The organism is Limobrevibacterium gyesilva (genome assembly GCF_025989185.1).
GTDB classification, from domain to species: Bacteria; Pseudomonadota; Alphaproteobacteria; order Acetobacterales; family Acetobacteraceae; genus Limobrevibacterium; species Limobrevibacterium gyesilva.
Map to the genome: position 1 here is coordinate 56,927 of NZ_JAPDNT010000011.1, position 55,876 is coordinate 112,802.

The 55,876-nt window shown below is 70.2% G+C and carries 51 protein-coding genes and 3 tRNA genes (2 of these 54 cut by a window edge); 27 read left to right on the plus strand and 27 right to left on the minus strand.

Features of this window, described 5'->3' with window-relative positions:
* The 3 genes in view from OL599_RS14290 to OL599_RS14300 are tightly spaced (at most 29 nt apart) and all read right to left on the minus strand, a layout consistent with a single transcriptional unit that may run on beyond the window.
* Positions 1-789: the 5' portion of an SPOR domain-containing protein gene (locus OL599_RS14290; RefSeq protein WP_264714469.1), read on the minus strand. It extends 15 nt beyond the left edge of the window; only the first 789 of its 804 coding nucleotides appear in the window; the start codon lies at positions 787-789; its stop codon lies beyond the left edge, outside the window.
* Between the two features lie 29 nt (positions 790-818).
* Positions 819-2,597 (minus strand): arginine--tRNA ligase, encoded by a 1,779-nt coding sequence (gene argS, locus OL599_RS14295; protein ID WP_264714470.1) that lies wholly within the window; start codon positions 2,595-2,597, stop codon positions 819-821.
* 15 nt (positions 2,598-2,612) lie between these two features.
* Positions 2,613-3,764, minus strand: a complete 1,152-nt coding sequence (locus OL599_RS14300) for a deoxyguanosinetriphosphate triphosphohydrolase (protein ID WP_264714472.1) — start codon at positions 3,762-3,764, stop codon at positions 2,613-2,615.
* A 68-nt stretch (positions 3,765-3,832) separates the two neighbouring features.
* Between OL599_RS14300 and erpA the strand changes: the two genes are divergently transcribed.
* Together erpA and OL599_RS14310 are read left to right on the plus strand one after the other, a co-directional pair.
* The gene (gene erpA, locus OL599_RS14305) at positions 3,833-4,189 is read left to right on the plus strand and encodes an iron-sulfur cluster insertion protein ErpA (protein WP_264714473.1); all 357 of its coding nucleotides are present in this window, start codon (positions 3,833-3,835) and stop codon (positions 4,187-4,189) included.
* Positions 4,190-4,195: 6 nt separating this feature from the next.
* Positions 4,196-4,966 carry an exodeoxyribonuclease III gene (locus OL599_RS14310; protein WP_264714474.1) on the plus strand — a complete coding sequence of 257 codons (771 nt, stop codon included), beginning with the start codon at positions 4,196-4,198 and terminating at the stop codon, positions 4,964-4,966.
* Positions 4,967-4,980: 14 nt separating this feature from the next.
* Here OL599_RS14310 and OL599_RS14315 read toward each other — a convergent pair whose 3' ends face one another.
* The 6 genes from OL599_RS14315 to OL599_RS14340 form a co-directional block, all read right to left on the minus strand.
* Positions 4,981-5,355: a YXWGXW repeat-containing protein gene (locus OL599_RS14315; RefSeq protein ID WP_264714475.1), complete on the minus strand. Its 375-nt coding sequence runs from the start codon at positions 5,353-5,355 to the stop codon at positions 4,981-4,983.
* Positions 5,356-5,458: 103 nt separating this feature from the next.
* Positions 5,459-6,919, minus strand: a complete 1,461-nt coding sequence (locus tag OL599_RS14320; RefSeq protein WP_264714476.1) for a glycosyltransferase family protein — start codon at positions 6,917-6,919, stop codon at positions 5,459-5,461.
* Between the two features lie 387 nt (positions 6,920-7,306).
* Complete coding sequence (locus OL599_RS14325; protein ID WP_264714477.1) at positions 7,307-10,000, minus strand: valine--tRNA ligase; 2,694 nt, start codon at positions 9,998-10,000, stop codon at positions 7,307-7,309.
* 65 nt (positions 10,001-10,065) lie between these two features.
* Positions 10,066-10,635 (minus strand): DUF2497 domain-containing protein, encoded by a 570-nt coding sequence (locus tag OL599_RS14330; protein ID WP_264714478.1) that lies wholly within the window; start codon positions 10,633-10,635, stop codon positions 10,066-10,068.
* 31 nt (positions 10,636-10,666) lie between these two features.
* Positions 10,667-12,112, minus strand: coding sequence for a TolC family outer membrane protein (locus tag OL599_RS14335; protein ID WP_264714479.1), 1,446 nt, complete (start codon positions 12,110-12,112; stop codon positions 10,667-10,669).
* Positions 12,113-12,297: 185 nt separating this feature from the next.
* Positions 12,298-12,966 (minus strand): protein-L-isoaspartate O-methyltransferase family protein, encoded by a 669-nt coding sequence (locus tag OL599_RS14340; RefSeq protein WP_264714480.1) that lies wholly within the window; start codon positions 12,964-12,966, stop codon positions 12,298-12,300.
* A gap of 142 nt (positions 12,967-13,108) precedes the next feature.
* On the opposite strand from OL599_RS14340, the gene OL599_RS14345 reads away from it, so the two are divergent.
* Positions 13,109-13,182 (plus strand) — tRNA-Cys (locus OL599_RS14345).
* 60 nt (positions 13,183-13,242) lie between these two features.
* Here OL599_RS14345 and OL599_RS14350 read toward each other — a convergent pair.
* Both OL599_RS14350 and OL599_RS14355 read right to left on the minus strand, forming a co-directional pair.
* Entirely contained in the window at positions 13,243-15,594 is a 2,352-nt protein-coding gene (locus tag OL599_RS14350) for a hybrid sensor histidine kinase/response regulator (protein ID WP_264714481.1), read from the minus strand.
* A gap of 211 nt (positions 15,595-15,805) precedes the next feature.
* Positions 15,806-15,889, minus strand: a tRNA-Leu gene (locus tag OL599_RS14355).
* A 171-nt stretch (positions 15,890-16,060) separates the two neighbouring features.
* Between OL599_RS14355 and OL599_RS14360 the strand changes: the two genes are divergently transcribed.
* Positions 16,061-16,136: transfer RNA gene (locus OL599_RS14360), tRNA-Asn, on the plus strand.
* An 8-nt stretch (positions 16,137-16,144) separates the two neighbouring features.
* On the opposite strand, the gene OL599_RS14365 is transcribed toward OL599_RS14360, so the two are convergent.
* From OL599_RS14365 to phnF, 3 genes are all read right to left on the minus strand, one after another.
* Complete coding sequence (locus OL599_RS14365) at positions 16,145-16,576, minus strand: acyl-CoA thioesterase (RefSeq protein ID WP_264714482.1); 432 nt, start codon at positions 16,574-16,576, stop codon at positions 16,145-16,147.
* A 144-nt stretch (positions 16,577-16,720) separates the two neighbouring features.
* Positions 16,721-17,878 (minus strand): alpha-D-ribose 1-methylphosphonate 5-triphosphate diphosphatase, encoded by a 1,158-nt coding sequence (locus tag OL599_RS14370; RefSeq protein ID WP_264714483.1) that lies wholly within the window; start codon positions 17,876-17,878, stop codon positions 16,721-16,723.
* Positions 17,879-17,886: 8 nt separating this feature from the next.
* On the minus strand, positions 17,887-18,639 hold the full coding sequence (gene phnF, locus OL599_RS14375) for a phosphonate metabolism transcriptional regulator PhnF (protein WP_264714484.1): 753 nt from the start codon (positions 18,637-18,639) through the stop codon (positions 17,887-17,889).
* A gap of 105 nt (positions 18,640-18,744) precedes the next feature.
* Here phnF and phnG point away from each other — a divergent pair, with 105 nt between their 5' ends.
* From phnG to OL599_RS14415, 8 genes are read left to right on the plus strand one after another with little or no spacing between them, the layout of a single operon-like run.
* Positions 18,745-19,191, plus strand: a complete 447-nt coding sequence (gene phnG / locus OL599_RS14380; RefSeq protein WP_264714485.1) for a phosphonate C-P lyase system protein PhnG — start codon at positions 18,745-18,747, stop codon at positions 19,189-19,191.
* A gap of 15 nt (positions 19,192-19,206) precedes the next feature.
* Entirely contained in the window at positions 19,207-19,782 is a 576-nt protein-coding gene (gene phnH, locus OL599_RS14385) for a phosphonate C-P lyase system protein PhnH (protein WP_264714486.1), read from the plus strand.
* Between the two features lie 4 nt (positions 19,783-19,786).
* Entirely contained in the window at positions 19,787-20,869 is a 1,083-nt protein-coding gene (locus OL599_RS14390) for a carbon-phosphorus lyase complex subunit PhnI (protein WP_264714487.1), read from the plus strand.
* Positions 20,866-21,750, plus strand: coding sequence for an alpha-D-ribose 1-methylphosphonate 5-phosphate C-P-lyase PhnJ (locus OL599_RS14395; protein ID WP_264714488.1), 885 nt, complete (start codon positions 20,866-20,868; stop codon positions 21,748-21,750). Before OL599_RS14390 ends, OL599_RS14395 begins: the two co-directional genes overlap by 4 nt.
* Positions 21,751-21,754: 4 nt before the next feature.
* Positions 21,755-22,531: a phosphonate C-P lyase system protein PhnK gene (phnK, locus tag OL599_RS14400; protein ID WP_264714489.1), complete on the plus strand. Its 777-nt coding sequence runs from the start codon at positions 21,755-21,757 to the stop codon at positions 22,529-22,531.
* Entirely contained in the window at positions 22,528-23,220 is a 693-nt protein-coding gene (gene phnL, locus OL599_RS14405) for a phosphonate C-P lyase system protein PhnL (RefSeq protein WP_264714490.1), read from the plus strand. Before phnK ends, phnL begins: the two co-directional genes overlap by 4 nt.
* Positions 23,217-24,353 carry an alpha-D-ribose 1-methylphosphonate 5-triphosphate diphosphatase gene (locus OL599_RS14410; protein ID WP_264714491.1) on the plus strand — a complete coding sequence of 379 codons (1,137 nt, stop codon included), beginning with the start codon at positions 23,217-23,219 and terminating at the stop codon, positions 24,351-24,353. The genes phnL and OL599_RS14410 overlap by 4 nt, the downstream gene beginning before the upstream one ends.
* Positions 24,354-24,370: 17 nt before the next feature.
* Positions 24,371-25,036 (plus strand): DUF1045 domain-containing protein, encoded by a 666-nt coding sequence (locus tag OL599_RS14415; protein WP_264714492.1) that lies wholly within the window; start codon positions 24,371-24,373, stop codon positions 25,034-25,036.
* Here OL599_RS14415 and phnN read toward each other — a convergent pair.
* Positions 25,002-25,553, minus strand: coding sequence for a phosphonate metabolism protein/1,5-bisphosphokinase (PRPP-forming) PhnN (phnN, locus tag OL599_RS14420; RefSeq protein ID WP_264714493.1), 552 nt, complete (start codon positions 25,551-25,553; stop codon positions 25,002-25,004). The two genes, OL599_RS14415 and phnN, sit on opposite strands and share 35 nt — an antisense overlap.
* An 85-nt stretch (positions 25,554-25,638) precedes the next feature.
* Here phnN and OL599_RS14425 point away from each other — a divergent pair, with 85 nt between their 5' ends.
* The 4 genes from OL599_RS14425 to OL599_RS14440 all read left to right on the plus strand — a co-directional run bounded on the left by OL599_RS14425 (position 25,639) and on the right by OL599_RS14440 (position 30,941).
* Positions 25,639-27,417: a gamma-glutamyltransferase family protein gene (locus tag OL599_RS14425; RefSeq protein WP_264714494.1), complete on the plus strand. Its 1,779-nt coding sequence runs from the start codon at positions 25,639-25,641 to the stop codon at positions 27,415-27,417.
* A 262-nt stretch (positions 27,418-27,679) separates the two neighbouring features.
* Positions 27,680-27,919, plus strand: coding sequence for a hypothetical protein (locus OL599_RS14430; RefSeq protein WP_264714495.1), 240 nt, complete (start codon positions 27,680-27,682; stop codon positions 27,917-27,919).
* A gap of 57 nt (positions 27,920-27,976) precedes the next feature.
* Entirely contained in the window at positions 27,977-29,743 is a 1,767-nt protein-coding gene (locus OL599_RS14435) for a CocE/NonD family hydrolase (RefSeq protein ID WP_264714496.1), read from the plus strand.
* Between the two features lie 31 nt (positions 29,744-29,774).
* Complete coding sequence (locus OL599_RS14440) at positions 29,775-30,941, plus strand: serine hydrolase domain-containing protein (protein ID WP_264714497.1); 1,167 nt, start codon at positions 29,775-29,777, stop codon at positions 30,939-30,941.
* Positions 30,942-30,952: 11 nt separating this feature from the next.
* Here OL599_RS14440 and OL599_RS14445 read toward each other — a convergent pair whose 3' ends face one another.
* The 5 genes from OL599_RS14445 to speB form a co-directional block, all read right to left on the minus strand.
* Entirely contained in the window at positions 30,953-32,731 is a 1,779-nt protein-coding gene (locus tag OL599_RS14445) for a thiamine pyrophosphate-dependent enzyme (protein ID WP_264714498.1), read from the minus strand.
* An 82-nt stretch (positions 32,732-32,813) separates the two neighbouring features.
* Entirely contained in the window at positions 32,814-34,247 is a 1,434-nt protein-coding gene (locus OL599_RS14450; protein ID WP_264714499.1) for an amidase, read from the minus strand.
* On the minus strand, positions 34,244-34,495 hold the full coding sequence (locus OL599_RS14455) for a hypothetical protein (protein WP_264714500.1): 252 nt from the start codon (positions 34,493-34,495) through the stop codon (positions 34,244-34,246). The genes OL599_RS14450 and OL599_RS14455 overlap by 4 nt, the downstream gene beginning before the upstream one ends.
* A 77-nt stretch (positions 34,496-34,572) precedes the next feature.
* Positions 34,573-35,805 (minus strand): type III PLP-dependent enzyme, encoded by a 1,233-nt coding sequence (locus OL599_RS14460; RefSeq protein ID WP_264714501.1) that lies wholly within the window; start codon positions 35,803-35,805, stop codon positions 34,573-34,575.
* 406 nt (positions 35,806-36,211) lie between these two features.
* Positions 36,212-37,102 carry an agmatinase gene (gene speB, locus OL599_RS14465; protein WP_264714502.1) on the minus strand — a complete coding sequence of 297 codons (891 nt, stop codon included), beginning with the start codon at positions 37,100-37,102 and terminating at the stop codon, positions 36,212-36,214.
* Positions 37,103-37,252: 150 nt separating this feature from the next.
* Between speB and OL599_RS14470 the strand changes: the two genes are divergently transcribed.
* Entirely contained in the window at positions 37,253-37,489 is a 237-nt protein-coding gene (locus OL599_RS14470) for an Lrp/AsnC ligand binding domain-containing protein (RefSeq protein ID WP_456306703.1), read from the plus strand.
* A 32-nt stretch (positions 37,490-37,521) separates the two neighbouring features.
* On the opposite strand, the gene OL599_RS14475 is transcribed toward OL599_RS14470, so the two are convergent.
* The 4 genes from OL599_RS14475 to OL599_RS14490 form a co-directional block, all read right to left on the minus strand.
* Positions 37,522-39,099, minus strand: a complete 1,578-nt coding sequence (locus OL599_RS14475) for an ABC transporter substrate-binding protein (RefSeq protein ID WP_264714504.1) — start codon at positions 39,097-39,099, stop codon at positions 37,522-37,524.
* A 44-nt stretch (positions 39,100-39,143) separates the two neighbouring features.
* Positions 39,144-40,637: an amidase gene (locus tag OL599_RS14480; protein WP_264714505.1), complete on the minus strand. Its 1,494-nt coding sequence runs from the start codon at positions 40,635-40,637 to the stop codon at positions 39,144-39,146.
* A gap of 209 nt (positions 40,638-40,846) precedes the next feature.
* A complete protein-coding gene (gene ggt / locus OL599_RS14485; protein ID WP_456306704.1) occupies positions 40,847-42,394 on the minus strand; it encodes a gamma-glutamyltransferase in 1,548 nt (515 codons plus the stop codon).
* 98 nt (positions 42,395-42,492) lie between these two features.
* Positions 42,493-43,239: an SDR family NAD(P)-dependent oxidoreductase gene (locus OL599_RS14490; protein WP_264714507.1), complete on the minus strand. Its 747-nt coding sequence runs from the start codon at positions 43,237-43,239 to the stop codon at positions 42,493-42,495.
* Positions 43,240-43,322: 83 nt separating this feature from the next.
* Between OL599_RS14490 and OL599_RS14495 the strand changes: the two genes are divergently transcribed.
* From OL599_RS14495 to OL599_RS14505, 3 genes are all read left to right on the plus strand, one after another.
* The gene (locus OL599_RS14495; RefSeq protein ID WP_264714508.1) at positions 43,323-43,670 is read left to right on the plus strand and encodes a tRNA-binding protein; all 348 of its coding nucleotides are present in this window, start codon (positions 43,323-43,325) and stop codon (positions 43,668-43,670) included.
* Positions 43,670-44,149 carry a xanthine phosphoribosyltransferase gene (gene gpt / locus OL599_RS14500; RefSeq protein ID WP_264714509.1) on the plus strand — a complete coding sequence of 160 codons (480 nt, stop codon included), beginning with the start codon at positions 43,670-43,672 and terminating at the stop codon, positions 44,147-44,149. The genes OL599_RS14495 and gpt overlap by 1 nt, the downstream gene beginning before the upstream one ends.
* A gap of 306 nt (positions 44,150-44,455) precedes the next feature.
* On the plus strand, positions 44,456-45,034 hold the full coding sequence (locus OL599_RS14505) for a DUF2939 domain-containing protein (RefSeq protein ID WP_264714510.1): 579 nt from the start codon (positions 44,456-44,458) through the stop codon (positions 45,032-45,034).
* On the opposite strand, the gene OL599_RS14510 is transcribed toward OL599_RS14505, so the two are convergent.
* Complete coding sequence (locus tag OL599_RS14510) at positions 45,035-46,333, minus strand: hemolysin family protein (RefSeq protein WP_264714511.1); 1,299 nt, start codon at positions 46,331-46,333, stop codon at positions 45,035-45,037. It lies immediately after the preceding gene.
* Positions 46,334-46,678: 345 nt separating this feature from the next.
* Here OL599_RS14510 and OL599_RS14515 point away from each other — a divergent pair, with 345 nt between their 5' ends.
* From OL599_RS14515 to OL599_RS14545, 7 genes are all read left to right on the plus strand, one after another.
* Complete coding sequence (locus OL599_RS14515) at positions 46,679-49,417, plus strand: glycosyltransferase (RefSeq protein ID WP_264714512.1); 2,739 nt, start codon at positions 46,679-46,681, stop codon at positions 49,415-49,417.
* A 67-nt stretch (positions 49,418-49,484) separates the two neighbouring features.
* On the plus strand, positions 49,485-49,958 hold the full coding sequence (locus OL599_RS14520; protein WP_264714513.1) for a DUF3429 domain-containing protein: 474 nt from the start codon (positions 49,485-49,487) through the stop codon (positions 49,956-49,958).
* A 66-nt stretch (positions 49,959-50,024) separates the two neighbouring features.
* Positions 50,025-50,342 (plus strand): hypothetical protein, encoded by a 318-nt coding sequence (locus tag OL599_RS14525; RefSeq protein ID WP_264714514.1) that lies wholly within the window; start codon positions 50,025-50,027, stop codon positions 50,340-50,342.
* Between the two features lie 110 nt (positions 50,343-50,452).
* Entirely contained in the window at positions 50,453-51,499 is a 1,047-nt protein-coding gene (locus OL599_RS14530; protein WP_264714515.1) for a class I SAM-dependent methyltransferase, read from the plus strand.
* A gap of 181 nt (positions 51,500-51,680) precedes the next feature.
* Positions 51,681-52,301, plus strand: coding sequence for a bifunctional 4-hydroxy-2-oxoglutarate aldolase/2-dehydro-3-deoxy-phosphogluconate aldolase (locus tag OL599_RS14535; RefSeq protein ID WP_264714516.1), 621 nt, complete (start codon positions 51,681-51,683; stop codon positions 52,299-52,301).
* A complete protein-coding gene (locus OL599_RS14540; RefSeq protein ID WP_264714517.1) occupies positions 52,298-53,224 on the plus strand; it encodes a sugar kinase in 927 nt (308 codons plus the stop codon). Before OL599_RS14535 ends, OL599_RS14540 begins: the two co-directional genes overlap by 4 nt.
* A 4-nt stretch (positions 53,225-53,228) precedes the next feature.
* Positions 53,229-53,762 carry a GNAT family N-acetyltransferase gene (locus OL599_RS14545; protein WP_264714519.1) on the plus strand — a complete coding sequence of 178 codons (534 nt, stop codon included), beginning with the start codon at positions 53,229-53,231 and terminating at the stop codon, positions 53,760-53,762.
* 210 nt (positions 53,763-53,972) lie between these two features.
* Here the strand turns inward: OL599_RS14545 and OL599_RS14550 are convergent, their stop codons facing one another.
* Positions 53,973-55,472, minus strand: a complete 1,500-nt coding sequence (locus OL599_RS14550; RefSeq protein ID WP_264714520.1) for a M81 family metallopeptidase — start codon at positions 55,470-55,472, stop codon at positions 53,973-53,975.
* 25 nt (positions 55,473-55,497) lie between these two features.
* A protein-coding gene (locus OL599_RS14555; protein ID WP_264714521.1) for a GNAT family N-acetyltransferase crosses the window boundary here: on the minus strand, positions 55,498-55,876 show its 3' portion. The gene runs 110 nt beyond the window's last position; only the last 379 of its 489 coding nucleotides appear in the window; its start codon lies beyond the right edge, outside the window — the gene reads right to left on this strand; it ends in the stop codon at positions 55,498-55,500.

Consider the following 55,876-nt stretch of genomic DNA (forward strand, 5'->3'; position numbering starts at 1 on the left):
CGAGCAGCTCGCGCCCTTTGCCTTGATCTTCGCGCAGAAGCTGGAGGCTTCGGTGGCGTCGGCGAAGCCGCCGGTGCGCAGGCGCCAGAAAGTCTTGCCCTCGTGCTCCACCTTCATGACCGCCGGCTTCCGGCCGCCGAGCACGTCCGGCATCTTCTTTTCCAGCCGCTGCCATTCGCTCAGCGCCGCCTGTTCGGAAACCAGCGCCGCAAGCTGCACTTGCGCGCCGCGGCCCGCGGGGGCGGCGGAGGGAGCGGGGGTGGGGGCGGCCTTCGCCACAGCGGCAGGTTTCGGCGCGGGCGGCTTCGTGTCCGGCAGGGGCGAAACCAGGGCGGTGCCGGGGGTCGCCGGCGCGGCGGGGCTCAGCGACACGGTCTGGGCGGCGGGCACGGGGTTGGCCGCCACCGGCGGCGCTGCGGGCGCCGGAGCGGCGGCGAGGCGTTCCTGGGCCTTCAGGGCCTGCGGCGCTGGTGCTTCCGGCGGCGGCGCCAGCGCGGCGGTGTCGTCGGACTTGCCGGACAGGATGGCCTCGTCCGAGCCCGCCACCTGCAATCCGCCGGGATTCTCGGGCTTCACCCGCAGCGGCCGGCTGTCCGCCTCGACCACGGGGATGCCGCTATGGCGGCGGCCGGTCAACGACCAGGCGCCGACGAGCACCAGCAGCGCGCCGCCGATGCCGGCGGCGATCAGGACCAGGCGCCTGGTATTGGGATCCATCCCCTCGCGACGGCGGGGCACACGGTAGCTGGGGCCCATAGCGGGCATCGGGATGTCCAGTTCATCACGCACGGCGCCAATCTCCCCGCGCTGGTATGTGGCTAACGCATCTCCTCGACCGGGGTGACGCCCATGACCGCCAGACCGGAGCGAATCACCACCGCCGTCGCGGCCACCAAGGCCACGCGGGCGAGGGTCTCGTCCCGGTTCTCGGGCTGCAGGAACCGCAGTGCAGCATCGTCCCGACCTCGGTTCCACAGCATATGAAAGTCGGCCGCTAGATCATAGAGGAAAAACGCGATTCGGTGCGGCTCCCTTGCCAAAGCCGCGGCTTCCACCATGCGCGGCCAGGACAGCAGGCGGCGAATCACGGCCAGTTCGGCCTCGTTTTCCAGGCTTGCCAGCCGCACATCGGCCAGCGCCGAGTCGGACACCGCGTCGGCGCCGAACATCTCCGCGGCGGCGCGCAGCACGCTGCGGCAGCGGGCATGCGCGTATTGCACGTAGAACACCGGATTCTCGCGTGTCTGGGCGACGGCGGCGGCGATGTCGAACTCCATCTGCGCGTCGGACTTGCGCGTCAGCATGGTGAAGCGCACCGCGTCGCGGCCGACCTCGTCGAGCAGGTCGCGCAGGGTGATGAACGTGCCGGCGCGCTTGGACATGCGCACGGGCTCGCCGTCCTTCAGCACGTGCACGATCTGGCACAGCACCACGTCCAGGTTGCCGCCCAGCGCCTTCACCGCGGATTTCATGCGCGAGACATAGCCGCCATGGTCGGCGCCCCAGACGTCGATCAGCACCTCGAACCCGCGCGCGATCTTGTCCGCGTGGTAGGCGATGTCGTTGGCGAAATACGTGTTGCTGCCGTCGGATTTGCGCAGCGGACGATCGACGTCGTCACCGAACAGGGTGGCGCGGAACAGGGTCTGCTGGCGCGGCTCCCAGTCATCCGGCAGCTTGCCCTTGGGCGGCTCCAGCGTGCCTTCGTAGATCAGGTCGGCGGCGCGCAGGCGCTCGATTACCGCGTCCGTCGCACCCGCCGCCGCCAGCGCGCGTTCGGAGGTGAACACGTCCTGCCGGACGCCCAGGGCGGCGAGGTCCTCGCGGATCGATTCCATCATCCGCTCGAGAGTGAAGTCGCGCACGGTATCGAGCCACAGATGCGGCGCGGCGATGCCGCCATCCGGCTCGGCGAGCGATTTGCCGTAGGTCTCCGCCAGCGCCTGGCCGACCGGGATCAGGTAGTCGCCGCGATATTGCAGGCCGCCCGGCACTTCCTCGGTGAATTCGGCCTCGTCGATGGGCGAGCCGATGGCCTGCAGGTAGCGCCAGTAGGCAGCCCAGGCCAGCGCCGTGACCTGCGCGCCGGCGTCGTTGATGTAGAACTCCTTGGTGACGTCGTAGCCGCCCTTGGCCAGCAGGTTGGCGAGCGCGTCACCGACCACGGCGCCGCGGCAATGGCCGATATGCATGGGCCCCGTGGGGTTGGCGGAGACGTATTCCACGTTCGCCCGCCCCCCCTGCCCGACCGTGCTCTCGCCATAGGCCTCGCCGCTGCGCAGCACGTCCGGCAGCAAGGCGCGCCAGGATTCGGGCTTCAGCCGCAGGTTGACGAAGCCCGGCCCGGCCGCCGCGGCCTCGGCCACCAGCGGATCGGTGGCGAGTGCGGACACGATCTGCGCCGCCAGCTCGGCCGGTTTGCGCCGGGCGGCCTTGGCGGCAACCATCGCGGCGTTGGTGGCCATGTCGCCATGCGCGGGGTCCTTCGCCGCCGTCACCTCGACGCGCGCCCCTACCTCGGCAGGCAGGTCGGGCGCCGCCGCCTGCAGGGCGTCGAGCACGCGGGAACGCATTTCGGCGTAGATGTTGTCGGTCATAACGATCCTGGAAGGTCAGCCGGAGACGGAGATGTCGGTGAGGCGCAGGTGCTCGTCCATCGCGAACCGGTCGGTCATGCCGGCGATGTAGTCGGCGACCATGGTGGCCCCGCGTTGCGTGCCCGGGCTTTCGCCGGCACGCGCGCGCCAGTCGTCCGGCAGCAGGCCGGGGTTGTCGTGCAGCAGGCCGAACAGCTCCGCGGTGATGCGGCGGGCCTTGTAGTGCATGCGGTTCTGCCGCCAGTGGCGGTACATGTGGGCGTAGAGGAATTCCTTGATCACCCGGTTGGCTTCGGCCATCGCCGGGCTGAACGCCACCACCGGCGCCCTGGCGCGCCGGATCGCATCCGCGTCGACGGGGTCGAGGGCGGCAATGCGCCGGCGGGTCTCCTCGATCACGTCGGTGACCAGCACGTTGATGACGCGGCGGATGGTCTCGTGGCGCAGCCGCGGCGGCGGCACATCGAGGCTGGCGCGGCCGGCGGCGGCCAGGGCGTCGCCCACCACCGGCAGATGGCGGATGTCCTCGGTGCCGAACATGCGCGCGCGCAGCCCGTCGTCGAGATCGTGGCTGTGATAGGCGATGTCGTCGGCCAGGGCCGCCACCTGGGCCTCGACGGAGGCGTGAGTGGCGAGGTCGAGCGGGTGGCGCTCATCGTATTCGGCGACATAAGGCGGCGGCTTGCGCAGCGGGCCGTTGTGCTTGGCCAGGCCCTCCAGCGTCTCCCAGGTCAGGTTCAGGCCGTCGAAGGCGGCGTAGCGGCTTTCCAGCAGGGTGACCACGCGCAAGGACTGGGCGTTGTGGTCGAAGCCGCCGAACGGCTTCATGGCAGCCGCAAGTGCGTCCTCGCCGGCATGGCCGAAAGGCGGGTGGCCAAGGTCGTGGGCCAGCGCCAGCGCTTCCGCAAGGTCCTCGTCAAGCCGCAGCTCGCGGGCGATGGAGCGGGCGATCTGCGCCACCTCGATGCTGTGGGTCAGGCGGGTGCGGTAGAAATCGCCCTCATGGTTGACGAAGACCTGGGTCTTGTATTGCAACTTGCGAAAGGCGGAGCTGTGGATGATGCGGTCGCGGTCGCGCTGGTAGGGGCTGCGCGTCGGCGCTTCCGGCTCCGGATGGAGCCGGCCGCGGGATGTTTCCGGTCTGACGGCCCATTGTGCACGGTTCATGGCCTGCGGCGCATACACCCTGGGGACCGGCCCTTCAATCCGCCGCCGGTTCCGCCTATGTTGCACGCATGGACAGCACCACGGATTCCGTCTCCCTCGCCCCGTTCCGGCTGACCGACCGCGCGGCCGAGCGGATCGCCGAGATCGTCTCCGCCCAGGGCGGCGACGCGGCCCTGCGCGTGGAAGTGCTGGCCGGCGGCTGCAGCGGCTTCCAGTACCGCTTCGACCTGGATCGCACCCAGGCGGAGGACGACCTGGTGATCGAGCACAACGGCGCGCGCGTGTTCATCGACCCCGCAAGCCTGGACCTGCTGGCCGGCGCGGAGCTGGATTACGCCGACGCGCTGATGGGCAGCCATTTCGCCGTGCGCAACCCCAATGCCAGCTCGTCCTGCGGCTGCGGCACCAGCTTCGCTGTGGCCTGACAGCGCGTGAAGCTCGCCACCTGGAACGTCAATTCGATCCGCCAGCGCGAGGGGCATGTCCGCCGCTGGCTGGAGCAGGTGCAGCCGGACATTCTCGTGCTGCAGGAGATCAAGTGCGAGACCGCGGCCTTCCCCGCCCTGGGCTTCCAGGCGCTGGGATACCGCGCCGAGGCGGTGGGACAAAAGGCCTATAACGGCGTCGCCGTGCTGTCGCGCGTGCCGTTCGAGGTGACGCATCGCGCCCTGCCGGGATTGCCGGAGGACGATGCGCAGGCGCGGTATATCGAGCTGGCCGCGGACGGCGTGACGGTGATCGGCATCTATCTGCCCAACGGCAATTCCGGCGGCGATGCGGGATATGCCTACAAGCTGTCCTGGATGGACCTGCTGCGCCGGCGTGCGGCGGCGTTGCTGGACGTGGATGCGCCGCTGGCGATCCTGGGCGACTTCAACGTCTGCCCCACCGATGCCGACCTGGCGCCGGGCGCGCTGCCGCCCACCGACGCGCTGGTGCGGCCGGAGACGCGGGCGAAGTTCCGGGCGATGCTCTGGCTGGGGCTGACCGATGCGGTGCGGGCGTTGCAGCCGACCGGGCCGGCCTGGACGTTCTGGGACTACCAGGCCGCCGCCTGGCCACGCGACCAGGGGCTGCGCATCGACCATGCGCTGCTGTCGCCCACGCTGGCCGAGCGGCTGACGGCCGCCAGCCCGGACCGCCGCGAGCGTGGCGAGGACCAGCCTTCCGACCATGTGCCGGTGGTGGTGGAACTGGCCTGAACGCCCCGGCCGCGTCAGCGCGGCAGCACGCGCGGGTTGATCGGCGGGTCTGGCTGGACGAGCGGGTCCGGCTTCGGCGGTGCGTCGAAATGGCCGGGCACGAACGTGACGAGGCCGCCCCCGCCCTCGAAATTCCCCTTCACATAGCGGTAGGACCAGGGCCGGTGCTGGCGGTAACGGCCGTGCACCCAGTTGTATTGATACCCGTTCCAGCTCCAATAGCCCGGCACCCAGTCATAGCCGCGGCCCGGCGCGGGGGGAACCAGTTCGGGGCGGGGCGGCGGGCGGATACTGGGATCGTAAAGGCCGGCGGGCTGTGCCTGGGCGCCCCCGGACAGGGCCACGAGCGACAGCATCGCGAGGATCAGGGATCGAAGCAGGGCGCGCATGAACGGCAGCCTAGACCGTCTGCGCGAGAGGTGAAACGGTTCCGTGCGTTCACGTCTGGCGGATTGGGCGCATCGGGTGGCGCCCATCGGGCCGGTCGCCGCCTCAGTCGCACCCGCCGGGCCGGCGGAACACGCATATCGCGGGATCATCAGGGCTGCCCGCGCCGAAGCAGGCTGTGGTTTCAAACCCTGGCAGGCGGTCCCCTGGCCGCCCGATCAAGAAATTGAACCGCCCGCTGTTTCTGGCGAGTTGCTCGTTCGGATATTGCGGCACCGGCTGCCCGTTCAACACCAACCGCAGTCGCAACCGGAATGGCAAGGTCTCCAGTTGCTGAACGGCTTCGAAGGTCTCGAAATAGATAGGCACGTCGCGGTGCAGGTAGGTGTAGCCGCCGCTGCGATAGACCGACAGCGTCCGTACCCCCAGCCCGCATAGATTCGGCTCCGAGCGGGCGGCATCGAACGCCTGGACAACGGAACGGTCGCGGTGCCAGGCATTGGCCGGATAGGCCCGCGTAGCGGTCGCCGTGGCCACCGCACCGGCAATGACGACCGCCACCGCGATCGCCGTTGGAACGGTCGCGGCCCGGCGCAGGCGTATCACGCTTTGCAGCATCGACGCAGTGCCGAGTCCGATCAGTACTGGCATGGCTGCGGATGCCAGAAAAATGAACCGCATCTCCTTGTGTGGCGTCATCGAGTGCAGCGCCACGGTCGCCACCGCTGCGAATGCCAGGGCAGGCATTCGCGTCGCACCAAGCACCATGAGCCCCAACAGCAATGGTGCAACAATGTTCCACGCCACCGAGAAATAGGCAGGGAAATAGTACCAGGGCTCGACACCCAACGCGGCGCCCACGCCTTGCACCGCGTTACGGCTGAAGTTCAGCCATACCGACTGGAATGGCGCACCCCAGGTAAGCGTGTCGAGCAAGCCGCCGGTCAATGCCAAGGCCGCAAGGGTGCCCACGAGGACGGTGCCGAGGCGGGTATGGTCGCGGCCATGTTGCCACAACGCCGCGAGCGCCAGTGCCGGCGCATACTGGTAGCGCAAGCAACACGCCAGCCCGAACAATGCTCCAGCCAGCATGAGACGGCGCCGCGAGGGGCTACCGCCCGCTTGGACATCGCCCAGCCAGATGGCCCAGAACGCGGCATAGGTCGCCATCACCTCGGTCAGCACGGCCGGAGCGAAGTAGACGAGATCGAACCAGAAGGCGCAGAGCAGGCCGACAGCCACGGCGCCAGGCAAAGCGCAGCGCTGCTCTGCCATTCGGAACCCGACATACGGCACGCTGAGCGACGCGGCGATGACGCAGATCCGGACCACGAGCACATATGTCGACGGATCCGGGCTGACCAACGCGGTCAGCCGCATAACAAGGGCGATCATGCCGGGCAGCAGCCAGGACCGAATGCCGTCGATGAACTCCCACGGCACGACGCCGCTGCCAAAAGCGAGGCGGTGCGCCTGCTCCAGATACTGGAACGTTTCGTCTTGGAAGATGATATAGGTGTGCGTCAGTACCACCCATAGCCGTAACCCGAGCGCGACACCGAGCACTGTCGCGAGGGCAAGGTTGCGGCCGCTTCGCGCCTGCGGAATGTGGGATTTACATCGCACGAGGTCGGGCGCACCCCAAACCTTCGCAGGAAGCTCCGCGGCGGGCCCGGTGGGTGCGTCCCTCATGGCGGTGGAAGCGCAGGCCAGCGATGTGGCCGGTGATGAACTTGCAGCGTCCATGCCGCAGTTCAACGATGCCGCGCGTTAAGCCGGTATCAAGGTGACGCGGCGGTGGCGGGGACGGCGCGGTCAATGGCCACATCACCGGCGCGCGGGGGCGAGGCCACCGACCCGTCGCGAATACCGGTCCCGTTGCCCTTCATCCCGCCGCTCTCGCCCATGGGAACAGGAGGCGATCCGGCGCCGGCGGGCGCCACCTTCCCTCGCTTACGCAATCCGCTGCAACGCCGCATCCAGCCGCGCCATTTCGTTGTGCGCGGCCTGCAGCCGGTCGCGGTTTTCCTCCACCACATCCTCGGGAGCACGGGCGACGAAATCGGCGTTGCCGAGCTTCTTCGCGATCTTCTCGGCCTCGCCGGCGGCCTTGGCGCGCTCCTTCTGCAGGCGGGCGCGTTCGGCGGCAAGATCGATGACGCCGGCGAGCGGCAGCACCACGGTCGCTTCGTCCACCACGGCCTGGGCGGCGCCCTTGGGCAGTTCGCCGTCCAGCGGGCCGAGGCTGGAGGCGCGCGCCATGCGGGAAATCGCCTCCATCCAGCTTGCGGCGCGGGCCAGCGTGTCCGGGCGCGCATCCTTCAGCAGGATCGGGCTGAGTTGCGACGGCGGCACGTTCATCTCCGCGCGCACGGTGCGCACTTCGCTGATCAGGCGCACGACCCAGTCGAGCTCGGCGCGGGCCTCGGCGGCGCCGGGCACGCTGAAGGGCTCGGGCCAGGGCGCGCGGATCAGGCTGCATTCGGGACCGTAGCCGAAGCGGTCCCACAACTCCTCCGTCACGAACGGCGTGGCGGGGTGCAGCAGGCGCAGGATCTGGCCAAGCACGTAGGCGGCGGTGCGCTTCACCTCGGCGGCTTCGGCGCCGGCAGCGTTGCTCAGCGCCGGCTTGGCGAATTCCAGGAACCAGTCGCAGAACGTGTTCCAGGTGAAGCGGTAGCAGGCGGCGGCGTAGTCGTTGAAGCGGTAGGCCTCCAGCGCCCCGGTCGCCTCGGTGATGGCGTCGGACAGCGCGGCGAGGATCCAGCGGGTGAGCGGCAGCGTCGCTTGCGCGGGCTCGAAGGTCGGGTCCGGCGCGATGCCGTTCATTTCGCAGAAGCGGGCGGCGTTCCACAGCTTGGTGACGAAGCTGCGATAGCTCTCCACGCGGGCGGGCCCGAGCTTCACATCGCGGCCGGGTCCCGTGAGCGCGCAGATGGTGAAGCGCAGCGCGTCGGCGCCGTAGCGGTCGATCAGCTCCAGCGGGTCGATGACGTTGCCCTTCGACTTGCTCATCTTCTGGCCGCGCTCGTCGCGCACCAGGCCGTGGATATGCACGGCGCGGAACGGCACGTCCTTCATGAAGTGCAGGCCCATCATCATCATCCGGGCGACCCAGAAGAAGATGATGTCGAAGCCGGTCACCAGCACGTCGCCGGGGTAGTAGCGCGCCAGTTCCTTGGTCTGCTCCGGCCAGCCGAGGGTGGAGAACGGCCACAGCGCCGAGCTGAACCAGGTGTCCAGCACGTCCTCGTCGCGGGCGAGCGGCCGGTCGTCGCCGTAATGGGCACGGGCGGCGGCGATGACCTCTTCCTCGCTGCGCTCGACGAACACATGGCCATCCGGGCCGTACCAGGCGGGAATGCGGTGGCCCCACCAGAGCTGGCGGCTGATGCACCAGGGCTGGATGTCGCGCATCCAAGCGAAGAACGTGTTCTCCCATTGCTGCGGCACGAACTTCGTGCGGCCCTGCTCCACCGCCTCGATGGCGGGCTTCGCCAGCACCCCGGCGTTGCAGTACCACTGCACGGTCATCAGCGGCTCGATCGGCACGCCGGAGCGGTCGCCGTGTGGCACCTGGTGGGTGTGCGGCTCGGTCTTCTCCAGCAGCTCCAGGCGCTCCAGCTCGGCAACGATGGCCTTGCGGGCGGCGAAGCGGTCCTGCCCTTCCAGGCTGCGCACGAAATCGGGGGCGGCCACGCCGGGAACGGCGGCGAGCGCGGCGCTGATGTCGGCCAGGGTGACGCGGGCTTCCTTGTCCAGGATCGACGGCATCGGCAGTTGGTGGCGCTGGCCGACCGCGAAATCGTTGAAGTCGTGCGCGGGGGTGATCTTCACCGCGCCGGTGCCTTTCTCGGGGTCGGAGTATTCGTCGGCCACGATCGGGATGCGCCGGCCGACCAGCGGCAGGATGGCATGCTTGCCGATCAGGTCGCGATAGCGCGGGTCCTCGGGATGCACGGCCACCGCAGTATCGCCCAGCATCGTCTCGGGCCGGGTGGTGGCCACGGTGATGAAGCGGCCCGGTTCCTCGGCGACGGGATAACGGATGTGCCAGAGATGGCCGCGCACCTCCTTGTTCTCGACTTCGAGGTCGGAGATGGCGGACTGGAATTTCGGGTCCCAGTTCACCAGCCGCCGGTCGCGGTAGATCAGGCCCTCGCGGTGCAGGGTGACGAACACCTCCAGCACCGCCTTGGACAGGCCCTCGTCCATGGTGAAGCGCTCGCGCGGCCAGTCGAGCGAGGCGCCGAGGCGGCGGAGCTGGCGGGTGATGGTGCCGCCGGATTCGGCCTTCCACTGCCACACCCGCTCGATGAACGCCTCGCGGCCGAGTTCCTTGCGGCTGGCGCCCTGCCCGGCCAGCAGCCGCTCCACCACCATCTGGGTGGCGATGCCGGCGTGGTCGGTGCCGGGCTGCCACAGCACGTCGCGGCCCTGCATGCGCCGCCAGCGGACCAGCGTGTCCTGGACGGTGAAGGTGAGCGCGTGCCCCATGTGCAGGCTGCCGGTGACGTTCGGCGGCGGGATCATGATGGTGAACGGCTGGGCGTTGCTGTCGGGCGCGCAGGCGAAGGCGCCGGACGACTCCCAGCCCTCATACAGGCGGGGCTCGATCTCGGCAGGGGAATAGGTCTTGTTCAGCATGGGTCCGTGCTCGTTCGGTGCTGCCGCACCCGGCAGGGCCGAATGCTGGCCGGAAGGAAAAAGGGTCAGGAGACGGCGCGGCCGACGACGCGCTCGATCTCGGTGCGTACCAGCCGTTCGACCAGGACGGGAAGGTTGGTGTCCAGCCACTGCTTCAGCAGCGGGCGGATCTCCTCGCGCACCAGGTCCTCGATGGTGGGGCCGCCGCGATGCACGGCGATCTGTTCACGCTCGGCGATCAGGGTGCGCAGCAGCGCGCCGACCGACGCGGCAGCGGCGGCGGCTGCTTCGGGCGCCACCAGGGCCGCGGGAGTGGGGGCAGCAGACGGCGCCGGCGCGGGATCGGCCGGCGTCTCGGCGGCCGACGTGGCCGCGGCGGGCGGAGGGCCCGCAATCGTCGGCCGCTCGTCGCCGACGATCATCGAGGCATCCAAAGCCAGCACGTCGCCAGCGACCGGCCGATGCGATCCGTCCTGCGGCGCGGGTGTTTGCCCCCCCGCAAGCGGGGCGGCAGGATCGTCCTCGCTGAGGATGCGGCGTATGGAGGCGAGAATGTCCTCCATCGACGGGTCCGCGGCGCCGGCCGCCGGGGATGCGGCGGGGCCGCCGGATTGGGGCGGGTGCGATGCGCTCATGATGCTGCCGTTCGTCCCTGCGCCCGACCGCTCAGCGGCCGGGCTGGTCGGTGGCGTAGTCGCCGGTGCCGATCCACTTGTTGCGCACTGCCTTGTAGTAGGCCGTCTCGTCGTACAGCGGCACGTTCAGGCTGAGGTCGCGGGCGTTGAGGCGCCCGACCGCGGCCCCCACCTGATAGGAGGCGTTGACCAGGGCGGCCAGGTTCTGCACCAGGGTGACGCGGGTGTTGAGCAGCAGCTGCTCGGCGTTCAGCACGTCAAGCGTGGTGCGGCTGCCGACGATGGCCTCGCGCTGCACGCCTTCCAGGGCGATCTCGTTGGAGCGCACCTGCTGGCGGGTGCTCTCGATCGTGGCCTTGGCGGCGAAATAGGTCTCCCAGGCGCTGACGATCTGCTGCTGGGTGGTGCGGCGGGCGTCGTCGACCCGCTGGCGGGTCTGCTGCTGCTGTTGACGGGCCTGGCGGATGGCCGCGTATTCGGAGCCACCCTGGTAGATGGGCACAGTGAGGGCAGCCACGATCTGCGCCGTCTTCGTCGTCTGGTTCTGGGTCTGCGTGTCCTCGGCGCGGGCCAGCAGGCCCTGCAGGCTGAGATTGGGCATCAGCTTGCTGTATTGCAGGTCGAAATTGTCCTTGGCGGAGGCGTCGTCGAACAGGGCGGCGATCACTGCGGGATTGTTGCCGTTGGCCAGCTGCTTGGCCTCCTCCAGCGTTTTCGTGGGCAAGCGCAGCGGCTGCGGCTCGATCAGTTTGCCCGGCAGTTCGCCCACGACCTGTTGGAACTGGGCGCGCGCGGTCGCCAGGTTGCCCTCGGCGGTCTCGCGCGTGGCGGTGGCGCCGGCCAAGGCGGCCTCGGCCTGGGCCACGTCGGTGCGCGTGATCTCGCCAACGCGGAAGCGGTCGTTGGTGGCCTGCAGCTGGCGGGTCAGCACCTGTTCGTTGTTGACGTTCAGGGCCAGCACCTGCTCGGCCTGGATGACGTTCACGTAGGCGGTGACCACGGCGCCGAAGGTGGTCTGCTCCTGCACGATCAGACGGGCACGCTCGGCGATCACCTGGTTCTCGGCGCGGTTGGTGCTGGCGCGGGTCTGGCCGCCGCGATACAGCGGCTGCGTGACCGTGAGCTGCTGCGTGTTGGTGCCGCGCAGGGCGTTGTTCCGCGTGTTTATGGGCGTGGGCAGCGGGACGTTGTTGACCTGGGTGATGTGGTTGATGGTGGTGCCGTCGGCATAGCCGGCATTGGCGCTGATCGACACCTGCGGCCGCCACCCCGACAGCGCCGCCGGCACATTCTCGTCTGTCGCGCGCAGATTGGCGCGCTCGGCCAGCAATGTCGGATTGGTGGAATACGCGAGCGCCAGGGCATCCTGCAGGGTACGAATGTCGGCCCGTGCGGAACCAGGCACCCCGGCAGCGACCACCACGACCGCCGCAAGTCCGATGCCCAGAACCCCGATCCCTTGGCTGCTCCGCCGCATCATCCGCTCAACTCCGTCGTCCGTTCCGTGGGGCCCGCGCATGACCCCGGCCACCATTCCGCCGGGATCGTCGCATGGCATGACAAGATGTGCCACAGCCCCGTCTCCGGCGCCATGGTTTTGCGGTGCAGCAGGGGTTTGGCCTGTGCAGAGGGCGCCGGGCCGTCAGCCCGGCCGGTCGCCGTTCAGAAGACGAATCCGGGGGCGCGGCGCATCGCCGGCAGCACCGGGGTGGCGCAGTCGAACAGCGGCTGGACGGAAAGGCCGCCCTGGGTGGGCTCGGCCAGCACCGCCAGGCCGAGGCCCCCGACCATGGCGCGCACCGTGAGAAGCCGGCCGCCGTCGCGCTTGACCTGGGCGGCGATGGCGGGCGGAATTTCCTCGACCGCGCCCTCGATCAGCACGATGTCGTAGGGCGCGCCCCCGGGCCAGCCAGCCACGATCGGTCCGGACACGATGGCGGCGCTCGGCGCCATCTCCGGCAGCACCGAGCGGGCCAGCCCCAGCAGCGCCGGATCCTCCTCCAGCGCGGTCACCTGGGCGCCGCAGGCGGCCAGCAGGGCGGCGCCGTAGCCGCTGCCCGCCGCGACCACCAGGGCGCGGTCGCCCTGCCGCGCCGCCGCGGCCTGCACCAGGCGGGCGATGACCATCGGCTCCATCAGGAAGCGGCCGTTGCCGAGGTTCACGTCATCATCGGAATAGGCCAGCGGCGCCAGCCGGGCGGGCACGAAGCGCTCGCGTGGAAGCGCGCGCATGGCGTCGACGATACGCCGGTCGGTCACCTTGTTCGGGCGCACCTGCCCGTCGACCATCAGGTTGCGGGCGGCTTGGGTGTCGGCAGCGGAGTGATCCATGCGGGCGGGTCTCTGACAGGCTGGGGCGGTTGCGCGGCGGGCGATCTTATACGGGCGTGGCGGACGGATCGCAAAGCCGCCGAGACGCCCCCCCTTGACCGGATGCGGCTGGCGGCCCAATAACCCTGCCGCCGTCAGCGACGGTCCGGTGGCAGAGTGGTGATGCAGCGGACTGCAAATCCGCGAATGTGGGTTCGATTCCCGCCCGGACCTCCAACGGTTCAGCAACATCCTGAACAATTCGAGGGTTCGCGGCGCGAATGCCCCCGCGCCGCGTCACGCCGTGCCGGACAAGCCGCCCGGCACGGCGCGCAGCAGCGGGCGGGCCAGCAGGCGTTCAAGGCGTTCGTCCAGGATGGCGATATTGTACGGCTTGCGCAGAATGCTCTCCGCCCCGATCGCCTCGCCCGCCTGCAGCTCGGCATGGCCGGTGATCATCAGCGTGCGCAGGCCCGGGCGGATGGCGTGGGCGGCCTGGATCAGTGCCACGCCGTTCATGCCGGGCATGACATAGTCCACCAGCAAGGCATCGAATCCGCCGTCGCGCGCAAGGATCGCCAGCGCCTCCTCGCCACCCGAGGCCAGTTCGACGGCATAGCCGCGCTCGGACAGCATCTCGCCGGTCATCTGGCGCACGTCGCTGTCGTCGTCCACCACCAGGATGCGGGCGCGGCGGCGCGGGCCGGCGCGGCCCGACAGCGGATCCGGGCGGGGCATGGCCGGCATGGCCTTGGCCCGCGGCAGCAGCAGGGTGACCGTCGTGCCCTCGCCCGGCTTGCTCTCGATACGCACGTCGCCGCCGGATTGCATGGCGAGGCCATGCACCTGCGACAAGCCGAGGCCGGAGCCGCGGCCGGGCTCCTTGGTGGTGAAGAACGGCTCGAACACGCGGGCCATCACCTCGGGCGCCATGCCGGTGCCGGTGTCGGACACGCGGACCGCGACGTAGTCGCCAGGCGCGACGTTGCCGCCCACGCCCAGGGTCACGTTGCGCGTGGCAATGGTCAGCACGCCGCCATCGGGCATGGCGTCGCGCGCGTTGATGGCGAGGTTGATGATCACCGCCTCGATCTGGCTGGGATCGACCATCGCCGGCCACAAATCCTGCACCAGGTCGGTCTGGATGCGGATGGAGCGGCCCAGCGTGCTGCCCAGGAGGTTCGACAGCGCCACCACGGTCATATTGAGGTCGGACGGCACCGGCAGCAGCCGCTGGCGGCGCGAGAAGGCCAGCAGCTGGCCGGTCAGCTTGCCGCCGCGCTCGGCCGATAGCAGCGCATTGTCGACCAGCCGCACCAAACTCTCCTGCCCAGCCGGCAGGCGGCCGCGCAGCAGGTCGAGCGCGCCGACGATCGCGGTCAGCAGATTGTTGAAATCATGCGCGATACCCCCGGCGAGCTGGCCCACGGCCTGGAGTTTCTGCGCCTGGCGCAGCGTCGCTTCGGTGTTCTCGCGCTCGGCCATCTCGACCTGCAGGCGGTTGCGGCTCTCGCTGAGGTCGCGGGTGCGCTCCTCCACCCGGGCCTCCAGCGTCGCGTTCAGGTTCTGCAGCTCGGCGCGCTGCTGGCCGAGCGCCGCGGCCATGTCGTTGAACGCCAGCGCGAGACTGCCGAACTCCGAGCCGGGCGGCTCGTCCAGCCTGGCGCGCGCTGACAGGTCGCCGGACGACCACCGGCGGGCAGCGGCCAGCAGGGTCGCGGTGGGGCGGCGGACGAAACGCTGGCCGAACACCAGCGCCAGCAGCAGCGAGATCAGCCCGCCGACGGCGATCAGCACGGTGCCGCGCATGGTCTCGCGATCGAGTTCCGCCAGTATGCCCGGCAGGTACATGCCGATGCTGACGAACATGTGCACCGGCCCATCGCTGGCCGGAACGAAGCCGACCAGCCGCTCCTTGCCGTCATAGCCCATCACCACTGCGTTGCCGCGCCTGGGCGCACTGAACAGCGGCCGCACCGGCGGCGGGAACGGCTTGCCCACGAACTTGTCGTGGTCGGGGAAGCGGGCGATCGTGGTGCCGTCGCGGTCGGCGATGCCGATGGTGCTCTCGGGCGGGCGCTTGAGGTCGCCGAGATGCGCGCCCAGCCAGTCGAGGCTGAGGCCGACGACCACCACGGCATGCCGGCCGGATTTGAGCGTGAACGGCATGCAGAACGGCAATAGCGCCCGGCGCGTCGGCGTGGCCGGGGTATACGTGCCGGTCTCGAATTTGCCGTGGCCGATGACGTCGCGCACATGCGCGATGGCAGCGGCGCCGGCGAACGGGCCGGCACCGCTGTCGGTGGTGCAGATGATCTGCCCATCGTCGGCGATCACGCTCAGCACCTCGTAGCTCGGCAGGTCGGCGCGCAGCCCCTCCAGGCTGCGGCGGCAGGCGGGGTCGCCGTTGCGCACCGTGGCGAAATGGGTGATGGCGAGGCTGAGCTGGCGCGCGCCCTCGACGACGTTGGACATGTCCGCGTCCAGCAGCTCGGCCTGGCGCAAGGCCTCCTCGGCAATGCGCTGGCGGCCCTCGTTGCGCAGGCTCTGCTGCATATACGCCATGACCAGCATGGGCGGAATCGTTGCGACGACAATAAGGATCAGCAGACGGGTCAGCAGATTGGTCCGAGCGACGACTGTTCCCATCTCTCCGCCTGCACGTTCGCGCTGCCGGAATCGGCCGCGCATCAAGGTGTCCAGCGGCATAGGCCGCATGATGCCTTCGCAACGGAAATCAAGACTAGGCGAGCTTTGTTAAGGCAATTGCAAGATTTTTGCGTAAATATGACGAGGGCGGCACGCAGGTGCGACGTCGGCGGGGGGGCGAGGAAGAGACCTGGGGAGCGTGCGCCGGCAGTGGTGCGAGAGGGGGGATTCGAACCCCCATGGCTCGCGCCGGTCGATTTTGAGTCGACTGCGTCTACCGTTCCGCCACTCTCGCCCACGCCAAGCCCACCGGCGGGGGTGCCGCCGGCGGCCGGAACATACAGGAATGCCGTTGCCTTGCCAGCGCAAACATCGGCCGCGCGGGGCCTGCGGGAAAGTTTCGCGGCGGTGCCAGATCCGGGTTTGCATCCGGGGCAAGGCTTCGCTATATCGGCGCCCGCGCTGATCCCGGATAGCTCAGTTGGTAGAGCAAGCGGCTGTTAACCGCTGGGTCGCAGGTTCGAGTCCTGCTCCGGGAGCCAGTGCGCCCTCACCCTGTCTGCCGGCCCTGGCCCTCGGGCGCGGGAAGTACCCGTGGCTGGCCGCCTTCGCCGACCGCGACGAAGGTGAATTCGGCCTGGGTCACCTTGATCCGCTCGCCCAGGCCACCGCGCAGCACCCAGACCTCCACCGCATAGGTGATCGACGTGCGCCCTGTCTGCACTTCGCGCGTGTAGCAGCACACGGAGTCGCCGACATGCACGGGCTGCAGGAAGTGGATGTTGCTGACACCGGCCGTGACCACGGGACCGTCGGCCCGCCTGACCGCGCTCATCACGGCGGATGCGTCCATGAGCGCCATGATCCAGCCGCCGAAGATGTGCCCCCACGGATTCGTGTCGGCGGGCATCGCGAGCTGACGCGACGCCAACTCGCCGGTCGGGCCGGCCATCTCGGCCTCGGGCAGGATTGCGTGCGGCATGGCGGACCTCCTTCCATCCAGAGCGAAAATGCAGCTTCGGTGGACGCGTCTCCTCCGCCGTCACGCCTGTATGTTGCGCTGCAGCATGGCCGATCAAGGGCGCACGCGAAAGCGTGAGCGCGCCCTTGGGCACCGGCCGCCTGGTCAGCCGGACGGCGACAGCCGGTGCCAGCCTTCCCGTCCGAGCTGCGCCATCCGCCCGTGAGCGATGGTTGCGACGAGCCGCGGAGCTCCGGCATCGGCCGCCACCAGCACGAGATCCGCGCGCCGGCCGGGCGCGATCGTGCCGCGGTCGTCGAGGCCCGTGGCCGCGGCCGGATTCGCCGAGACCAGGTTCCAGGCCGCCGGCAGGTCCAGAACGCCGCGGCGCGCCAGAATGAAGGGCGCGCGCAGCAGGCAGGGGTAGAAATAATCGCTGGAAAGCACGCTGCAGATGCCCGCCTCGGCCAGCCTTGCCGCCGACGCCCAGCCCAGATGCGACCTGCCGCGGACCACGTTGGGGCTGCCCATCACCACGTGGTCGCCGGCGGCGCGGGCCGCTTGCCCCACCGACTCGGCCATCGGGAACTCGCAGATGCGGGCACCGTGGGCGCGGAAGGCGTCGCGGGCCGCGACGGTGTCGTCGTCGTGGCTCGCCATCGGCAGGCCGGCGCTGCGGGCGGCCTCGGCCAGGCGGTGCAGCGCAGGCTCGACCTCGGCGGCGCGGGCGCCGACCCGCTCGGCAAGCGTGCGGAACGCCGTGAGGTCCATGCCGGCGCGGTCGCTGTACTTGGCCGCGGTGACGGGGTCGCCGAGCTTCTTCAGGATCGACGGCGTGTGATCGTTGAAGGCCAGCAGATGTACCCGCCGGGCGGCGATGTCGGCCAGGGCGGTGTCGAGCGCATCGAGGTTGAACGCCTCCCAGCGCATGTGCACCCGCATGTCGCAGGCCCAGTCGCGCGCATGCAACGCATCCAGCAACCCCCGCCACGTCTCCAGGCTGCGCAGGCCGGGCTCCCAGGACAGGGTGACGCCGTGGAAGGCGGTGGTGATGCCGTTGGCGAGCAGTTGCCGCTCGGTGTCCTCCAGCGCGAGGTCGAAGGGGAAGCCGACGCCGGGCCGCGGCTGCACCTGGCGCTCGAAGGCGTCGCCGTGGATGTCCACGATGCCCGGCAGCACCAGCAGGCCGCGCGCGTCCAGGGTGCGCGCGGCCTGCGCCGTCGTGCCGACCTCCGCAATATGCCCGTCCACCAGCAGCAGGTCGGCCTCGGCCAGCCCTCCGCCCGCGAGCACCTGCCCGCCGGCGATTCGTAAAGGTTGCATGTATTTCCTCAGGGTTCGAAGACGATCTGCACGCGCGGGGTGGGATAGCGCGACACCCCGAATTCGACCACCGCGCCGTTCTGGTCGACATTGACGTTCTCGGTGATCAGCAGCGGCCGGTTGCGCGGGGTGCGCAGCAGTTCGGCCTCGTTGGGCTGCGGCAGGCGGGCGGTGACGCGGGTCACCTGGCGACGGTAGTCGGATACGCCGGCCCGGGCCAGCGCCTCGGTGATGGTGACGGCGGACTGCAACGCCGCCAGCAGGCCAGGGAAGCGGGCGGCCGGGAAATGGTGGGTGCCGAGGCTGACCGGGCGGCCATCGGCCATGCCCAGCCGCTCCAGCCGGATCACCCGCGCGCCGGTGCGGATGCCCAACCCGGCGGCGACGGTGGCGTCGGCGGCGATCTCGCGCAGATCGAGGATGCGGCCCGAAGGCTCCTTGTTGTGGCGGCGGATCCACTCGGAGAAGCGGGTGCGCGGCGCCACCGCGTAGTCCAGCACGTCCTCGGCGACGAAGCTGCCGCGGCCCTGCTCCACGCGCACCAGGCCGCTGCGCGACAACTCCTCCAGCGCGCGGCGGACGGTGTGGCGGTTGACGCCGAAGCGGGCGGAAAATTGCGCCTCGGTGGGCAGCTTTGCGCCGGGGGGGTGGGTACCGTCGGTGATCTCCGCTTCGATGACGTGGACGATCCGGCGCCACAGGGCCACGCCAGGCTCGGCTCGGATCAGCTCGGCTCCGGCGCTGCGATCGGGCGTTGTCATGGCAAATTCATCCATCCGGCGGCTGCGGTCGTGCGACACGGCTTGACGGTAGCGGGCTTGGGGTCTAGCTGTCTAGACATCTAAACCAATACGGGTCGCGCCTGCATGAAAACCGACGACACCGCCGCCCGCCGGCACTGGATGTCCGTGCTGGCCCGCGCCAGCGCCGACGACATGCGCCGGTGCCTGGCGGACTGCCCGCCTTTGCCCGACCACGTCACGCTGCGCGGGCCGGAGACCGGGCTGGTGATGACGCGTGGCCGCGCCGGCGGCGGGGGGGCGGCGTTCAACCTGGGCGAGATGACGGTGACGCGCTGCACCGTGCGCAGCGGCGGCCAGATCGGTCACGCCTATGTCGCCGGGCGCGACGGCGGGCACGCCGAGCTGGCGGCGCGCATCGATGCCGCCCTGCAGGACCCGGCGCTGCACGACGCCTTGCACCGCAACGTGGTCGCGAGGCTCGCACAGGAGCAGGCCGCCGCCCGTGCGGAGGCCGCACGCCGTGCAGCGGCCACCCGGGTGCAGTTCTTCACCATGGCAACCATGCGCTGACAGGGGGCGACCCGGATGAGCATCGACCTTCCCGGCTTCGCCGACCCGGTCCTCGGCGCCCAGTCCTGCTTCCGTGCGGTGCTGGACGCGATGGCCCGCCCCGGCAGCCGCCATGCGGCCGGCGCAGGGCTGACCCCGCCGGCGCCGCTCGATCCCGCCACCGCCGCGGTGCTGCTGACGCTCGTGGATGTCGAGACGCCGCTCTGGTTCGACCCCGGCTGCGCCGCGGCGCAGGACTGGATCGCGTTCCATTGCGGCGCCGCCACGGTGCCTGACATCGGCGCGGCCGCCTTCGTGCTGGCGCTGGAGCTGCCGGACCTCGCGCATCTCAATGCCGGCAGCGACGACGGCCCGGAGGAATCCGCCACGCTGATCCTGCAAGTGCGCGGCTTCGGCGCCGGCACCGCGCTGCACCTCGCCGGCCCCGGGCTGCGTGCGCCAGCGACGCTGGCCGTGGACGGCCTGCCCGCCGGCTTCGCCGCCGCCTGGGCGGACAACCACGCGCTGTTCCCGCGCGGCGTCGACCTGATCCTGTGCGCCGGCACCACCATCGCCGCGCTGCCGCGCAGCGTGCGCATCGCGGAGGGCTGAACCCATGGCTTATGTGGCCGTCAAAGGCGGCGAGCGTGCCATCGACAATGCCCATGCCTGGCTCGCCGAGGACCGGCGCGGCGATCCCGCCGTCGCCGAGATCGGCACCGACCAGATCGCCGAACAGCTCGGCCGCGCCGTGGACCGGGTGATGGCGGAAGGCTCGCTGTACGACCGCGAGCTCGCGGCGTTGGCGATCAAGCAGGCGCAGGGCGACCTGATCGAGGCCGCGTTCCTGCTGCGGGCCTATCGCACCACCCTGCCCCGCTTCGCCTATTCGCGGCCGGTGGATACCGCGGCAATGCAGATCCGCCGCCGCATCTCGGCCGTGTTCAAGGACCTGCCGGGCGGCCAGGTGCTCGGCCCGACCTACGACTACACGCACCGGCTGCTGGATTTCGCGCTCGCCGCCGGCGGCCAGCCGCCGCCCGCGCCCGAAGCGCCGGCCGACGACATGCGCATGCCGCGGGTGAGCGATATCCTCGGCCATGAGGGCCTGATCGAGCGCGACGGGGCACCCGACGGCGAGCCCGGCGACCTCACGCGCGAGCCGCTGGCCTTTCCCGCCGGGCGCGACCTGCGGCTGCAGGCGCTGGCGCGTGGCGACGAAGGGTTCCTGCTGGCACTCGGCTACTCCACCCAGCGCGGCTGGGGCGGCACCCATCCGTTCGTGGGCGAGATCCGCCTGGGCGAGGTGTCCGTGGAGATCGAGCCGCCGGAGCTGGGCTTTGCCATCGACATCGGCGACATGACGCTGACCGAGTGCCAGATGGTCAACCAGTTCGCGGGATCGAAAACCGTGCCGCCGCAATTCACCCGCGGCTACGGCCTCGCCTTCGGCCACGCCGAGCGCAAGGCCATGGCCATGGCGCTGGTGGACCGCGCCATGCGCGCCGAGGAGCTGGGCGAGGACGTGAAGGCGCCGGCGCAGAACATCGAGTTCGTGCTGTACCACTCCGACAACATCGAGGCGACCGGCTTCGTCGAGCATCTGAAGCTGCCGCACTACGTCGATTTCCAGAGCGAGCTGGAGACGGTCCGCCGCATGCGGGCGGATGCCATGCGGATGCAGGAGGCCGCGGAATGAACGCGCTGTCGGGCTACAACTTCGCCTATCTCGACGAGCAGACGAAGCGGATGATCCGCCGCGCCATCCTCAAGGCGGTGGCCATTCCCGGTCATCAGGTGCCGTTCGGCAGCCGCGAGATGCCCCTGCCTTATGGCTGGGGCACCGGCGGCATCCAGGTGACCGCCGCTGTGCTCGGCCCGTCCGACGTGCTGAAGGTGATCGATCAGGGTGCGGACGACACCACCAACGCCGTGTCCATCCGCCGCTTCTTCGGCCGCACCGCCGGCGTGCGCACCACCACCGCCACCGCCGAGGCGACGCTGATCCAGACCCGCCACCGCATTCCCGAGACGGCGCTGCGCGAGGACCAGATCATCGTCTACCAGGTGCCGCAGCCGGAGCCGCTGTCGAAGCTGGAACCGTCGCGGGCGGAGACGCGGCGCATGCACGGTCTCGCCGAATACGGGCTGATGCATGTGAAGCTGTACGAGGACATCACCCGCTTCGGCCATGTCTCGATCAGCTACGACTACCCGGTGCTGGTCAATTCCCGCTACCTGATGGCGCCGAGCCCGATTCCGGCGTTCGACAATCCGAAGATGCACATGATGCCGGCGCTGCAGTTGTTCGGCGCCGGGCGCGAGAAGCGCATCTACGCCGTCCCGCCCTACACGGCAGTGAAAAGCCTGGATTTCGACGACCATCCGTTCCGCACCACCCGCGCGCCGCATGCGTGCGGGCTGTGCGGCGCCACCGACAGCTATCTGGACGAGGTCGTCACCGACGACCGCGGCGGGCGGCTGTTCGTGTGCTCGGACACCGATCATTGCGAGACGCGGCGCGCGGCCGGCCATGTCGGCGCCGAAGCACCCACTGCGGATGAACTGGCCGCGGAGTAAGGCGATGACCAACGAAACCCTGTTGTCCGCGCGCGGATTGTCGCTGTCCTTCGGCGCCATTCCGGCGCTGGTGGATGTGGACGCGGATCTGTGGCCGGGCGAGGTGCTGGCCGTGGTCGGCGAATCCGGCTCCGGCAAATCGACATTGCTCAACGTGCTGTCCGGGCGCCTGCGCCAGCAGGACGGGGTGGTGTGGTACCGCGATCCCGAGGGGCGGCTGCACGACGTGCACGCCATGCCGCAGCCGGCGCTGCGGGCGCTGCACCGCTCCGACTGGGGCTTCGTGCACCAGAATCCGCGCGAGAACCTGCGCATGTCCGTCTCCGCCGGCGGCAATGTCGGCGAGCGGCTGATGGCGCAAGGCAGCCGCCATTACGGCAACATCCGCGAAGCGGCGATCGACTGGCTGCGGCAGGTGGAGATCGACGCCGATCGGGTGGACGACCTGCCGCGCACCTTCTCCGGCGGCATGCTGCAGCGCCTGCAGATCGCGCGCACGCTGGTGACGCATCCGCGGCTGGTGTTCATGGACGAACCGACCGGCGGCCTCGACGTCTCCGTGCAGGCGCGGCTGCTCGACCTGATCCGCAGCCTGGTGCGCCGGCTCGACATCGCCGTGGTGCTGGTGACGCACGACCTGTCGGTGGCGCGGCTGCTGGCGCACCGCATCATGGTGATGCAGCGTGGCCGGGTGGTGGAAAGCGGGCTGACCGATCAGGTGCTCGACGATCCGCACCACGCCTACACGCAGCTTCTCGTCAGCTCGGTGCTGCAGGCATGAGCGCGATGCTGCAGACCCGCAACCTCGGCAAGCAGTTCGTGCTGCACCTGCAGGGCGGCCTGCGCATCCCCGTGCTGGAGCATGTGGACCTGGAGGTGCATGCCGGCAGCTGCGTCGTCCTGGTCGGGCCGTCCGGCGCCGGCAAGTCCACGCTGCTGCGCAGCCTGTATGGCAACTACCGCGCCGATGGCGGCCAGATCCTGGTGCGCCACGACGGCGAAACCGTCGACATCGCCACCGCCCCGCCGCGCACGGTGGTGCAGGTGCGCGCACGCACGCTGGGCTATGTCAGCCAGTTCCTGCGCGTGGTGCCGCGCGTGCCGGCGCTGGACATCGTGGCGGAGGCGGCGCGCGGCCTGTCGCCCGAAGCGGCCCGGGCGCGCGCCGCCGAACTGCTGCTGCGGCTGAACATCCCGCCGCGGCTGCACGCGCTGCCGCCGGCCACCTTCTCGGGCGGCGAGCAGCAGCGTATAAACCTCGCGCGCGGCTTCATCGGCGGCCATCCGATCCTGCTGCTGGACGAGCCCACGGCGTCGCTGGACAATGCCAACCGCGACATCGTCATCGCCATGATCCGCGAGGCCAAGGCCGCCGGCACCGCGATCGTCGGCATCGTCCACGACACCGCGGTGCGCGATGCCGTCGCCGACCGCCTCTATCACGTAAGCCCCCTGCAGGACGCCGCATGACCGAGACCATCCTGACCAACGCCATCCTGGTGCTGCGCGACCGGCTGCTGGCCGGCACCGTGGTGCTGCGCGGCGCCAACATCGTGGGCGTGCAGGCCGGCCGCTCCGCCGCACCCGGCGCGATCGACCTGGACGGCGACTACCTGATGCCCGGCGTGGTCGATGTGCACACCGACAACCTGGAGCGGCAGGTGCTGCCGCGGCTGAACGCCCGCTGGCCGTCGCGCTCGGCGATGCTGGCGCATGACGCGCAATGCGCCGCCGCTGGCGTGACCACGGTACTGGACGCGCTGTGCCTGGGCGATCTGGGCTTCGACAAGGACCGCATGCAGACCTTCCGCGACGGCGTGGTGGACCTGGATGCGCTGGCCGGCACCGGCCTGCTCAAGAGCGAGCATTTCCTGCATCTGCGCTGCGAGATGCCGGCGGCGGACGTGATGGAGATGGTCGATCCCGTGGCCGACCACCCGCGCGTGCGCATGGTCAGCCTGATGGACCACAGCCCCGGCGTGGGCCAGTACGCCAATCTCGACCGCTACCGCGCCATGCGCCGCAAGGACGGCGCCAGCGAGGACTATATCGAACGGCGCATCCGCGAGCTGACCGAGCAGCGCGAGCGCCTGCGCACCCCCAACCGCCGCGCTTTGCTGGCCCGCGTCGCCGGCCTGGACGTCACCCTGGCGAGCCACGACGACCGCACCGTGGAGGAGATCGAGGAGAACCTGGCGGACGGCATCCGCATCAGCGAATTCCCGGTCAGCATGGAAGCGGCCCAGGCGGCCCGCGTGCGCGGCATGCAGGTGATCGCGGGGGCGCCGAACATCGTGCGCGGCGGCAGCCATTCCGGCAACGTGAACGCGGCCGAGCTGGTGCGCGCCGGCGCGGTCGATGCCTTCGCGTCCGATTACGTGCCGGCGAGCCTGGTGGAGGCCGCGTTCATCTGCGCCGAGACCACCGCCATCACCCTGCCGGAGGCGGTGGCGATGCTGACCGACAACCCCGCGCAGATGGCGCGCCTTCCCGACCGCGGCCGCATCGAGGCGGGCCTGCGCGGCGACCTGGTGCGCGTGCGCGTGCATGAGGGGATGCCCGTCGTGCGACAGGTGTGGCGGACCGGCGAGCGCGTGGCCTGATGCGGCCCGGCGCACGTGTGGCGCTGTATTACGCGCCGCAGGCGGACGACCCGCTCTGGCATCTCGCCGCCGACTGGCTGGGCCGCGACCCGGCGACCGGTGCGCCGCGCCCGCAGCCCGAACTGCCCGACATCGCTGACGTCACCGCCGACCCGCGGACCTACGGCTTCCACGCCACGCTGAAGCCGCCGATGCGGCTGGTGGAGGGTGCGGCCTGGACCGACGTGCTGGACGCGGCGGCCGAGGTGGCGGCGGGGATTCCGGCGTTCGACCTGCCCGGCCTCTCGGTGCAGAATCTCGATGGCTTCCTCGCCTTGCGCGAAACCACCCCGAGCCCCGAACTGCAGGCCCTGGCCGATGCCTGCGTGATCGGGCTGGACGCCCTGCGCGCCCCGCCCGGCGAGGCCGAACTGGCGCGGCGGCGCCGCAACGGGCTGCGGCCGGCGCAGGAGGCGATGCTGGCGCGCTGGGGATATCCCTACGTGTTCGCCACCTGGTTCTTCCACATGACGCTGACCCGCCGCCTGACGCCGGCGGAGCACGCGGTCTATCGCCCAGAGGCCGAGGCGTTCTTCGCAACGGCCCTGACGCGGCCGCGGCGCGTGGACGACATCAGCCTGTTCGTGCAGGACCAGACGGGCGCACCGTTCACGCTGGCCGAGCGGATTCCGTTGCGCGGGTGAGCGCGGCCAGAACGCGGCCCGCCCCCTCCTCCACCGTGCCGTCGTTCATGACGGTGACGACATCGACGCCCTGCGGCAACGACACGCTGCGCCGCAGCCGTGCCGCAACGTCTTGCGCGTCCTCGCGCCCGCGCGCGGCCAGCCGGCGCGCCAGCACCTCGGGCGGAGCGGTGATCTCCAGCACGCGCACGGGGAATCGCCGCGCCGCGTCGGCGATGACCGCGCGCGAAACGTTGGCCACCACCACGCGCCCGGCCGCGAGGGCGTCGGCGATGTCGGCGGGAATGCCGTAGCCCAGCCCGTGCGCCTCCCAGCTCAGCGCATACGCGCCGGCGGCGCGGCGGCGGGCGAAGCCGGCGGCATCGACGGGAACATGGTCCTCGCCGCCGGCCTCGCGCGGGCGAGTGATCTCGCGGCGGACGAAACGGAATCGCGCGTCGCCGGCGAGGCGCCGGCGCGCGGCCTCCATCAACGTGTCCTTGCCCGCGCCAGATGGTCCAACCACGAGAATCAACATTGCAGCGTCCGGTTTTGACTTGGCGGTGCTTGGCGCTAGTTTGCACAGCTTGCAAGACCAACTTTCATGATCGGGGACACCCAAGATGTTCACCACACGGCCTGAGATCGCCGGCACGTTCGGCGTGGTCGCCACCACGCATTGGCTGGCGAGCCAGGTGGGCATGGCCGTGCTGGAGCGCGGCGGCAACGCCTTCGACGCCGCCGCGGCGGCCGGCTTCACCCTGCAGGTGGCCGAGCCGCATCTGAACGGCCCCGGCGGCGACGCGCCCATCATCATCCACGACGCCCGCGCCGCCGCTCAGCACGTGATCTGCGGCCAGGGCGTCGCGCCCGACGCCGCGACCGCCGATCGTTTCGCTTCCCTCGGGCTCGACCTCGTGCCCGGTACCGGGCTGCTGCCCGCCGTCGTCCCCGGGGCGTTCGACGCCTGGGCGCTGATGCTGCGCGACTGGGGCACGTGGGAGTTGCCGGAGGTCCTGGCCTACGCCATCGGCTATGCCCGCAACGGCATCCACATCGTGCCGCGCATCAGCACCACCATCGAGACGATGCGCCCGCTGTTCGAGGAAGAGTGGCACAGCAGCGCCGAGGTGTTCCTGCCCGGCGGCAAGGTGCCGGGGCCCGGCACGCTGTTCGCGCGCCCCGCACTGGCCGACACTTGGCAGCGCGTGCTGCGCGAGGCCATGGGCTCCTCCCGCGAGGCGCGGATCGATGCCGCGCGCAACGCCTGGTATCGCGGCTTCGTCGCCGAGGCGATCGGCAAATACTACCGCAACAACGAGATTCTCGACTCCTCCGGCCGCCGCCATCGCGGCCTGCTGACCACCGACGACATGGCGCGCTGGGCGGCGTCGGTCGAGGATCCCGTCAGCTTCGACTATCACGGCCATACGCTGCTGAAGGTCGGCCCCTGGAGCCAGGGCCCCACCTTCCTGCAGCAACTCGCTTTGCTGCGCGGCATCGACATCGGCGCGATGGATCCGTTGGGGCCCGAATTCGTGCACACGGTGGTCGAGGCCGCGAAACTCGCCTTCGCCGATCGCGAAGCCTATTACGGCGACCCGGATTTCGTGCAGGTGCCGCTGAACGAACTGCTGTCGCCGGCCTACAACGATACGCGCCGCGCGCTGATCACCGAAAAAGCCAGCCTGGAACTGCGGCCCGGCCAGATCCCCGGCTTCAATCCGCAGGTGGACCATACGGCGTCGGAGCGGGTCGCGCTGCTGAACCGCGCGCCCGGCGTCGACGAGCCGACGGTGGCACGCCTCGGCGCGGTCGGCGGCGACACCTGCCATGTCGACGTGATCGACCGCTGGGGCAACATGGTGAGCGCCACCCCCTCGGGCGGGTGGCTGCAATCCTCGCCGGTGGTCCCCGAACTCGGCTTCTGCATCACCACGCGCGGGCAGATGTTCTGGACCAAGCCGGGACACCCCAACAGCGTCGCGCCGCGCAAGCGCCCGCGCACCACGCTGTCGCCCAGCATGGTGCTGCGCCAGGGCAAGCCGTGGATGTCGTTCGGCACGCCGGGCGGCGAGCAGCAGGACCAGTGGCAGCCGATCATGTTCCTGCGCATGGTCCATCACAACATGACCATCCAGCAGGCCATCGACGCGCCGAGCTTCCACACCGAGCACTGGCCGAGCAGCTTCTGGCCGCGCGTCGCCCGTCCCGGCAAGGTGGTGCTGGAAGGCCGCTACGACGCCGCCGTGCTGGCAGACCTCAAGGCGCGCGGGCACCTCGCCGAGATGGGCGACCCGTGGAGCGAGGGCCGGCTGTCCGCCGCCCGCATCGAGGCGGACGGGCAGATGTTCGCCGGCGCCAATCCGCGCGGCATGCAGGGCTACGCAGTCGGGCGCTGAGGCGGAACGCGAGTCGGCCAGTGCGGACGCGGCAACCGCCGCAAAAGCACTGGCATCGACCGTGCGCAGGGCTGCCATGCGGCCGGCGACCGGTCGTTGCCTGCACGGATACCGTATCGGATCGGCCGCGCGCATGTGCTAATCTGCGCCCATGATGAAACCAGGCCCGCGCCTCCCGTCCAAGGGGACCGAACGAATCAGGCCCGCGACCCCGTGCGGCTGTGTCGCCCGCGATCCCGCCGCTTCCCTGCTGCTGGCCGGCATGGCCGGGGGCGTCGCGCTGGCGGCCGCCGGCCTTACCGGAGTCGCCGGCAGGATGATCGACTTCGCCTGGGTGGCATCGCCGCGGGCGGCGGCGATGGGCGGGCGGGTGGCCGGCGCGGCCATACGGATGATCGCCCAGGGCGGGCTGCCGCTGGTGCTGTCAGCCTGTGCCGTGGTGCTGGGCGTGGGGGCCGTCAGCTTCGCCCTGCGCGCACGCAGCGTGCCGCCCCGCACCTGACGGGTCCCTGGCGCGCACCGGCCGATCGGGTACAGTCGCCCCCGAGGAGACCGATGCATGACCGATGAGACCGAAGCCGCCGGCGCCTGGCGCGTGACGCCGCATGCCTACGCCGAACGGCGCCCGCCCACATTCCCGGCCTCGCCCCCGGCATCCTGCTACGTGACCATGCGCGACGGCGTGCGGCTGGCGGTGGATGTGCATCTGCCCGAAGGCGCCGGACCGGTGCCGGCGATCCTGATCCTGACGCCCTATTACCGCCGCTTCCGCCTCGCCCTCGGCGCGCCCCCGGACACCGAGGCCGCACCGGGGGCCGCGAAGTTCCGCGACCTGTTCGTGCCGCGCGGCTACGCGCTGGTGGTGGTCGATGTGCGCGGCACCGGCGCCAGCTTCGGCACGCGGGATTCGTTCCGATCCCCGCGCGAACGCGACGACCATGCGGAGATCGCCGACTGGGTGGTGCGCCAGCCCTGGTCGAACGGCGCGATCGGCGCCACCGGCATCTCCTATGTCGGCGCCGCCGCGGATTTCCTGGCAAGCACCGGCCATCCCGCGGTGCGCGCCATCGCACCGTTGTTTTCGGTCTGGGACACCTGGTCGAATCATTACTATCCCGGCGGCCTGCTGCTGAACCGGCTGGCCGAGACCTATGACGCGCTGATGGTCGGGCTGGACCACGACCGGCGCGACCTGCTGGCCGCCACTGCCTATTTCGGCAACCCGCATTTCCAGGGCCCGATGCCCGTGGACGGCGACAATGGCGCAATGGCGCAGCAGGCGGTGGCGGAGCATCTCGGCAATTTCCGCATGGTGGACTTCATCCGCGAATTCCCCTGCCGCGACGACGCCCTGCCCTACAACCCCGGCTTCACCGGCACGAGCTTCAGCCCGTTCGCCTATGCCGCCAATCTGCGGTCGGATGTGGCGGTGTATTGCGTCTCCGGCTGGATGGATGGCGCGGGGTTCAGCAACGGCGCCATCAGCCGCTTCCTCAGCCTGCCCAACCCGAACAAGCATCTGCTGCTGGGCCCGTGGGACCATGGCGCGCGCAGCAATGTCAGCCCGTGGCGGCGCACGGTGGTGCCGGAATTTCCGTGGACGACGGAGATCCTGCGCTTCTTCGATCACTACCTGATGGGCCACGACACCGGGCTGCAGCATGAAAGCCCCGTGCACAGCTACACGATCGGCGCCGAATCCTGGCACGAGGCGCAGTCCTGGCCACCCCAGGTGGCGCCCACGGTGATGCCGCTCGACGGCGGCACATACCAGGCCGACTTCGCCATCGGCACCGGGGCCAACACCCGCTATGGCCGCCTCGCCGCGTTCGACGTGCGCGACTACTACGCCGACTGGCACGGCCGCGACGCGAAGATGCTGTGCAGCACCGGCGAAAAGCTGGCGCGCGACACCGTGCTGACGGGCCATCCCGTGCTGACGCTGCACCTGTCCTGCAGCGAGCCCGATGCCGCCATCCACGCCTATCTGGAGGACGTGGCGCCGGACGGCACCTGCCGCTACGTCACCGAAGGCATGCTGCGGGCGCTGCATCGCCAGGAGAGTGCCGCCCCCGCGCTGCACCAGGTGGTCGGGCCGCGGCACAGCTTCGCCCGCGCCGACGCGAAGCCGCTGGTCCCCGGCGAGGTGACCGAGCTGCGCGTCGCGCTACTGCCGACCTCGTGGATGTTCCGCGCCGGGCATCGCATCCGGGTCGCCATCGCCGCCGCCGACAGCGACAATTTCGGCCAGGTGCCGCACGGGCGGCCGCCGGTGCTGACCATCGCGGGCGGCCGTTCGCGCATCGAACTGCCGTTGACCCGATGATTCGGGCCGCGGGAATGTCGGGGGAGAAACCATGAGCGCCACGACCCGGATCGACCGCGTGTTGCAGGACGCGGCAGGCAAGGTGCCGGGCCTCGTGGCCCTGGCGACCACCGGCACCGAGACGATCTACGAAGGCGCGTTCGGCCGGCGCGACGTGTCGGCCGAGGCGCCGATGACCGTCGATACCGTGTTCTGGCTGGCCTCCATGACCAAGGCCGTGGTCTCGGCCGCGGCGATGCAACTGGTCGAGCAGAACCGGCTCGCGCTCGATACGCCGATTGCCCAGACCCTGCCCGCCCTCGCCGCCCCCAAGGTGCTCGCAGGCTTCGACGCCGCCGGCGCGCCGGTCCTGCGCGACGCCGCCGGCCCGATCACGCTGCGCCAGTTGCTCTCGCACAGCGCCGGCTATGGCTACACCATGTGGAACGCCGAGCTCGGGCGCTACCTGCGGCACGCGGACCTGCCGCGCGTGCCCACCAACTGGGAGGAGTTGCAGCGCACACCTCTGCTGTTCGATCCCGGCACGCGCTGGAACTACGGCATCAACACCGACCTCGTGGGCAAGGTGGTCGAGGCCGCGAGTGGGCAGCTGCTCGACGAATACCTGCGCGACCACGTGCTGGGACCGCTGGGCATGCACGACACCGGCGTGACCCTCTCGTCCGCGCAACGGGCGCGCCAGGCACGCATGCACGCGCGGCAAGAGGGCGGATCGCTGACGCCTATGGAATTCCCGGTCGGCCAGGGCCCGTCCTTCTTCATGGGCGGCGGCGCGCTGTGCGGCACGGGACGCGATTATCTTCGCTTCCTGCGCATGATGCTGAACGGCGGCACGCTGGATGGGACCCGCCTGCTGTCACCGCGCACGGTCGCGGAGATGGCGCGCAACCAGATCGGCGACATCTCCGTCGTGCCCATGCGCAGCGCCACCCCCGCCACCACCAACGACGCCGATTTCTTCCCGGGCATGGAGAAGAAATGGGGCCTGGGCTTCCTGATCAACACGCAACAGGCGCCGACCGGACGCAGCGCCGGCAGCCTCGCCTGGGCGGGGCTGGGCAACACCTATTACTGGATCGATCCGACCGCCGGCGTGGCCGGCGTGATCCTGATGCAGATGCTGCCCTTCGCCGACGAACAGGCGCTTGACGTGTTCGCCGGCTTCGAGCGCGCGGTCTACGCGGCCATCGGAGGGTAGCGCCCCACCCACTATCGCTTCTTGGCCGGCTTCGGCGCCGTCCGCGCCGAGGGCTTGGGATGCTTCGCCGCCTCCGCACGCTTCGGCTTTGCGGCAGGCTTCGGTGACGCCGCCGCGCGCATCTGCGTGATCGTGGAGCGGCTGGTGATCTGGTCGGGGTTCATGCGCAGCTCGATCACCGCGGGCTTGCCGCTTTCCACCGCGCGGCGGAAGGCGGGCGCGAACTCGGCCGTCTCGCTCACCACCTCGCCATGGCCGCCGAACGCCTCGATGAACTTCGCGAAATCGGGGTTGGTGAGCGCGGTGCCGGAGACGCGGCCGGGATAGCTGCGTTCCTGGTACATGCGGATGGTGCCGTACATCTGGTTGTTGAACACCAGCACGATCGGTGCCACGCCGTGATGGAAAGCGGTGGCGATCTCCTGGCCCGTCATCAGGAAGCCGCCATCGCCCACGAAGCACACCACCTGGCGGTCGGGATGCGCGATCTTGGCGCCGACCGCGGCTGGCACGGCGTAGCCCATGGCGCCATTGGTGGGGCCGATGAAGCGCTGGCCGTCCTTGAAGTTCATGAAGCGCGGCGGCCAGGTGGCGAAGTTTCCGGCGTCGCAGGTCATGATGGCGTCGTCTTCCAGCAGCTCCTGCAACGCGTGCATCGCCTGCGCGAGATTCAGCGTGCCCTCGTATTGCGGCGCGGCGCAGCCCTGCAGGCGCAGCGCGCGCAGCTCGCGCGTCCAGTCACGCCACGCCACCCGCTTCGGCGCGGGCAGCTTCGCCGCCGCGTCGGCAAATGCGTTCACGTCCGACACGATGCCGAGTGCGGGGCGGAACACGCGGCCGATCTCGCCGGGTTCGGGGTACACATGCACGATCGGCACGCCGCCGGCCGGCTCGAACAGGGTGTAGCCCTGCGTCACCGGCTCGCCCAGCCGGGTGCCGATGGCCAGGATCAGGTCGGCCTCCCTGGCCTTCGCCACCAGCGCGGGATCGGAGCCAACGCCGAGGTCGCCGGCGAAATTGTCCAGCGTGCCGTCATACAACGCCTGGCGACGGAAGCCGACCGTCACCGGCACCTCATGCGCCACCAGGAAGTCGCGGATCGCCGCCCGTCCCGCCTCGCTCCAGCGCGAGCCGCCGAGGATGGCCAGCGGCTTGCTGGACTTCGCCAGCAGCGCCTGCATCTTCGCGATCGCCGCCGGATCGGGATTCGCCGGCGCGACGTCGGCGCGGCCGATATCCGGCACCTCGACCAGCTTCTTCTGCATCTCCTCGGACAGTGCGATCACCACCGGCCCGGGGCGGCCGGACATGGCCACGTCGACGGCGTGGGCGACGATCTCGGGGATGCGCGCGGCGTCGTCGATCTGCGTCACCCATTTCGCCAGCGGCTGGAACATCCGGCGGTAGTCAACTTCCTGGAAGCTCTCGCGGTCGGTTTCCTCGAACGGGATCTGGCCGACGAACAGCAGCAGCGGCGTGGAATCCTGGAAGGCGATGTGCACGCCGATGGCGCCGTGGCAGGCGCCGGGGCCGCGGGTGACGAAGGCCGCGGCCGGGCGGCCGTTCAGCTTGCCGTAGGCCTCGGCCATGTTCACCGCCCCCGCCTCAAATCGGCAGGTCACCAGCTTCAGCTTCTGGCGGACGGCATACAGCCCGTCCAGCACGTCCAGGTAGCTTTCGCCGGGCACCGCGAACACGTGGTCCACGCCCTGCGCCACCAGCGCATCCGCCAGCACGCGTCCGCCGGTGCGTGCGGCCGGTTTCACGCTTCGCGCCTTCGCGAGTTCCATGGGTCGAGTCTCCTGCGATGACCTTTGCCGCAAGATAGTGCGTGTGTTGGCGTCGCGTCGACCACCCGCGCCGCGCGCAGGTTCAGGCCGGCAATTCCGGCACGCGCGCGTGCCAGGCGGTGATGGACTGGTAGGCCATGCCGAGGCGCAGGATCTCCGCCTCGGCGAAGGGCGCGCCCACAAGCTGGAAGCCCACGGGCATACCGGCGGAATCGGGGCCGCAGGGCAGCGACAGCGACGGCAGGCCGAGAAAGTTGAACGGCCGGGTCAGCCGCACGAGCGGGCCGTGGATGCGGCCCACGTCCTCGGCCGTCTCGGTGCGGCTTTCGGCGCGGGTCGGCACCGGCACCGCCACCGTCGGCGCGAACAGCGCGTTGCAGCGAGAGAACACCGAGGCGCGCACCTTTTCGAGCAGCAGCCCGCGCATGCGCAGCGCGTGCAGGTACAGCACCGCCGGAGTCGCCAGCCCGGCCTGCATGCGGGTGAACAAGTCGGGTGCGTAGCCGCTGGGTTGGGCGCGCATCTGCTGCAGATGGATCGACGCCGCCTCGGTGGTGGAGATGACGCCGCCGAGATCGAAGATCGCGGCGAGTTCGGGGATCGCCACCTCGCGCAGCTCCACGCCCAGGTCGCCCAGCACCGCCAGCGCGGTGTCGAGCGCCGGGCGCAGCGACGGGTCGGCGGCTTGCAGCATCGACGCCTCGACGCCGATGACCGTGCCGGCCAGCGTGTCCGCGAGCCTGCCCGCCCGCCCGTCCGCGACGGCCGGCATGGCAAAGCCGGGCGCTTCCGCCGTGCTGGCGTCCTGCGGGTCGGGCCCGGCGATGGCGGCGAGGATCAGGGCGCAATCCTGCGCCGTGCGCGCCAGCGGCCCCACCGCGTCCAGCGTCCAGGCCCGCGGCATGGCGCCGTGGCGGCTGACCGCGCCATAGGTGGGCTTCAGCCCGGTCACGCCGCACATCGACGCGGGCAGCCGGATGGAACCGCCGGTGTCCGATCCAAGGGAGCCGAACGCCAGCCGCGCCGCCACCGCCGCCCCGGAGCCGGAGGACGACCCGCCGGTGACGCGGTCGGGGTTCCAGGGATTGCGGGCGTCGCCGAACCAGATGTTGTGGCCGGTGGCCCCGCCCGCCCATTCCGCCATGTTCAGCGTGCCCAGGTCGATGGCGCCCGCGGCATCCAGCCGGCGCAGCACGGTGGCCGTGCCCGTGGCATGCCACTCCCGCCGCAGCGTGCTGCCGCAGGTGCTGACCCGGCCTTCGCGATAGTACATGTCCTTATGCGCCAGCGGGATGCCATGCAGCGGCGAGCATGGGCCGCCGGCGGCGATGGCGCGATCCGCCGCGTCGGCCGCGGCACGGGCGGCGTCGGCGCGCAGATCGATGAAAGCGTTGATGCGGGGCTGCCACTGCGCGATGCGGGCGAGACAGGCCTCCACCAGTTCGCGGCTCGACACCTGCCGCGCGGCGATGGCTGCGGACGCTTCCGCCAGCGTCCACAGCGCAAGGTCGTTCACCGCTGCGCCTTGCGGAAGTCGGCGGGCTCGTCCTCGAAACCCGGCTGCACCGGGGAGGCCAGGACGCGCTCCGCGAGCTTCACGAGATCGGCCGCGATCGCGCCGGCACGGTCCATTGGCAGCGACATGCCGAGCAGCGCCGCGCTGCCTGCGACATCCACATCCTTGCCGCGCGAAGGACGGATGGGCCCGCCGCAATCGTCAGGGTCGTTCTCGTCTTGCCGCGAGGGCGTGGGCGTGCCGTTCATGGGCTGGGGTCCAGGCCGTGATGGACCCCGATCATGCCGTGCCGCCGCCGGAACACAATCCCGGCGGCGGCGGTGTGTCAGGCCGCCAGGGCGACCTCGTCGGCTTCGTAGCCCGGCGTGGCCAGCAGCGGCGCGTCGCGCACCTCGACGATGCGGGCGCGGTCGAAGCCGTTGAACGCCGTGCGCAGGCAGGCGCCATAGGCGCCGAGCTGGCCGATCTCGATCCAGTCGCCCTCGCGCATATCCGCGGGCAGCAGGAACGGCCCGCGCATGCGGTCGGCACTGTCGCAGGTCGGGCCGAACAGCTCGAAGCCGACCTTGTCCGCCACCGCCGCGCCATCCGGCCGGATCAGCCGCACCGGGAAACGAAACCCCGGCGCGCCGGCATCGGACAGGCTGCCATAGACGCCGTCGTTCACGTACAGCGCGTCGCCGCGGCGGAGCTGCACCTGCACCACCACCGAGGTGCCGGCGGCCACCAGCGCGCGGCCCGGCTCAGCCCACAGGCGGGTGCCGACGGGCAGGCCGAGCGCGTCGAACGCCGCTCCGATCTCCGCAAGATACGCACCCAGCGACGGCGGCGTGATGTCCGGGTAGCTGACCGGGAAGCCGCCGCCGACATCGACCACCTCCACCGGCACGCCGGCGAGGCGGATCGCAGCACCCACCCGTTGCAGCGCCTGGCGATAGGCCACCGGGTCCAGGCATTGCGAGCCGACATGGAACGACACGCCGAGCCGTGCGGCATGCGGCCGCGCAGCGCGCAGCAGGGCCGCCGCTTCCTCCAGCGACGCGCCGAACTTGCCGGACAGGTCGTACATTGCCCCGCCGGCCGGCAGTGCCAAGCGGACGACCAGGCCGAGATCGGTGCCGCCGGTTTCCGCCAGGATCTTCGCCAGTTCGTCGGCGCTGTCGAGCACGAAGTCGCGCACGCCGTGGCACGCATAGGCATCGCGAATCGCCGGGCGCGCCTTCACCGGATGCATGAAATGGATGCCGGCATCGGGGAACATCTGCCGCACCAGCGCCACTTCGCCGGCCGACGCACAGTCGAAATGCCGCACCCCACCCTCCCACAACGCACGCAGCACGGCGGGCTCCGGGTTGCACTTCACCGCATACAGCACGTCGCCGGGGAAGGCCGCGACGAAACGCGCCGCCGCCGCCGCGACGGTGGCCGGGCGCAGGCAATGCATGGGCTCGGCGGGCCGCTCGACGGCCACGAGCGCATCGACCGTCGGCAGCGCGGCGGCGACCTCGAGCGCTCGACGGAGGGGAGAAACGGCGGCACGTGAACGAAGCTGGCTCATCGTGGGATCCTCGCGGGGTCTGGGCATGCGCACGGGCGCATCGGGGCGGACCTTGCACGCCTGCCGGATCGGCAGCGCGTGGGGGGCCTGGACATGACAAACGGGGCCGGGGCGCTGGCGCGCCGCGGGGCCGGTCTCAGTGCGTGCGAGGTCTGGACATCGCCGCTTCGCCAACATCAAACATATCCGTTCCCTTTGGGGGATACCGGCCCACGACTGGCCGGCTCGACCGAAAAGGACGCGTTACGTCGTTGCTGTGCCCGCTTGCGGGCTCGCGGCACGTGCGATTGCGTCAGCGAAACCGGGCTGCGTATCCGTGCAATCCGGGCGGCGGGTTCTAGCGGCAATTACGGCCAGGAGTACTGCAAAGCACCCCGGCCTGATCCGCCGGCACGGCATGGCGGGTTCACCTACCGACCAGAGCGAGATACTCCCATGCCACGGTGGCCGCAGCCAGCGCGGTGATCTCGGCCACATCGTGGGCAGGCGCCACCTCTACCACATCCATGCCGACAAAATCGAGCCCGCCCAGGCGGCGCAGAATCGCCTGCGCCTGCCAACTCGCCAACCCGCCGATCTCCGGCGTGCCGGTGCCGGGCGCGAACGCCGGGTCAAGCGCATCGATGTCGAAGCTCAGATAGGCGGGGCCGCCGCCGATGACGTCGCGGATGCGCGCGGCGGTGGCGGCGGCGCCGGCACCGTGCACCGCCTCGGCCTCCAGGATCGTAACGCCCTGCCCCACGGTCCAGTCCCACACCGCGCGCTGCACCGGCGAGCGGATGCCGACCTGGATCATCCGCCGCGGATCGACCAGGCCCTCGTTCAGCGCGTGGAAGAACACCGAGCCATGGCCGAGGGCCTGGCCGAAACTGTCCGGCCAGGTGTCCACATGCGCGTCGAAATGCACGAGCCCGACGGGCCGGCCCAGCCGCAGGGCAAGCGCGCGCAGCAGCGGCAGCGTGATGCCGTGCTCGCCGCCCAGCGCCAGCAGATGGCCCATCCCCGCCGCCTGCCGCTCGATCAGATCCAGGCTCGCGCGGATATCGCCGAGCGCGATGGCGAAATCGCCGATATCGGCGAGGTCGAGGGCAGCCGGTTCGATCCAGGCGCGCGGGTGGTCGCCGTCCACCAGCATGCGGCTGGCCGCACGGATCGCCTGCGGACCGGACCGCGCGCCGGCACGGTTGGTGGTGCCGACATCCAGCGGCACGCCGGCGACCACGAAGCGGGCGTCGCGATGGCGCCGGCTCACACCGAGGAAGCTGGGCGGGATGGCGAAAGTGGGCGTGCCGGCCATGGGGGCTTCCCTGTGCTGCGCGAAGGCAGCCCGCGTACGCAGGCCCGGCCGGCGCGTCAACCGCGCATGGCTCGCTGTGCAGAAGCGGCCGCGCCGTGGCATCCTGCGCCCGACAGCCGAGAGGGACGTGCAATGCGGGCGATATTCGTGATGATCAAGTGCGAGATGGGCCACTCCTACAAAGTGGCGCAGCTCGCCGCCGACACGATCGAGGAGTTGTCGGAGCTGCACTCCACCTCCGGCCAGTACGACCTGCTCGGCAAGTTCTACCTGGAGTCCGACCAGGACACCGGCCTGTTCGTCACCGAGAAGCTGCAGACGATCCCGGGCGTGAAGGACACCTACACGCTGATCACCTTCAACGCCTTCGTCAGCTCGCGCGGCTGAGCCGGGCAATCAGGGCGTGATGCCCGCGGCGCTCAGGCCCGCCGCACGTCGTAGAATTGCGGGAAGCCGATGCGCATGCCCGTGAACGCCTTGTTCCAGGCGCCGGGCTGATAGTACACGCCCAGCGGAATGAACGGCACGTCCTGCCAGACCTGAAGCTGGATCCGCTCGCAGACCTGCTTCTGCGCCGCCAGGTCGGGCGCGGCGAACCAGGCGTTGCGCAGCTCTTCCAGCTTCGGCATGTCGGGCCAACCGAACCAGGCATCCTTGCCGTTGCCACGGATGCCCAGCTGCCCGGCCGGATCGAAATTGTTGGTGCCGTTCAGGTAGGTGAAGAACACGTTCCACCCGCCCTTGTCCGGCGGCTGCCGGCTGGCGCGGCGCTGCACCACCGTGCCCCAGTCGATGGCCTGGAAATCGACGTTCATGCCCACGCGCTTCAGCACGTCGGCCGCCACCAGCGCCAGCGCGTTGGTGCCGGGATAGTCCGAGGCGCCCAGCAGCACCACCGGCTCGCCCTTGTAGCCGGCGGCGATCAGGTCGCGCCTGACCTTGTCGAGGTCGCGCTTCCCGCTCAGCACCTCGATTCCGGCCTCATTGGCCATCGGCGTGCCCGGGCTGAACACGCCCACGCGGTCCTTCCACAGCTCCGGGTCCGGCCCCGCGACCGCGGTCATGAAATCCGCCTGGTCGATCGCCCCCAGCAGCGCCCTGCGGATGGCCGGGTTGTCGAAGGGCGGATAGAGGAAGTTGAAGCGCATCACGCCGATGCCGCCGGCGGGATCGACGTTCTGGATGACGATCCTGCCGCCCCGGCGCAGCATATCCAGCAGATCGGGCGTGGGCGTCTGCCACCAGTCCACCTCGCCGTTGCGCAGCGCGCTCGCGGCGGTGGAGGAGTCGGGGATCGTGATCCACTCGATGCGGTCGAAATGCACCCGCTTCGGCCCCGCGGTGAAGGTGGCGGGCCCGTCGGCGCGGGGCACGTAGCCGTCGAACCGCTCATAGACCACGCGCGAGCCGGGCACGCGCTCGTCCGCCTTGAAGCGGAACGGGCCGCTGCCGACCATCTCCGTCACGTGCTTGTTCGGATCGGTCTTCGCCAGCCGCTCCGGCATGATGCAGGGCATCGGCGTGCCGGTCTTGCCCAGCGCGTTCGGCAGCAGCGGGAACGGGCGCTTCAGGCGGAACCGGAACGCCTTGTCATCGACCGCCGACAGCTCGTCGGTCGCGTCCATCAGCGCCTGCCCGAACGCGTCGCGGGCGGCGAAGCGGCGGATGCTCGCCACCGCATCCACCGCGCGCACCGGCTCGCCGTCGTGGAATTTCAGCCCGTCGCGCAGCGTGATCGTCCACTGCCTGCCGTCGTTCTCGATGACATGCCCGGCCACCATCTGCGGCCGCATGACGTAGTCCGCATCCTGGCCATACAGCGTGTCGAACACGAGGTAGCCGTGGTTGCGCGCATTCGTTGCCGTGGTCCAGACCGGGTCCAGCACCGGCAGGTCGCCCTCGGGGATGAATTTCAGCACGTTCGCCCCCGCGCCCCGGGCGAGGCTAGGCGCCGCCAGGACGGCAGCGGTGGCCTGGAGGAACGTGCGTCGTTTCATGCCGGGGCGTCCTGTGCGAGAGGAGACGCCCCAGCATAGGCGATTCAGCCGAAGCCGAGGAACCCCGGCATTCCGCTGATCGGGGATGCGGCCTTGAGCTTCGCGATATCCGGCACCGGCCGCGCCGTGCGCGGATCGCCCGCCAGCAGCCGCTCCAATTCGGCCGCCACCGACAGCACGAACGCGTCGCCGCCGCGCGGGCCCACGATCTGCAGGCCGAACGGCATGCCGTTGCGATCCAAACCCACCGGCAGGCTCACCGCCGGATGCCCGGCCAGCGTCACCGCATAGGCCAGCGACAGCCAGTGGAAATAGGTGCGCGTCGGCTTGCCGTCGATCTCCGCGGGATACAGCTCGGTCCAGGGCCGCGGGCTGATGGTGATGGACGGGGTGATGACCACGTCATGCGTGGCGAAGAAATCCTGCCAGCGCCGGTACAGCGCGGTCTGCAGCACGCATCCGCGCGCCACGTCCGCGGCCGTGTATTTCAGCCCCTCCTCCACGTTCGCGCGCACGTTCGGGCCCACGTCCTGTGGCCGCGTGCGCACCCGCTCCAGATGCGAGGCCAGGAAGTTCGTGGCGCGCAGGATCTCGAACGCCTCGTCGGCCCCGGCGCAGTCGGGCGTCGTGTCTTCGGCGCGGCCGAACACATGGCGGAACAGGCCGGTCTTCTCGGCGAACACCTCGGCGATGTGGCGCTCGGTCGGTGCGAAGCCGAAATCCGGCGTCAGCGCCACGCGCAGCCGCGACAGGTCCACCTGCGCTGGCGGATGGAAGTCGCCGGGCCTGCGGATCTGCTGGCCGTGCACCGTGGTGGCCAGCGGGTCGCGGCTGTCGTCGGACACCATGGCCGACAGCAGCAGGCACGTATCCGGCACCGTGCGCGCCATCGGCCCCTGCACGCTCAGCCCGGACCAGCCGAGGCCGCGGGTTTCGCTGGGCACCAGCCCCGGCGTCGGGCGGAAGCCGACGATGCCGCAGAACGCTGCCGGGTTGCGCAACGATCCGCCCATGTCGCTGCCGCTGGCGATCGGCACCATGTTGGTGGCCAGCACCACCGCCGACCCGCCGGACGACCCGGCCGCCGACCTGGTGGTATCGAACGGGTTGCCGGTCGCGCCATACACGGCGTTGCGCGTATTGGCCCCTGCTCCCCATTCCGGCGTGTTGGTCTTGCCCACCACGATCGCGCCCGCGGCGCGGAGGTTGGCCACCATGGCCTCGTCCTGATCCGGCACATGGTCAGCGAAGATCGGGCTGCCCCAGGTGGTGCGCAGGCCCTTGGTGGCGGTGAGGTCCTTGATGCCGATGGGCAGGCCATGCAACGCCGGCAACTCGTCGCCGCGCATCACCGCGGCCTCCGCCTGCTTCGCCGCCGCACGCGCCGCGGCATCGTCGCGGGCCACCATCGCATTCACCGCGGGATCGACCGCGTCGATGCGGGCAATGCAGCTTTCCAGCAATTCCACGGGCGACAGCTGCTTCCGGCCGATCAGGGCGCGCGCTTCCAGCGCGGTCAGATCGCAAGGCTCGGTCATTTGGATTCCTCCCTTGGTGACAGGAAGGCCAGGGCTCTGCCCTGGACCCGCCAAAGGCCGGGGGCCTTTGGAAACCCATCACTCTCTCAGCCGTGGCTCCTGCCTTCAGGTGATACCAACCGAAGGCCGCTGATGCAGCCGAGAGCGTCCGGGATTGCAAAGGCTCCGCCTTTGCCAGGGTCCAGGGGCAGCGCCCCTGGCCTTGTCTTTCAGTACCCCAGCGCCAACCCATCCTTGCGCGGATCGGACCCACCAACCAGCACGCCGCGCTTGCGGTCGATGAAGATCGCCTGGCCGCCGCCATGCGGCTTGTCGACGTGCTCGACGGCGTGGCCCATCCGGTTCAACCGGTCGATCACGTCGGCGGGGATGCCGCGTTCGGCCTGTACCTTGCCCTTGAACGGGAAGATGCGGGCGAGGTCGATGGCCTCCTGGATATCCAGGCCGTAGTCGAAATGGTTGGTCAGGAACAGGGAGTGGCCCATCGGCTGGAAGTGCCCGCCCATCACGCCGTAGGGCATCACCGCTTCGCCGTCCTGCGTCACCATGCCCGGGATGATCGTGTGCATCGGCCGCTTGTTCGGCGCGATGCAGTTCGGATGGCCGCGCTCCAGCCGGAAGCCGAAGCCGCGGTTCTGCAGCATCACGCCGGACTTCTCGGCGAGGATGCCGGAGCCGAAGCCCTCGAACAGCGAGTTGATGAAGCTGCAGGCGTTGCCGTCGCGATCGACGACGCAGAGATAGACGGTGTCGGCATGCACGGGCAACGCGCTCTCGCCGGCCGCCGGCATGTGCTTCATCGCCGCATCGTCGCGGATCATGCGACGCAGCTCTTCGAGATAGGAGCGGTCGAGCAGCTTGCCCACGGGCACTTCGACCTGGCCGGGATCGGCCAGGAAGGCGTCGCGGTCGCGGAAGGCCAAGCGGCAGGCCTCGATATGCCGGTGCAGGCGTGTGGTGCCCAACGCACCGTCCGGTGCCGGGCCGTAGCCCTCCAGCATGCCGAGGATCATCAGCACCAGCAGGCCCTGGCCGTTGGGCGGGCACTGCCAGACCTGACGGCCCTGCCAGTCGATGGTGATCGGATCGACGAACTGGGCAGCGGTGCGGCCGGCGGCGAAATCGGCCTCGGTATGCAGCCCGCCGCGCGCGCGCAGGGCGGCAACCATATCGGCGGCGATCGGGCCTTCGTAGAACGCCTTCGAGCCGTGCTTCGCGATCGCCTTCAGCGTGGCCGCCAGCTCGGCCTGCACGAACATGTCGCCCATCTTCGGCGCGCCGCCATTGGGCAGGAACTTGTGGGTGCCGTTCTTCTGCAGCTTCGGGATCGCGCCGATCCAGTCATTGGCGACGCGCGAATGGATGGGATGGCCCTGCTCGGCATAGGCGATGGCCGGCTGCAGCAGCTCGTCGAGTCCCTTGGTGCCGTGCGCGGCCAGCAGCGTCTCCCAGGCCGAGATCGCGCCGGGGACCGTCACCGCGTGCGCCGACGTGTTCTCGAGTGCCGCGATGCCGTGCTTCTCGTACCAGTCGATCGTGGCCGCCGCGGGGGCGCGGCCCGAGCCGTTCAGCGCCACGACCTTCTTCTGCCCGGCGGGTGCGTACAGGCAGAAGCAGTCGCCGCCGATGCCGGTCGAGGCCGGCTCGACCACGCACAGCACGGCGACGGCAGCCACCGCCGCGTCCAGGGCGTTACCGCCGGCGCGCAGCACGTCGAGGGCCGCCAGCGTGGCCGCGGGCATGGAGGTTGCGGCCATGCCGTGCGTGGCAAGCACGGGGCTTCGGCCCGGGAAGTGGAAATCGCGCAAGGGTCGTCTCCTGTTCGAGTCAGCCTGATGGTCTGTGTTGATGCGGTCTATTGGGCAGTCCAGCCGCCGTCCACCCGCAGCGATGTGCCGGTGACCATTGCGGCGGCGGACGAGGCCAGGAACACCACCGCGCCGGCGACATCCTGCACCTCGCCGCCGCGGCCGAGCGGGATGCGCGACAGCACGTCGGTTGCAAAGGCAGGGTCGTCGAGGAAAGGGCGGGTCAGCTCGGTGGCGATGAAAGTGGGGGCAACGGCGTTCACCCGGATGCCGTAGGGCGCCAGCTCCAGCGCCATCGCCTTGGTGAAGCCCTCGACCGCATGCTTGGTGCCGCAATAGGCAACGCGGCGCGGGCCGCCGACATGGCCCATCTGCGAGGACATGTTGATGATGCTGCCGCGGGTCTCGGTCTCGACCATGCGTCGCGCCACGGCCTGCGCCACCACGAAGGCCGCGCGCACGTTCACCTCGAACAGCAGGTCGAAGGTGGCGAGGTCGATGTCCAGGAAGGGTTGCAGCCGGTTGATGCCGGCATTGTTGAACAGGATGTCGAACGGAGCGGCCCGGGCGGTCGCCGCCTGTACTTCGGCGGCGTCGGTCACGTCCAGCCCCAGGCTCTCGGCGGCGAGCCCCCTCGCCGTCAGCCCGGCCACCGCCGCATCCAGCAGCGCCGTCCGCCGCGCCGCGAGCACAACATGCGCGCCGGCCTCCGCCATCGCCTGCGCCGCGGCCAGCCCGATTCCTGCGCTGGCACCGGTGACCAGTGCGCGCATCCCGTCAAGCCGGAAATCCATTCCCGCCCCTCCCACCCGGACGCTGGCACCTGTCCCCCCCATTGGCAACCGGCTGCCGAGCGGGGATCATATGGGTTCAATGCATGACGGACAGGCCGGTGGCAACGATTGAGGATTTCGACGGGCTGGACATACGGGTGGGCACGATCGTCGACGTGCAGACCTTCCCGGAAGCGCGAAAGCCGGCCTTCAAGCTGTGGATCGATTTCGGGGACGCAATCGGGATCAAACGCTCGTCCGCGCAGATCACCGTGCATTACAAGCTGGACCAGCTGATCGGCCGGCAGGTGCTGGCCGTGGTGAACTTCCCGCCGCGCCAGATCGGCCCTTTCCTCAGCGAGGTGCTGACCCTGGGCGTGCCGGACGAGGACGGCGCGGTCGTGCTGCTGCGGCCCGACTTCAAGGTGCCCGACGGCGGGCGCATGTTCTGATGGCCGCACATTATTACACCGTCACCTGGGACCAGCTGCACCGCGACGCCCGCGCCCTGGCTTGGCGGCTGATCACGCGAGGACCGTTCCGCGGCGTGGTCGCGATCACCCGCGGCGGGCTGATTCCCGCGGCCATCATCGCCCGCGAGCTGGACATCCGCCTGGTCGAGAGCGTCTCGGTGGTCACCTACGACGAGGAGGACAAGGGCCAGCCGGTCGTCACCAAGCACCCGGCCGCCGCCGGGGACGGCACCGGCTTCCTGATCGTGGACGACCTGGTGGACACCGGCTCCACGGCGCGGGTGGTGCGCGGCCTGCTGCCGAAGGCGCATTTCGCCGCCGTCTACGCCAAACCGGCCGGCAAGGTACTGGTGGACAGCTTCGTCACCGAAGTGAGCCAGGACACCTGGATCCTGTTCCCCTGGGACACCGAGCCGCAGTTCTCGGTGCCGCTGGCCAAACGGGAGCGGAGCGCCTAGTGCCCTGCCCCCGAAGTTCGCCGCGTCTTGCGGCGGACGCCGGGGTCAGCAGGCCACTGAAAACAAAGGGCTCGTGTCCCGAATCTGAAGTTCGCCACCTGTGCGAACTTCAGATTCGGGACACCGGCGCCAGGCAGGCCCTCAAGGCTGCCGGAAGGCTCAGTTGACCGTGAGCCGGCTGCCCCGCACGCAGAAATGTCTGCACCAAATCAAGGGAATGTGCCAAAGATTGCACAGCAACCGCCGCGTTCGCCCGGTATGGCTGCGCCGGAGATGCGCGACACGGCCCAGAACGGGAGCGTGTTCATGCCTGGCAGGAAAACGCTGTTCACCGGACTGATGGCGGTCGGGCTGGCCTATGCCTCTGCCCCGTACGTGACGATGTGGCGGCTCTACCAGGCCCTGCATGAGCAGGACGCCGCCACCCTGTCCGAGATCGTCGACTGGGACGCGGTTCGCCAGGGCCTCAAGAACGATATCGCCGAGGGCATCATCGGCATGCCCGCCCAGGAGATGGAGTCCAGCAACAGCCTGCCGCCGTTCGGGTCGAGCTTCCTCAACGGCATTGCCGGCAGCCTGGTGGACCAGGAGATCACGCCGCAACGCGTGGTGCTGGTGGTGCATTCCATGCAGACCGACGAGGCGGTGCCAGCCAGTTCCGAATGGGCCGCGATCTTCGATCTCGGCTGCATCGAGCGGGCCTTCTTCGACAGCCCGACCAGCTTCACCCTGCGCGTGCGGACGGCCGGGCAGGAACCCGACGAGCCGCCGTTGCGCGTGCGGCTTGAGCTGCGCGGCCCGTCCTGGCGCCATGGCCTGTCGTGGAAGCTGGTGCGCGCCTGGGTGCCGCAGGACCTGATGGACCGGGCGAATCTGCGGACCTGACTACCCCTCCGCCAGCGGCTCGCGGGCGGCGCGCACGCGGTCGACGCGGCGCCCGTCCATCTGCGCCACCTCGAACAGCCAGCCGCCGAACACGATCCGGTCGCCGGCATGCGGCACCCGGCGCAGCAGCGCCAGGATCAGCCCGCCGAGCGTGTGATAACTGCCCTCGGCCGGCAGGTCGGGCAGATTGAGCCGCGCCTTCAGCTCGTCCACGGGCATCGAGCCGTCGAGCTGCAGGGTGCCCTCCACTTCCTCCACCCCCTCGCCGTCCTTGGGCTCCGCGCTCTCGGCATCGCCCACGATCGCCTGCAATACGTCAGCAGCGGTGACCACGCCTTCGAAGCTGCCGTACTCGTCCAGCACGAGGGCAAGGCCGAGCGGGTCGGATTTCATCCGCTCCAGCGCATCGAGGGCGGTGACGGTATCGGGAATCACGATCGGCTGGCGCAGCGCGGCGCCGATCGACAGGTCCTTGCCGTCCAGGATCAGGTCCAGGATGTCCTTGGCCTGCACCACGCCCACGACGTTGTCGATGGAACCGTCGCACACCACGAAGCGCGAGTGCGGCGCCGATTTCAACGTCTGGGCGATGTCCCGCGGCGGGTCGGTGCGGTCGATCCAGGCGATTTCCGTGCGCGGCGTCATGATCGCGCGCACCGGCTTGTCCGCGAGCCGGAGCACGCGCTCGATCATGTCGCGCTCCTCGCTCTCCAGCACGCCGGTCTCTTCGCCCTCGGCGAGCAGCGCCTTCAGCTCCTCCTCCGTCACCGTCTGCGGTGCGGCCCGGTGCGCGCCGAACAGCCGCAACACCAGCGCCGAGGAGGCGCTGAGCACCCACACCATCGGCAGCGTGATCCGCGCCAGCGCGGCCAGCGGCCGGGCGACGGCCGCAGCCACCCGCTCCGGGTGGCGCAGGGCCAGTTGCTTCGGCACCAGCTCGCCCACCACCAGGGTCAGGTAGGTGATGAGCACCACCACGATCGCCAGCGACAAAGTCCCCGCAAACGGGCGCAGGAAGGCCACCTGCTCCAGCATCGGGGTGATGACGGCCGCGATATGCGCGCCGCCGAACACGCCGGCGAGGATGCTGACCAGGGTGATGCCGACCTGCACCGCCGGCAGGAAGCGCTGCGGGTCCTCCGCCAGCAGCCGCGCCAGGGTCGCCCCCGGAACGCCCTTGCGTTCGAGCACCGCGAGCCGCGCACGGTTCGAGGAGACCAGCGCCAGTTCGCTCATCGCGAACACCCCGTTGAGGATGATCAGCACCAGCAATACGGCAATGTCCAAGGCGATACCCATGCGTCCGTCCCGGCAGTCGATTCGGCCGCCCACGCGGCAACCCGCCCCCTCCAGACGCCACGAGCGGCATCCGGGGCAACCGGCAAGATAGCGGCCTTGGGCCCGATAGGCACGCGCGCCACCTCGGCGCGCCAGCCGATGCGTGGCGGGAATAAGTGCCGTGCGGGTGTAACGCTTGCGGACGCCGCCGGTCGCACAGCAAAACGCGGAACGATCCCGGCGCGGCAGATCGCGGTGCGCCTGGCCGATGCCTTCCTTCCGACATAGTGCCGCCAGCGCGATGCCATGGCGTGCAGGCATTCAACAGGCTGACGCGGACCCGCCGCACCGTTCGGGATAACGACCATGACACGCACTGTTCCCGCTGACGCCGCCATCCGGCCGGTCGCCACAACCGATGCGCCCGCCGATGCGCCCTCGGCCGGCCGCGCCTCGGCCTTCCTGCACCCCGCCACGCTGCTGGCGGTGCTGCTGTGCGCCTGCCTCGCGATGCTGGCCTGGGCCGGCGTCAACCGCCCGGCCGCCGTGCCCGATTTCCACGGGCGCGTCGCCGGCCTCGCCTTCTCCCCGTTCCAGCGCGGCCAGAGCCCGGAGGATGGCAGCTTTCCCACGACCGAGGAGATCCGCCGCGATCTCGCGACCGCGGCTGGGATCACCGACCGGATCCGCACCTACACGGTGCAGGGGCGGATGGCGGACATCCCGCGACTCGCGGCGGGGATGAATTTGCACGTCACGCTGGGCGCCTGGCTGTCGCGCGATGCCGCGGCCAACCGGCAGGAACTCGACCGGCTGATCGAGACCGCCCGCGGGGCGCACAATGTCGAGCGCGCGATGGTCGGCAACGAGACGGTGCTGCGCGGCGACCTCACCGTCGGCGAGCTCGTCAACTACCTCAACCAGGCGCGGCAATCTCTTGATATTCCAGTATCTACTGCCGAGCCCTGGCATGTCTGGTTGAAGCATCCCGAGCTGGCTCAGGCGGTCGACTTCATCACCATCCATCTGCTGCCCTATTGGGAAGGCCTGCCCGTCGACGACGCGCAGCGGTTCCTGCTGGAGAAGCTCGCGGCGGTGCACGCGGCCTTCCCCGGCAAGCGCATCGTCATCGGCGAGGTCGGCTGGCCGTCGGACGGCGTGGCGCAGGGGGCGGCGCATGCCAGCCGGGTGAACCAGGCGCTGTTCCTGCGCCGCTTCTTCGCCGACGCGCAGGCCCACGGCCTCGACTATTTCGTCATGGAGGCGTTCGACCAGCCCTGGAAGACCAGCTTCGAGGGCCGTGCCGCCGGCTACTGGGGGATGCTGGACCTGGACCGGCAGGCCAAGTGGGCGATGGTCGGACCGGTTGAGGAAACCCCCTCCTGGCCGCTCTGGGCCGCGCCGAGCGCCGGGCTCGCCGCGGTGATCGCCTGGCTGCTGCTGTCGCGTCGGCCCGATATCCGCCTGCCCGGCAAGCTGCTGCTGGCGGGACTGGCCCAGGGCTTCGCCGCCACCCTCGCCTGCGTGCTGCTGGCCATGGCCGGCAAGTACCTGTCGGCGTGGGCCGGCGTCGTCTGGGGCCTGCTCGCCGCCGGGCAGGCGCTGCTGCTGGTGCTGCTGCTGGCCGACAGCTTCGAACTGGCGGAGACCATCTGGGGCCGCGTCTGGCGCCGCCGCCCGGCCATCCTGCCGGCGCCCATGGACGCGCCCCTGCCCAAGGTCTCCATCCACGTGCCCATCTGCAACGAGCCGCCGCACATGGTCCGCCGCACGCTGGATGCGCTCGCCGAGCTCGACTACCCGGATTTCGAGGTGCTGGTGGTGGACAACAACACCACCGACCCCGGTCTGTGGGAGCCGGTGGCCGAGCACTGCTCCCGCCTGGGGCCACGGTTCCGCTTCTTCACGCTGGGACGCTGGCCGGGCTTCAAGGCGGGGGCGCTGAACTTCGCCCTGCGTGAGACCGCCGCGGACGCGGACGTGGTGGCAGTGCTGGACAGCGACTATGCGGTGTCGCCGGACTGGCTGCGCTGCATGGTGCCGCAGTTCGCCAATCCCGCGGTGGGCTTCGTGCAGTCTCCGCAGGATTATCGCGACAGCGGAGAAACCTTCTTCAAGCGTTTGATGTTCTGGGAATATGCCGGGTTCTTCCACCTTGGCATGGTCACCCGCAACGAGCGCAACGCCATCATCCAGCACGGCACCATGACGCTGATCCGCAAGCAGGCGCTGGTGGCGCTGGACGGCTGGGCGGAGTGGTGCATCTGCGAGGATGCCGAACTCGGCCTGCGGCTGTTCCGCCAGGGCTGGCAGGCGGTCTATTCCAGCCGCAGCTTCGGCCGCGGCGTGATGCCCGACGATTTCGCCGCCTATCGCAAGCAGCGGTTCCGCTGGGCCTACGGCGCCATGCAGATCTGCCGCCGGCATTGGGCGGCACTGCTGAACCCGTTCAACCGTGACCTGACGCTGGGCCAGCGCTGGCATTTCGTGACCGGCTGGCTGCCCTGGGTGGGCGATGCGCTGGGGCTGGTGTTCCTGCTGCTCGGCCTTGGCTGGTCGGTGGGGCTGATCCTGGCGCCGCAACGCTTCGAGTTCCCGATCGTGCTGTTCATGCTGCCGTCGGTGGGGCTGTTCGTGTTCAAGCTGGTACAGATACTTATGCTGTATCGCAATCGTGTTCCCTGCGGCCTGGCCGACCGGGCCGGGGCCGCCGTCGCCGGGCTCGCTTTGTCGCATGCCATCGGCAAGGCGGTGTGGAAGGGCCTGGTGGTCCGCAGCGCGCCGTTCCTGCGCACGCCGAAGATGAAGGACGCGCCCGCCCTGGTGCAGGGGCTGGTCATGGCGCGCGAGGAAGCGGTTCTGCTGCTGCTGACGTTGGCGGCCCTGGTTGGCGTGGCCGTCGCGCACCGCTTCGCCACCTGGGAGGCGGTGCTGTGGAGCCTGGTGCTGCTGACACAGGCGCTGCCCTATGCCGCCTCGGTGTTCGTCTCGATCGCGGCCAGCCGGCCGGCCCGGCGCCTGGTGCCGGCGTTGCGCCCGGCCGCTTCCCCGCAACCGGCGCTGCCTCAGGGCGCGGAATGGTCGCATAGCGCCGCCGGCGATTGAGTTTCTTTGACGCGGGCGCGCGGCCGGTCCCCTCGCCCGGGGCCGGCCGAGCGTCTATACAAACCGGATGCAACTGCGCCTGCCCCCTTTCGCGCTGGTCCTCGGGATTGCCGGGCTGATTCCTTTCATCGTCTGCGGCATCGTGGCGCTGTCGGTGCCGGACGAGCGGGCAGCGCAGTACCTGACGGCGCTGATGGCCTATGGCGCGGTGGTACTGGCCTTTCTCGGCGGTGTACATTGGGGCTTCGTGCTGGGGTCGCCGGAGGACCGCAGCGTCCGTCCGCGTCTGGCGCTGGGCGTCGTGCCGTCGCTGATCGGCTGGCTCGCGCTGCTGTCGCCGCTGGCGGTGCCGGCGGAATTCGGGCTGGCGCTGCTGATTCTGGGCTATGTCGGCACCGTGTTGGGCGAGGCGCGGCTCTACCGGCAGGGGCTGGTGCCGTCCGGCTATATGTGGATGCGCTGGGGGCTGAGCCTGGTCGTGGTGGCGACGCTGGTGACGGTCCTGACCTTGCGGCTGCTCGGCGCGAAAATCATTTTTTAACTTTCTGCTCTATTTTTGCGCGTTTCCATGTTTTGTTAACGAACCCTCAAGGGTTGGAGCAGAACCATGGACGAGCGCCGCTCTGCCGAGATCATCGCCTTCCCGCAGCGTGTGCCGGTGCTGTCCGAGGATCCGCGCACGCGCCTGCAGCAGGCCCTGGCCGCGTTGGACACGGCCCTGGCGGCACAACGGACGGCGGTGGCGACGTGGCGCGGCGCCATCGGCGCGTTGCAGGACTCGATGCAGGGCCTGGGAGGCTCGCTGCGCGGCTACCAGAAGCAGCTGGGCGCGCTGGACAGCCGGGTCGGCACGCTGAACAGTGCCGCGAAGCGCCTGGAAGCCTGGGCGGGCAATGCGGCGGGCGACACCCTCCCGCGGGGCTGACGCGCCTCGGCAAACTCGCTGTCCCGCGGCTTGTGTGCCATATGTCGGCCGTCGGCATGCCGACTGGGCCGCTTACCGGCCGTGAATGACCTGCGCCGGAGTTGCCGCCGATGCCTTTGCTGCGTCTGAAACGGCGCTTTCCCGTGCTCGGCCGCATCCGCCGCCGGCTTCGCGCCTTGCCGGTCCTGAATGGCGGGCGCCACATGCTGGTTTCCACCTGCACCCTGTTCTTCTCCTATTTCCGCCTGCACGTTGCAATCGACACCGCCGCCGTGTTCGGCCCGCGCGTCCTGCTGTCGCGCGCGGAACCCTCGGCCCGGGTGCTGTTCGGCGGGGCCGCGCCGATGCAGAAGGCCGCATGCCGCAAGCTGCCGGGCGGCGGCTACGACATCTTCGTGGAGGCGCTGGTTGACCCCGCGCGCTTCCCCGGCGACGGGGTGCTGGAGCTGACGCTGGGGAGCCGGATGGTGCAGACCCCGGTTACCGAGCTGCTGCGGCTGGCGGCGGCCGAGCACATGCACTCGCTGTTCCCCGCGTTCAAGCAGCACATCGCCGGCTGGATCGCGGTGCACGGATCGGCGCGGCCGACCCTGCTGGACATCGGCGGACGCGCGCGCAGCCAGGTTCAGCGCAGCGAGCATTATCCGGAATGCGATGTCACCACCTTCGACATCGTGCCCGCCCCCGGCGTGGACGTGGTCGGCGACGCGCACGCGCTGAGCCGCCATTTCCCGCCGGAGCGTTTCGATTTCGCCCAGAGCATTTCGGTGTTCGAGCACCTGGCGATGCCCTGGAAGGTGGCGGTGGAGATGAACCGGGTTCTGAAGCCCGGCGGCATGGCGCTGATCTTCAGCCACCAGACAATCGGCATGCACGACGTGCCCTGGGATTTCTTCCGTTTCTCCGATGAAAGCTGGAACGGCCTGTTCAACCGCCGAACCGGCTTCGAGATCGTGCGGACCGACCTGTCCAGCCTGATGCACATCATCCCGCGCGCCTGGAGCGAGCATTACCGGCAAGCGGAGAACACCGGCGGCTATGAGGCTTCGGCGGTGATCGTGCGCAAGATCGGCGCGGCGACGGTGGACTGGGACGTGCAGGTGCCGGAGATCCTGCAGACCGCCTATCCGCGCACAACCGCGGGCCCGGGGGGCTGACCCTTTCCCCGGTTGCGGCCGCCGTGCCAGTCTCGTACCAGCGGCCATGAAGAATGACCGCTGGTATGAGTCGTTATTTTGCGCGCCGCCGCCCACCAACCCGGCGCGCGATACCAACGGCCCTTGACGATGGAAGGGTCATCGGCAAGGGCCGTTGGTATCAGACGCCAAGGAGACGCCGATGAACGACAATACCCTGATCGCGCAGCTGCGCGGCGCCCGTGTGGTGCCGGTGGTGCGCACCAGCTCCGCCAGCATCGCCGCGACCGGCGTGAAGTGGCTGCACGATGCCGGGCTGCGCGTGTTCGAGATCACCATGACCATTCCGGACGCGCCGGCGCTGATCCGCGAGCTTGCCGGCGATGCGAACCTGCTGGTGGGCGCGGGCACCGTGCCGGACGTGCGCACCGCGCGCGCCTGCCTGGACGCGGGCGCCCGCTTCATCGTCGCGCCCTGGGTGGACCCCGCGCTCGCCGAGCCCTGCCAGGATGCCGGCGCGGTGCTGATGTTGGGTGCGCTGACACCCTCCGAAGTGCGCGCGGCCCTGCATGCCGGGGCCGACGTGGTGAAGGTCTTCCCCGCCGCCTCGGCCGGCGGGCCTGGCCATGTGAAGGCGCTGGCGAGCGTGTTCCCCGGCGTCGCCTTCTGCCCCACCGGCGGGGTGGAGCCGGGCAACGTCGCCGCCTATCTCGCTGCCGGCGCCGCCTTCGTGGGCATGGGCGGGGCGCTGGTGGACGAAAAGCGCATTGCCGCCGGCGACCGCGCGGCGATCACGGCGGCCGCTCAGGCGATCCTGTCGTGACCGTCGACCTCGTGTGCATGGGCGAGCCGATGCTGGAGTTCAACCAGCAGCCGGCGACGCCGGATGGGCGGCGGCTGTACCTGGAAGGCCCTGGCGGCGACAGCTCCAACGCCGCCGTGGCCGCGGCGCGGCAGGGTGCGCGCGTGGCCTACGTGACCGCGCTGGGCCGCGATCCCGCGGGCGACCGGTTCATCGAGCTGTGGCAGGCCGAGGGCGTGGACAGCTCCGCCGTGCTGCGCTCCGCCGAGCGGCCGACCGCGGTGTATTTCGTGACGCATGGCCGCAACGGCCATGAATTCCTCTATTACCGCCGCGACTCCGCCGCCGCCGCGATCGGTCCCGCCGACGTGCCGGAGGCGGTGATCGCGCGGGCGAAGATCTTCTTTGCCTCCGGCATCAGCCAGGGCATTTCCGCCAGCGCGGCGGATGCGGTGTTCCACGCCATCGCCGTGGCGCGGCGCAACGGCGTGCGCGTGGCCTATGACACCAACTATCGCCGGCGGCTGTGGCCGCCGGCGCGCGCGGCCGCAGTGATCCATGCCGCGGTGGCGCAGGCCGATATCGCGCTGCCCAGCCTGGAGGACGCGCAGACCCTGACCGGGCTGCAGGACGCCGATGCCATCGCCGATTTCTATCTGCGCCTGGGCCCCACGATCGTGGCGCTGAAGATGGGCGCCGCCGGCGCCCTGTTGGCGACGCCGGACGGGCGCGTGCGCATTCCGCCGTTTCCCTGCACGCCCATCGACGGCACCGGCGCGGGCGACACGTTCTGCGGCAGCTTCCTGGCCCGCCTGATCGCCGGCGACGCGCCCGAGCCCGCGGCCCGCTACGCCGCCGCCGCGGCGGCGCTGAAGACCCAGGGTTATGGCGCGGTGACGCCGATCCCGCGCGCGGCCGACGTGCGGGCCGCCCTGGGCGGCTGAACCGATGCTGACCACCGCACGCCTGGTGCTGCGCCACTGGCGCGAGGACGATCTGGATGCGGTGGCGGCCATGACCGCCGACCCGGTGGTGATGCGCTACTTCCTGCACGCGCGCAGCCGCGCCCAGTCCGACGCCTGGGTCGCGGGCGTGCGGGCGCATTTCGACCGCACCGGCTTCGGCATCTGGGCGGTGGAGGCGCCGGGCGTGGCGGCGTTCATCGGCTTCGTCGGGCTCAGCCAGGTGCCTGCGGACATGCCCAGTGCGCCCTCCGTCGAGGCGGTCTGGACCCTGGACCGCCCGTACTGGAATCGCGGTTATGCCAGCGAAGCCGCTCGGGCGGCGATGGCGGACGGCTTCACCCGGCTGGGACTGGACGAGATCGTGGCCTTCACCACCGTGGTCAACACGCCGTCGCGCGCGGTGATGGAACGCCTGGGCATGGTGCGCGACCCCACCGAGGATTTCGACCACCCGCGCGTGCCGGCGGGGCACCGGCTGGCCCGCCACGTGCTGTATCGGAAAAAGCGCGACGCCTGATCCGACTCGCCTGCGCCCGACTGAGAAGAAGGGAAGTGGACACGGAGAATACAGAGGACCACAGAGGGCACGGAGAAGGATTGCTTGCGCGCGCAGCGCGCCATTTCATCTGCTGCCACGGCGTACGATGCCGCCTTCGCTCCGCACCCCTCCGTGTCCTCCGCGGTCCTCTGTGTTCTCCGTGTCCCCTTCCCTTTATCGCTGCGCCCCTCAACTCACCGCGCGGTTGTCCATCGGCCGCAGCCGCAGCCCCTTGCGCAAGTTCTTGAACGGCAGCCCCGCCGGATCGGCCACGACCGGGCCGGGCGCCTCCGCCACGATCACCGCCTCGGAGATCGGCTGGAAGTCGGCGCGGAAATGCACGGACGATTTCAGCACCAGGATTTTGCACGCGCCCGGCTCGATGCCGACATGACGCACCAGCGCCTGGTCCAGCGCCTGCATCTTGCGGGTCACCACGATCACGCGGATGTCCGGCGCCACCTCGATCAATGCGCTGGGGCCGAGATCGGCGGGATTGCCTTTGGCCATCGGGCCGGTGCCGACGAACTTGCCGTCGGTCAGCTTCAGCACGGTGGCGGTCACTTGCAGCGGCGCGCCATCGGACTTGCCGCCCAGCATCAGCGCAATGCGTGCACCCTCGCCGGCGCGATGGCAGGCGGCGGCGCTCTCGTCGTCGTTGATCAGCGCCATCACCGCGCCCTTCGCACCCTGGCGCACCAGCTCGGCCAGCAGGCCGGTGGTGTCGCCGTGGCCGCCGCCGCCCGGGTTGTCCTGGGTGTCGGCGATCACCACCGGCTTCGCGGCGGTGGCGGCGATGCGGATCGCCTCGGCCACCGCCTGCGCGGCGGGGACCACGTTCAGGCGGAACGTGGCCTCGCGTGCGTCGATGAAGGCCAGGAAGGCATCGGCGGCGGCATCGGCCTTGTCCTGGGTGTCGGCATAGACGGCAAGCGCCGCGCCGCAATCGGCGAAATCGGCGTAGGGGAAGCCGAAGCAGAAGGCGAGCTCGGCGACGCCGCTGCGGGCGGCCAGCGCCGCGCGCTCCTCCATCACCGGCAGCATCGGCTCCACCAGCGTGCATTGCGTCGTCAGCGGCAGGAAGAAGTTCACCTGCCGGAACGCCCGCGCCAAAGGCGTGCCGCGCCGGATGCGCTCGATCAGCAGCGCCATGGCCTGGCTGCCCGCCGCGGTCATGTCCACGTGCGGATAAGTGCGGAACGGCACCAGCACGTCGACGAGATCGACCATGCGCCGGGTGAGGTTGCAGTGCGGATCGAGGCTGATGGTCAGCGGAATGGCGCCGACGATGGCGCGCACGCGGCGCAGCAGCTCGCCTTCCATGTCCGGGAAACTGTCGGCGACGGCGGCACCGTGCAGGTCCAGGTAGACGCCGTCCAGCGGGCCAGCGTCGAGCGCCTTGGACAGTTCGGCGCAGATCAGCGCGGAGATGCGCTCGAAGGCTTCGTCCTGCACCGGGCCGGCGGGATTGGCGAAACCCCAGGCCAGCGGGACGAGATCGGCCCCGGCCGCGGCACCCGCGGTGATGGCGCCGGCCAGCGGCACGCTGGTGCCGCGCACGGCGTCGAACAGGCCGGCGCCGGCGGTCAGCTTCGGGAAGCCGCCGGGCTGCACGAAGTCGACGTAGCGCGTGGGGCGCGGGGCGAAGGAGTGGCTTTCGTGCATGAAGCCACCGACGGCGATGCGCATGAACTGTCCTCGTGGAATGCTGCGTTCACGCCAGCATACGCTGCATCAGCACGAGGTCGAGCCACCGGTCGAATTTCCGCCCGACCTGCAGCAGTCTTCCGGTCTCGACGAAGCCGAGGCCGGCGTGGAGCCGCAAGGATGCGGTGTTGCTGGCCTCGACTCCGGCGATCATGACGTGCTTGCCTTGCGCCGCCGCGCGCGACAGCAGGGCGGCGACGAGCGCGCGGCCGAGACCGCGGCCGCGCGCCGATTCGGCGATGTAGATCGAGCTTTCCACGGTGTGCAGATAGCCGTCCGAGGGGCGAAACGGCCCGTAGCTGGCGAAGCCCAGCACCGTATCGCCTTCAGCGGCCACCAGGACCGGGAAGCCGCCGGCGACACGTTCCGTCCACCACGCCGTGCGC

Excerpts from the sequence above, each read along its gene's own strand:
- argS (WP_264714470.1), bottom strand. The coding sequence starts at position 2,597 with ATGACCGACAACATCTACGCCGAAATGCGTTCCCGCGTGCTCGACGCC.
- OL599_RS14300 (WP_264714472.1), bottom strand. The coding sequence starts at position 3,764 with ATGAACCGTGCACAATGGGCCGTCAGACCGGAAACATCCCGCGGCCGG.
- erpA (WP_264714473.1), top strand. The coding sequence starts at position 3,833 with ATGGACAGCACCACGGATTCCGTCTCCCTCGCCCCGTTCCGGCTGACC.
- OL599_RS14315 (WP_264714475.1), bottom strand. The coding sequence starts at position 5,355 with ATGCGCGCCCTGCTTCGATCCCTGATCCTCGCGATGCTGTCGCTCGTG.
- OL599_RS14325 (WP_264714477.1), bottom strand. The coding sequence starts at position 10,000 with ATGCTGAACAAGACCTATTCCCCTGCCGAGATCGAGCCCCGCCTGTAT.
- OL599_RS14330 (WP_264714478.1), bottom strand. The coding sequence starts at position 10,635 with ATGAGCGCATCGCACCCGCCCCAATCCGGCGGCCCCGCCGCATCCCCG.
- OL599_RS14335 (WP_264714479.1), bottom strand. The coding sequence starts at position 12,112 with ATGCGGCGGAGCAGCCAAGGGATCGGGGTTCTGGGCATCGGACTTGCG.
- OL599_RS14340 (WP_264714480.1), bottom strand. The coding sequence starts at position 12,966 with ATGGATCACTCCGCTGCCGACACCCAAGCCGCCCGCAACCTGATGGTC.
- OL599_RS14350 (WP_264714481.1), bottom strand. The coding sequence starts at position 15,594 with ATGGGAACAGTCGTCGCTCGGACCAATCTGCTGACCCGTCTGCTGATC.
- OL599_RS14365 (WP_264714482.1), bottom strand. The coding sequence starts at position 16,576 with ATGCCGCACGCAATCCTGCCCGAGGCCGAGATGGCCGGCCCGACCGGC.
- OL599_RS14370 (WP_264714483.1), bottom strand. The coding sequence starts at position 17,878 with ATGCAACCTTTACGAATCGCCGGCGGGCAGGTGCTCGCGGGCGGAGGG.
- phnF (WP_264714484.1), bottom strand. The coding sequence starts at position 18,639 with ATGACAACGCCCGATCGCAGCGCCGGAGCCGAGCTGATCCGAGCCGAG.
- phnG (WP_264714485.1), top strand. The coding sequence starts at position 18,745 with ATGAAAACCGACGACACCGCCGCCCGCCGGCACTGGATGTCCGTGCTG.
- phnH (WP_264714486.1), top strand. The coding sequence starts at position 19,207 with ATGAGCATCGACCTTCCCGGCTTCGCCGACCCGGTCCTCGGCGCCCAG.
- OL599_RS14390 (WP_264714487.1), top strand. The coding sequence starts at position 19,787 with ATGGCTTATGTGGCCGTCAAAGGCGGCGAGCGTGCCATCGACAATGCC.
- OL599_RS14395 (WP_264714488.1), top strand. The coding sequence starts at position 20,866 with ATGAACGCGCTGTCGGGCTACAACTTCGCCTATCTCGACGAGCAGACG.
- phnK (WP_264714489.1), top strand. The coding sequence starts at position 21,755 with ATGACCAACGAAACCCTGTTGTCCGCGCGCGGATTGTCGCTGTCCTTC.
- phnL (WP_264714490.1), top strand. The coding sequence starts at position 22,528 with ATGAGCGCGATGCTGCAGACCCGCAACCTCGGCAAGCAGTTCGTGCTG.
- OL599_RS14410 (WP_264714491.1), top strand. The coding sequence starts at position 23,217 with ATGACCGAGACCATCCTGACCAACGCCATCCTGGTGCTGCGCGACCGG.
- phnN (WP_264714493.1), bottom strand. The coding sequence starts at position 25,553 with ATGTTGATTCTCGTGGTTGGACCATCTGGCGCGGGCAAGGACACGTTG.
- OL599_RS14425 (WP_264714494.1), top strand. The coding sequence starts at position 25,639 with ATGTTCACCACACGGCCTGAGATCGCCGGCACGTTCGGCGTGGTCGCC.
- OL599_RS14430 (WP_264714495.1), top strand. The coding sequence starts at position 27,680 with ATGGCCGGGGGCGTCGCGCTGGCGGCCGCCGGCCTTACCGGAGTCGCC.
- OL599_RS14435 (WP_264714496.1), top strand. The coding sequence starts at position 27,977 with ATGACCGATGAGACCGAAGCCGCCGGCGCCTGGCGCGTGACGCCGCAT.
- OL599_RS14440 (WP_264714497.1), top strand. The coding sequence starts at position 29,775 with ATGAGCGCCACGACCCGGATCGACCGCGTGTTGCAGGACGCGGCAGGC.
- OL599_RS14445 (WP_264714498.1), bottom strand. The coding sequence starts at position 32,731 with ATGGAACTCGCGAAGGCGCGAAGCGTGAAACCGGCCGCACGCACCGGC.
- OL599_RS14455 (WP_264714500.1), bottom strand. The coding sequence starts at position 34,495 with ATGAACGGCACGCCCACGCCCTCGCGGCAAGACGAGAACGACCCTGAC.
- OL599_RS14460 (WP_264714501.1), bottom strand. The coding sequence starts at position 35,805 with ATGAGCCAGCTTCGTTCACGTGCCGCCGTTTCTCCCCTCCGTCGAGCG.
- speB (WP_264714502.1), bottom strand. The coding sequence starts at position 37,102 with ATGGCCGGCACGCCCACTTTCGCCATCCCGCCCAGCTTCCTCGGTGTG.
- OL599_RS14470 (WP_456306703.1), top strand. The coding sequence starts at position 37,253 with ATGATCAAGTGCGAGATGGGCCACTCCTACAAAGTGGCGCAGCTCGCC.
- OL599_RS14475 (WP_264714504.1), bottom strand. The coding sequence starts at position 39,099 with ATGAAACGACGCACGTTCCTCCAGGCCACCGCTGCCGTCCTGGCGGCG.
- OL599_RS14480 (WP_264714505.1), bottom strand. The coding sequence starts at position 40,637 with ATGACCGAGCCTTGCGATCTGACCGCGCTGGAAGCGCGCGCCCTGATC.
- ggt (WP_456306704.1), bottom strand. The coding sequence starts at position 42,394 with ATGGCCGCAACCTCCATGCCCGCGGCCACGCTGGCGGCCCTCGACGTG.
- OL599_RS14490 (WP_264714507.1), bottom strand. The coding sequence starts at position 43,239 with ATGGATTTCCGGCTTGACGGGATGCGCGCACTGGTCACCGGTGCCAGC.
- OL599_RS14495 (WP_264714508.1), top strand. The coding sequence starts at position 43,323 with ATGACGGACAGGCCGGTGGCAACGATTGAGGATTTCGACGGGCTGGAC.
- gpt (WP_264714509.1), top strand. The coding sequence starts at position 43,670 with ATGGCCGCACATTATTACACCGTCACCTGGGACCAGCTGCACCGCGAC.
- OL599_RS14505 (WP_264714510.1), top strand. The coding sequence starts at position 44,456 with ATGCCTGGCAGGAAAACGCTGTTCACCGGACTGATGGCGGTCGGGCTG.
- OL599_RS14510 (WP_264714511.1), bottom strand. The coding sequence starts at position 46,333 with ATGGGTATCGCCTTGGACATTGCCGTATTGCTGGTGCTGATCATCCTC.
- OL599_RS14515 (WP_264714512.1), top strand. The coding sequence starts at position 46,679 with ATGACACGCACTGTTCCCGCTGACGCCGCCATCCGGCCGGTCGCCACA.
- OL599_RS14520 (WP_264714513.1), top strand. The coding sequence starts at position 49,485 with ATGCAACTGCGCCTGCCCCCTTTCGCGCTGGTCCTCGGGATTGCCGGG.
- OL599_RS14525 (WP_264714514.1), top strand. The coding sequence starts at position 50,025 with ATGGACGAGCGCCGCTCTGCCGAGATCATCGCCTTCCCGCAGCGTGTG.
- OL599_RS14530 (WP_264714515.1), top strand. The coding sequence starts at position 50,453 with ATGCCTTTGCTGCGTCTGAAACGGCGCTTTCCCGTGCTCGGCCGCATC.
- OL599_RS14535 (WP_264714516.1), top strand. The coding sequence starts at position 51,681 with ATGAACGACAATACCCTGATCGCGCAGCTGCGCGGCGCCCGTGTGGTG.
- OL599_RS14545 (WP_264714519.1), top strand. The coding sequence starts at position 53,229 with ATGCTGACCACCGCACGCCTGGTGCTGCGCCACTGGCGCGAGGACGAT.
- OL599_RS14550 (WP_264714520.1), bottom strand. The coding sequence starts at position 55,472 with ATGCGCATCGCCGTCGGTGGCTTCATGCACGAAAGCCACTCCTTCGCC.